Source organism: Rhodospirillaceae bacterium, assembly GCA_002728255.1.
GTDB lineage: Bacteria > Pseudomonadota > Alphaproteobacteria > UBA7887 > UBA7887.
This window is the reverse complement of sequence record PBWV01000031.1, coordinates 1-57,671: the sequence shown is the minus strand read 5'-3', so window position 1 is coordinate 57,671 and position 57,671 is coordinate 1. Positions and strand designations below refer to the sequence as shown.

The 57,671-nt window shown below is 47.0% G+C and carries 55 protein-coding genes, 1 tRNA gene and 1 pseudogene (1 of these 57 running past the window's edge); 22 read left to right on the top strand and 35 right to left on the bottom strand.

Annotated features, from left to right (window positions below; genetic code table 11):
* The 5 genes from CMM32_08330 to CMM32_08310 form a co-directional block, all read right to left on the bottom strand.
* Nucleotides 1–32, bottom strand: partial view of an ABC transporter ATP-binding protein gene (locus CMM32_08330; GenBank protein ID MBT06902.1) — the beginning only. 577 nt of this gene lie to the left of the window's left edge; only the first 32 of its 609 coding nucleotides appear in the window; the start codon lies at nt 30–32; the stop codon falls past the left edge of the window.
* 95 nt (nt 33–127) lie between these two features.
* The gene (locus CMM32_08325; GenBank protein ID MBT06901.1) at nt 128–898 is read right to left on the bottom strand and encodes an ABC transporter ATP-binding protein; all 771 of its coding nucleotides are present in this window, start codon (nt 896–898) and stop codon (nt 128–130) included.
* A complete protein-coding gene (locus CMM32_08320; GenBank protein ID MBT06900.1) occupies nt 849–1,850 on the bottom strand; it encodes a branched-chain amino acid ABC transporter permease in 1,002 nt (333 codons plus the stop codon). The genes CMM32_08325 and CMM32_08320 overlap by 50 nt, the downstream gene beginning before the upstream one ends.
* Nucleotides 1,822–2,697, bottom strand: a complete 876-nt coding sequence (locus CMM32_08315) for a branched-chain amino acid ABC transporter permease (GenBank protein MBT06899.1) — start codon at nt 2,695–2,697, stop codon at nt 1,822–1,824. Before CMM32_08315 ends, CMM32_08320 begins: the two co-directional genes overlap by 29 nt.
* 6 nt (nt 2,698–2,703) lie before the next feature.
* Nucleotides 2,704–3,882, bottom strand: a complete 1,179-nt coding sequence (locus CMM32_08310) for an ABC transporter (GenBank protein MBT06898.1) — start codon at nt 3,880–3,882, stop codon at nt 2,704–2,706.
* Between the two features lie 122 nt (nt 3,883–4,004).
* Here CMM32_08310 and CMM32_08305 point away from each other — a divergent pair, with 122 nt between their 5' ends.
* Nucleotides 4,005–4,415, top strand: a complete 411-nt coding sequence (locus CMM32_08305; GenBank protein ID MBT06897.1) for a 4-hydroxybenzoyl-CoA thioesterase — start codon at nt 4,005–4,007, stop codon at nt 4,413–4,415.
* 16 nt (nt 4,416–4,431) lie between these two features.
* Here the strand turns inward: CMM32_08305 and CMM32_08300 are convergent, their stop codons facing one another.
* Entirely contained in the window at nt 4,432–5,136 is a 705-nt protein-coding gene (locus CMM32_08300) for a fumarylacetoacetate hydrolase (GenBank protein ID MBT06896.1), read from the bottom strand.
* Nucleotides 5,136–6,188: a gentisate 1,2-dioxygenase gene (gene gtdA / locus CMM32_08295; protein ID MBT06895.1), complete on the bottom strand. Its 1,053-nt coding sequence runs from the start codon at nt 6,186–6,188 to the stop codon at nt 5,136–5,138. The genes CMM32_08300 and gtdA overlap by 1 nt, the downstream gene beginning before the upstream one ends.
* A 152-nt stretch (nt 6,189–6,340) precedes the next feature.
* Between gtdA and CMM32_08290 the strand changes: the two genes are divergently transcribed.
* From CMM32_08290 to CMM32_08265, 6 genes are all read left to right on the top strand, one after another.
* Nucleotides 6,341–6,898, top strand: a complete 558-nt coding sequence (locus CMM32_08290; protein ID MBT06894.1) for a hypothetical protein — start codon at nt 6,341–6,343, stop codon at nt 6,896–6,898.
* Nucleotides 6,888–7,373 (top strand): hypothetical protein, encoded by a 486-nt coding sequence (locus CMM32_08285; GenBank protein ID MBT06893.1) that lies wholly within the window; start codon nt 6,888–6,890, stop codon nt 7,371–7,373. Before CMM32_08290 ends, CMM32_08285 begins: the two co-directional genes overlap by 11 nt.
* Nucleotides 7,370–8,302, top strand: a complete 933-nt coding sequence (locus tag CMM32_08280) for a hypothetical protein (protein MBT06892.1) — start codon at nt 7,370–7,372, stop codon at nt 8,300–8,302. Before CMM32_08285 ends, CMM32_08280 begins: the two co-directional genes overlap by 4 nt.
* A 10-nt stretch (nt 8,303–8,312) precedes the next feature.
* On the top strand, nt 8,313–9,011 hold the full coding sequence (locus CMM32_08275) for a phenylacetic acid catabolic family protein (GenBank protein ID MBT06891.1): 699 nt from the start codon (nt 8,313–8,315) through the stop codon (nt 9,009–9,011).
* Between the two features lie 116 nt (nt 9,012–9,127).
* A complete protein-coding gene (locus CMM32_08270; protein MBT06890.1) occupies nt 9,128–9,583 on the top strand; it encodes a hypothetical protein in 456 nt (151 codons plus the stop codon).
* Between the two features lie 77 nt (nt 9,584–9,660).
* Nucleotides 9,661–10,542 (top strand): alpha/beta hydrolase, encoded by an 882-nt coding sequence (locus tag CMM32_08265; protein ID MBT06889.1) that lies wholly within the window; start codon nt 9,661–9,663, stop codon nt 10,540–10,542.
* Between the two features lie 13 nt (nt 10,543–10,555).
* On the opposite strand, the gene CMM32_08260 is transcribed toward CMM32_08265, so the two are convergent.
* The 5 genes from CMM32_08260 to CMM32_08240 form a co-directional block, all read right to left on the bottom strand.
* Complete coding sequence (locus tag CMM32_08260) at nt 10,556–11,686, bottom strand: hypothetical protein (GenBank protein ID MBT06888.1); 1,131 nt, start codon at nt 11,684–11,686, stop codon at nt 10,556–10,558.
* A 37-nt stretch (nt 11,687–11,723) separates the two neighbouring features.
* Nucleotides 11,724–13,634, bottom strand: a complete 1,911-nt coding sequence (locus CMM32_08255; protein ID MBT06887.1) for an ABC transporter — start codon at nt 13,632–13,634, stop codon at nt 11,724–11,726.
* 12 nt (nt 13,635–13,646) lie between these two features.
* The gene (locus tag CMM32_08250) at nt 13,647–14,381 is read right to left on the bottom strand and encodes an ABC transporter permease (protein MBT06886.1); all 735 of its coding nucleotides are present in this window, start codon (nt 14,379–14,381) and stop codon (nt 13,647–13,649) included.
* Nucleotides 14,382–14,411: 30 nt separating this feature from the next.
* Nucleotides 14,412–15,353 carry an ABC transporter ATP-binding protein gene (locus tag CMM32_08245; protein MBT06885.1) on the bottom strand — a complete coding sequence of 314 codons (942 nt, stop codon included), beginning with the start codon at nt 15,351–15,353 and terminating at the stop codon, nt 14,412–14,414.
* A 212-nt stretch (nt 15,354–15,565) separates the two neighbouring features.
* Nucleotides 15,566–16,816 (bottom strand): hypothetical protein, encoded by a 1,251-nt coding sequence (locus CMM32_08240; GenBank protein ID MBT06884.1) that lies wholly within the window; start codon nt 16,814–16,816, stop codon nt 15,566–15,568.
* A gap of 138 nt (nt 16,817–16,954) precedes the next feature.
* Between CMM32_08240 and CMM32_08235 the strand changes: the two genes are divergently transcribed.
* The 6 genes from CMM32_08235 (at nt 16,955) to CMM32_08210 (ending at nt 23,351) form a co-directional block, all read left to right on the top strand.
* A complete protein-coding gene (locus CMM32_08235; protein ID MBT06883.1) occupies nt 16,955–17,665 on the top strand; it encodes a hypothetical protein in 711 nt (236 codons plus the stop codon).
* Between the two features lie 63 nt (nt 17,666–17,728).
* Nucleotides 17,729–19,273, top strand: coding sequence for an MFS transporter (locus tag CMM32_08230; GenBank protein ID MBT06882.1), 1,545 nt, complete (start codon nt 17,729–17,731; stop codon nt 19,271–19,273).
* 146 nt (nt 19,274–19,419) lie between these two features.
* Nucleotides 19,420–20,430: a signal protein PDZ gene (locus CMM32_08225; protein ID MBT06881.1), complete on the top strand. Its 1,011-nt coding sequence runs from the start codon at nt 19,420–19,422 to the stop codon at nt 20,428–20,430.
* 57 nt (nt 20,431–20,487) lie between these two features.
* Entirely contained in the window at nt 20,488–21,630 is a 1,143-nt protein-coding gene (locus tag CMM32_08220) for an alpha/beta hydrolase (GenBank protein MBT06880.1), read from the top strand.
* A 115-nt stretch (nt 21,631–21,745) separates the two neighbouring features.
* Nucleotides 21,746–22,204: an aldehyde-activating protein gene (locus CMM32_08215; GenBank protein ID MBT06879.1), complete on the top strand. Its 459-nt coding sequence runs from the start codon at nt 21,746–21,748 to the stop codon at nt 22,202–22,204.
* Between the two features lie 58 nt (nt 22,205–22,262).
* Nucleotides 22,263–23,351: an alcohol dehydrogenase gene (locus CMM32_08210; GenBank protein ID MBT06878.1), complete on the top strand. Its 1,089-nt coding sequence runs from the start codon at nt 22,263–22,265 to the stop codon at nt 23,349–23,351.
* Between the two features lie 87 nt (nt 23,352–23,438).
* Here CMM32_08210 and CMM32_08205 read toward each other — a convergent pair whose 3' ends face one another.
* The 8 genes from CMM32_08205 to CMM32_08170 all read right to left on the bottom strand — a co-directional run bounded on the left by CMM32_08205 (nt 23,439) and on the right by CMM32_08170 (nt 28,899).
* A complete protein-coding gene (locus CMM32_08205) occupies nt 23,439–23,744 on the bottom strand; it encodes a hypothetical protein (GenBank protein ID MBT06877.1) in 306 nt (101 codons plus the stop codon).
* Between the two features lie 564 nt (nt 23,745–24,308).
* Nucleotides 24,309–24,866 carry a deacylase gene (locus CMM32_08200; protein ID MBT06876.1) on the bottom strand — a complete coding sequence of 186 codons (558 nt, stop codon included), beginning with the start codon at nt 24,864–24,866 and terminating at the stop codon, nt 24,309–24,311.
* Complete coding sequence (gene pip, locus CMM32_08195; GenBank protein ID MBT06875.1) at nt 24,863–25,819, bottom strand: prolyl aminopeptidase; 957 nt, start codon at nt 25,817–25,819, stop codon at nt 24,863–24,865. The genes CMM32_08200 and pip overlap by 4 nt, the downstream gene beginning before the upstream one ends.
* Nucleotides 25,820–25,849: 30 nt before the next feature.
* Nucleotides 25,850–26,635 carry a hypothetical protein gene (locus CMM32_08190; GenBank protein ID MBT06874.1) on the bottom strand — a complete coding sequence of 262 codons (786 nt, stop codon included), beginning with the start codon at nt 26,633–26,635 and terminating at the stop codon, nt 25,850–25,852.
* Between the two features lie 146 nt (nt 26,636–26,781).
* Nucleotides 26,782–27,300: a CarD family transcriptional regulator gene (locus CMM32_08185; protein ID MBT06873.1), complete on the bottom strand. Its 519-nt coding sequence runs from the start codon at nt 27,298–27,300 to the stop codon at nt 26,782–26,784.
* A 115-nt stretch (nt 27,301–27,415) separates the two neighbouring features.
* Nucleotides 27,416–27,757, bottom strand: a complete 342-nt coding sequence (locus CMM32_08180) for a ferredoxin (GenBank protein MBT06872.1) — start codon at nt 27,755–27,757, stop codon at nt 27,416–27,418.
* Between the two features lie 60 nt (nt 27,758–27,817).
* Nucleotides 27,818–28,285 (bottom strand): hypothetical protein, encoded by a 468-nt coding sequence (locus tag CMM32_08175; protein MBT06871.1) that lies wholly within the window; start codon nt 28,283–28,285, stop codon nt 27,818–27,820.
* A 53-nt stretch (nt 28,286–28,338) separates the two neighbouring features.
* Entirely contained in the window at nt 28,339–28,899 is a 561-nt protein-coding gene (locus tag CMM32_08170; protein ID MBT06870.1) for an ATP:cob(I)alamin adenosyltransferase, read from the bottom strand.
* Between the two features lie 228 nt (nt 28,900–29,127).
* On the opposite strand from CMM32_08170, the gene CMM32_08165 reads away from it, so the two are divergent.
* Entirely contained in the window at nt 29,128–31,443 is a 2,316-nt protein-coding gene (locus CMM32_08165; protein ID MBT06869.1) for a carbon monoxide dehydrogenase, read from the top strand.
* 104 nt (nt 31,444–31,547) lie between these two features.
* Nucleotides 31,548–32,822 (top strand): hypothetical protein, encoded by a 1,275-nt coding sequence (locus CMM32_08160; protein MBT06868.1) that lies wholly within the window; start codon nt 31,548–31,550, stop codon nt 32,820–32,822.
* On the opposite strand, the gene CMM32_08155 is transcribed toward CMM32_08160, so the two are convergent.
* From CMM32_08155 to CMM32_08110, 10 genes and pseudogenes are all read right to left on the bottom strand, one after another.
* A complete protein-coding gene (locus CMM32_08155) occupies nt 32,819–33,223 on the bottom strand; it encodes an SUF system Fe-S cluster assembly protein (GenBank protein ID MBT06867.1) in 405 nt (134 codons plus the stop codon). The genes CMM32_08160 and CMM32_08155 overlap by 4 nt on opposite strands.
* Before the next feature lie 16 nt (nt 33,224–33,239).
* A complete protein-coding gene (locus tag CMM32_08150; GenBank protein ID MBT06866.1) occupies nt 33,240–33,689 on the bottom strand; it encodes an SUF system NifU family Fe-S cluster assembly protein in 450 nt (149 codons plus the stop codon).
* A complete protein-coding gene (locus CMM32_08145) occupies nt 33,689–34,960 on the bottom strand; it encodes a cysteine desulfurase (protein ID MBT06865.1) in 1,272 nt (423 codons plus the stop codon). The genes CMM32_08150 and CMM32_08145 overlap by 1 nt, the downstream gene beginning before the upstream one ends.
* A 6-nt stretch (nt 34,961–34,966) precedes the next feature.
* Nucleotides 34,967–36,325: a Fe-S cluster assembly protein SufD gene (sufD, locus tag CMM32_08140; protein MBT06864.1), complete on the bottom strand. Its 1,359-nt coding sequence runs from the start codon at nt 36,323–36,325 to the stop codon at nt 34,967–34,969.
* 24 nt (nt 36,326–36,349) lie between these two features.
* Complete coding sequence (sufC, locus tag CMM32_08135; protein ID MBT06863.1) at nt 36,350–37,099, bottom strand: Fe-S cluster assembly ATPase SufC; 750 nt, start codon at nt 37,097–37,099, stop codon at nt 36,350–36,352.
* A gap of 21 nt (nt 37,100–37,120) precedes the next feature.
* Nucleotides 37,121–38,581, bottom strand: coding sequence for a Fe-S cluster assembly protein SufB (locus CMM32_08130; GenBank protein ID MBT06862.1), 1,461 nt, complete (start codon nt 38,579–38,581; stop codon nt 37,121–37,123).
* A 35-nt stretch (nt 38,582–38,616) separates the two neighbouring features.
* Nucleotides 38,617–39,081 carry an SUF system Fe-S cluster assembly regulator gene (locus CMM32_08125; GenBank protein ID MBT06861.1) on the bottom strand — a complete coding sequence of 155 codons (465 nt, stop codon included), beginning with the start codon at nt 39,079–39,081 and terminating at the stop codon, nt 38,617–38,619.
* 145 nt (nt 39,082–39,226) lie between these two features.
* Nucleotides 39,227–40,441: a hypothetical protein gene (locus CMM32_08120; GenBank protein ID MBT06860.1), complete on the bottom strand. Its 1,215-nt coding sequence runs from the start codon at nt 40,439–40,441 to the stop codon at nt 39,227–39,229.
* A 21-nt stretch (nt 40,442–40,462) separates the two neighbouring features.
* Entirely contained in the window at nt 40,463–41,764 is a 1,302-nt protein-coding gene (locus tag CMM32_08115; GenBank protein MBT06859.1) for a radical SAM protein, read from the bottom strand.
* A 414-nt stretch (nt 41,765–42,178) separates the two neighbouring features.
* Nucleotides 42,179–42,706: pseudogene (locus tag CMM32_08110) on the bottom strand (NifU family protein).
* 101 nt (nt 42,707–42,807) lie between these two features.
* On the opposite strand from CMM32_08110, the gene CMM32_08105 reads away from it, so the two are divergent.
* Both CMM32_08105 and CMM32_08100 read left to right on the top strand, forming a co-directional pair.
* A complete protein-coding gene (locus tag CMM32_08105; protein ID MBT06858.1) occupies nt 42,808–43,134 on the top strand; it encodes a 4,5-dioxygenase in 327 nt (108 codons plus the stop codon).
* A gap of 120 nt (nt 43,135–43,254) precedes the next feature.
* A complete protein-coding gene (locus tag CMM32_08100) occupies nt 43,255–43,587 on the top strand; it encodes a pterin-4-alpha-carbinolamine dehydratase (protein ID MBT06857.1) in 333 nt (110 codons plus the stop codon).
* Nucleotides 43,588–43,633: 46 nt separating this feature from the next.
* Here the strand turns inward: CMM32_08100 and CMM32_08095 are convergent, their stop codons facing one another.
* The gene (locus tag CMM32_08095) at nt 43,634–44,086 is read right to left on the bottom strand and encodes a single-stranded DNA-binding protein (protein MBT06856.1); all 453 of its coding nucleotides are present in this window, start codon (nt 44,084–44,086) and stop codon (nt 43,634–43,636) included.
* A gap of 225 nt (nt 44,087–44,311) precedes the next feature.
* Between CMM32_08095 and CMM32_08090 the strand changes: the two genes are divergently transcribed.
* Entirely contained in the window at nt 44,312–47,161 is a 2,850-nt protein-coding gene (locus CMM32_08090) for an excinuclease ABC subunit A (GenBank protein ID MBT06855.1), read from the top strand.
* A 39-nt stretch (nt 47,162–47,200) separates the two neighbouring features.
* Here the strand turns inward: CMM32_08090 and CMM32_08085 are convergent, their stop codons facing one another.
* Entirely contained in the window at nt 47,201–48,238 is a 1,038-nt protein-coding gene (locus tag CMM32_08085) for an LLM class flavin-dependent oxidoreductase (protein ID MBT06854.1), read from the bottom strand.
* Nucleotides 48,239–48,291: 53 nt separating this feature from the next.
* Entirely contained in the window at nt 48,292–49,224 is a 933-nt protein-coding gene (locus CMM32_08080; protein ID MBT06853.1) for a hypothetical protein, read from the bottom strand.
* Nucleotides 49,225–49,357: 133 nt separating this feature from the next.
* Between CMM32_08080 and CMM32_08075 the strand changes: the two genes are divergently transcribed.
* The 3 genes from CMM32_08075 to gltD are packed head-to-tail and all read left to right on the top strand — an operon-like array spanning nt 49,358 to nt 56,241.
* Nucleotides 49,358–50,107, top strand: a complete 750-nt coding sequence (locus CMM32_08075) for a hydrolase (protein MBT06852.1) — start codon at nt 49,358–49,360, stop codon at nt 50,105–50,107.
* A gap of 52 nt (nt 50,108–50,159) precedes the next feature.
* Nucleotides 50,160–54,761: a glutamate synthase large subunit gene (locus tag CMM32_08070; GenBank protein MBT06851.1), complete on the top strand. Its 4,602-nt coding sequence runs from the start codon at nt 50,160–50,162 to the stop codon at nt 54,759–54,761.
* Nucleotides 54,754–56,241, top strand: a complete 1,488-nt coding sequence (gene gltD / locus CMM32_08065) for a glutamate synthase (protein MBT06850.1) — start codon at nt 54,754–54,756, stop codon at nt 56,239–56,241. Before CMM32_08070 ends, gltD begins: the two co-directional genes overlap by 8 nt.
* Nucleotides 56,242–56,309: 68 nt before the next feature.
* Here the strand turns inward: gltD and CMM32_08060 are convergent, their stop codons facing one another.
* Nucleotides 56,310–56,759, bottom strand: coding sequence for a hypothetical protein (locus CMM32_08060; GenBank protein MBT06849.1), 450 nt, complete (start codon nt 56,757–56,759; stop codon nt 56,310–56,312).
* A gap of 88 nt (nt 56,760–56,847) precedes the next feature.
* Nucleotides 56,848–56,934, bottom strand: a tRNA-Leu gene (locus CMM32_08055).
* Between the two features lie 267 nt (nt 56,935–57,201).
* Here CMM32_08055 and CMM32_08050 point away from each other — a divergent pair.
* The coding region (locus tag CMM32_08050; protein MBT06848.1) for a cytochrome B at nt 57,202–57,671 on the top strand (470 nt) is incomplete at its 3' end.

Genomic DNA, 57,671 nt, shown 5'->3' with positions numbered 1-57,671 from the left:
CCTGCACCATTACGGCCCACNACCGCNGTCATAGAACCTTCTTTTAGTTTCAGAGANACACCTCGCAAGGCATGTCCTCCACCATACCAACCCTGCAGGTCCTTCAAAACCAATAATTCAGCCACGGTCACACCTCGCTCAAATACCTTGACCGCACCTCATCCGACTTGCGGGCATCCTCGGGCGTTCCCTCAAAGAGTATTTTCCCGTCGTCAAGGACCGTCACCCAGTTTGATAAATGGAATACCACATCCATATCATGTTCAATTATTAATATGGACAAATTCCTGGAAAGGCTTTCAATTATCGATAACATTTCTTTTTTTTCCGCTAAGCTCATCCCAGCTGTTGGCTCATCCAGGAGCATCACTTTTGGAGATAANGCTAGAACCAGCGCCACTTCAAGTTGNCTCTGGGAGCCATAAGCCAAATCCCCCACTTTCTCTGCTAGTTGATCCTTCAGACCAACCTTTGTTGCGATCACCAATGCTTTCTCCTTGAGGCCCCGCTCTGAATTTAACTTCTTCAAAACATTGGTTGCCGGGCTACGGTGCGCTAGCAGGGCTAGGATAATATTTTCGAGGACCGAAGATTCTAGGAAAAGATTGCTTCCCTGAAATGAACGAGATATCCCAGCCTGTACCCTTCTCCACCTGTTGTATGAAGTAATGTCCGTTCCCTCAAAAATAATGCGNCCTGAATCAGGAGGCAATTCACCTGAGAGTANATTAAACAGGGTGGTTTTCCCCGCTCCATTGGGGCCGACAAGAGCATGGCGGGCACCCTTATTAAGATGNAAAGAAACACCTTGGGTAACTTGCAANGCACCAAAAGATTTAGACAAGTTATTAACGTTTAACATTGTGCAATCTTCTACAAGTCCTTTCGAACANGCCATAAATACCCTGGCCTCCTGCGAGCACCACAGCAACAAAAAAGAGGCCCATAAAGAACATCCAATAGTTGGTTAGACCGCTTACATAGTGCGCAAGCAGAACAACTACTACTGCCCCGATTATCGGTCCCACGAGACTGCTCATTCCACCGACAATCACTACAATAAGCACCTCCCCTGAGGCGGTCCAAGAAATAAGATCTGGAGAGACAAAGCCATCGTGCTGAGCAGAGAGCGACCCCGCCAAAGCAGCTAGNCTCGCTGCAATGGTGAATGTCCAAANTTTNTATGANCGGACCTTACANCCCAGAGCAGCCATACGGGACTCATTTTNTCGTATACCTGAAATGACTGCGCCAAAGGAGGATCGGGAGATATAAGATAANCCCCAATAAACCAANGCCACAGTAATTANAGTNAACATGGAGAAACTTATTGGACTTAATAAATCAATGCCAATAGCACCTAAATCTAACCTTGGTATTCCACCTAAACCNTCGTCCCCACCAAAAACTCNGACCCTAAAAAAGAACGAATGGAACACCTCACCAATAGCAAGAGTAACCATTAGGAAAAATATACCGCTCAACCGCACTGCAAAAATCGCTACGCAAAANGCTAATCCAGCAGNAATTATTATTGATATTGGCATTGCAACTGACAAGGGCCAGCCCCAGATAGCCGTCAATGCCGCTGTCCCATATGCTCCTGTACCGAAGAAAGCCGCATGACCCAGAGATACCTGCCCGCTATAACCTGCTAACAAATCCAAGCTCATAGCAAAAATCGCTAATATGGCTATTTGGGCCAATAACTCATGCCCAAAGAATCCTGCNTTAANCCATACAAGCAGTCCAATGCANATNACTATAATTGCNACAGCNTCCCGCAGTTGTTGTTCTGGAAAGTTTTGCATTTTAAAACTTTTATTTTGCTCGAATTGGCAAAAGTCCATGTGGACGAAGCAATAGAACACCAACCATTAACATGTACACTACTATACTTGCCAATACTGGCACAAAAACCTGGCCAAATGTTTGTAACATTCCAATTAATAAGGCACCCAGCGCCGCCCCACGGAGACTTCCCGGTCCTCCCATAACCACCACTATCAATGTAAGGATTAGAACCGACATATCCATACCTGGATATACGGATAAAACTGGGGCAGCCACGACCCCGGCTAGACCGGCCAACCCACAACCCACACAAAACACTAGAAAATAGGCCATTTTAATATCCAGCCCAAGTGCAACTGCCATCTCCTGGTCATCCACGCCCGCACGAACAATCGCACCAAGCCGTGTCCGTTCAAGCCCGAAGTACAAGACTAAAAAAACCAATAGACCCAAACCCACTACAAAGAGACGATAACTCGGATATGGCTCCCCCCAAACTGATACCGTTCCCGCAAAAATCATTGGCGAGGGGATAGAATAACTATAATCACCCCAAAAATAACGAACCGCGTCCAGCCCGATAAAAACCAATCCGAAGGTTATAAGCACTTGCTTCATGGGATCAGTATTCCCAGCCCAACGCAAAACCGTCGCCTGTGCAATAGCGCCCAATCCTGCTACAACTATGGGCGCCACTAGGAACGCCACCCAAAATGACCCCGTCATCCGTACTATACTCAAACCTATATATGCTCCCAGCATATATAACGTTCCATGAGCCAAGTTGATAAAATTCATAAGGCCGTANACAACGGTGAGGCCGACNGACANAAGAAATAATAGNCTNGCCAATTGNAGTCCGTTTAAGAATTGATTGGCTAAAAACGTTGGCTCNAATANCACTTATGTTTACCTCTGCGACAACTCGCAACCGTTTCTGGGGTCTTTAACACTGGATGCCTTATCTAAAATCACGTGTTCAACTACGTCCCCTACCTGGCGAGTTTCAAATATATATACATCCTGAATCACATTGTTGGTTTCGGGATCAATACGAAACGGCCCCCTCGGACCAACAAAACCAACATCATGGAATGCCTCCAACAACGCATCTTGATCTTCAAGATCCCCATGCCGAGCCTTCAAAGCTTCTACAATTAAGCGCCCGGTATCAAATCCCTGCACTGCAAACTCCGATGCTACTTTCTTGTATCGGCTTTGGAAGGCAGCTTGGAATGCCTTGTTTTCCTGTGAGTCAATAGAGGGCACATAATTCAAGGCGCCAGTGAAACCTACGGCAGCCAGCCCTTGTGCTGGAAGAAACAGCGGGGAAGTAAGCCAGCCTGCGCCAAATAGTGGGATATGTTCCTTCATCCCAAATTCATGATACTGTTTGACGAATTGTATGGCCAAACCCCCAGCAAAAAATACATACAGAGCATCTGGGTTATGGGCCTTGATCTTAGCAAGATATGGGGCAAAATCTTTTGTTTCTCGTAGGGGAGGAAACTCTTCTCCCACCACTGTCCCCCCAGCTTCCTCGAAGCCGCCGCGAACAGCATCCATCATTTGGTGACCTGCAGCATAATCTGGGGCCATCAAAAACAAAGTACGAAATCCTTTGTTAAACAGCCAAGGCCCCATCGATCTATTAATTTGATCGTTCGAGAAAGAAGTTCGTATTACCCACGGACTACACTCCTCACCAGTCAAAAGATTGTTGCCCGCATTAGGTATGATTAAGGGCACCTTCACGTTATGAACGAAGTCACGCATTGCACCGGCAACATTCGAAGCCACCGGCCCTACCAGCAGATCAACCTTATCCTGGAATACAAGTTTCTTTGTCTTACTTAGACCCACTTTGGGGCGTACTTCCGAGTCTTCCTTAATCAATATTATCTTCCGACCACCAAACTCTGAGCCATACTGTTCAAAGGCCAACTCTAACCCGCCGGTAATTTCGTTGCCCAAAAGGGCGTACACACCCGAATAAGGAAGAACCACCCCTATCTTTATGTTGCTTTCCGCACAAGCAACAGTTGGGGCCAATAAAACAAAAATCCATACTCTCAACCATTTGAGCATACTGACTCTCCAGATTTCGTGACGCCAAACGCGGGATATAGTATATCATACCTTTCTCTATCTCCACCTCCTGAGAATTAAACTGATCCAAGGGAGTGGAAGACCACGATACGGATACCCACATGACTAAGTCCTATAAGTACGATATTCGGGTGGATTGGGGTGACTGTGATCCCGCTGGAATAGTATTTTATCCAAACTTCTATGGATGGATGGACCGCGGCTTTTGGCTACATTTTGCTAGTCAAAAACTAACCCTTGATACACTTCGCCAACGGTATCAAGCACTTGGTGGGCCACTTGTGGACACGGGAGCATCCTTCCTAAAAGCGGCCAAGCCGGGGGATATTCTAAATGCTACTAGTCGAATTGAGGAGTGGGGCACTAAGAGTTTCCGTATGGGATACCATTTCTACAAAGACGAAACCCTGATTGCGAAGGGCTTTGAAGTGCGAGTATGGGGGATACTTCAGAAGAATGGGTCTATCACCACCAGACCCGTACCAACCGAAATTAAAAATCTTTTTCTGTAGCTGACGGAACTCTTATTTACGAAACAACGAATTGCAATGGCTCTAGGCGCGCAACACTACATCGCACTTCGTCACCTTTTACTACTGGCGCCACTCCAGCAGGAGTACCTGTAAAAATAAGATCACCGGCCTCTAATTTGTAGTAAGTGGAAAGTTCTGCAATAACTTCATCCACAGACCAAATCATATCTCTAAGGTCCCCATTTTGACGCAGTTTGCCATTTACAGACAAACTAATTTCACCTTCTCTAGGGTGTCCGACATTGGAGACTGGCTTTAATTCTGCGATGGGAGCCGCATGAGTAAAACACTTGCCAATCTCCCAGGGTCTTCCTTTTTCTTTCATGCTTTGTTGCAAATCCCTTCGGGTTAAATCAACTCCAACGGCATACCCAAAAATATAATCCCGCGCATTGCTCACAGCAATATCAGCTCCCGCTGCACCAATAGCACAGACAAGCTCAACTTCGTGATGCAGGTTATGGGTTCGGGGCGGATATTGTATCTTAGTGCCACTACCCGTAATACAATCAGCCCCCTTCATAAAAAAGAAGGGAGGCTCACGATCTGGATCGGTTCCCATCTCCCGAGCATGCTCGGCGTAGTTTCTACCGACGCAATAAATGTTCCGAACCGGGTATAAGCCTCCCCCAGTTACACGGATCGCGGGCGGCTGCCATAGGGGCACAACATAGTCGTTAGCAAATTGTGATTGGCTCATTAACCTTCCCCACTTGTTTGGCGCAACTCCCTCCAAATTCCCAATTTCTGCTGCGCACTGCGGTCAGAAAAACTAAACAACACCAAATCTTCTTCCGCACACAACCGAAAAGACGACCAACTCGGAACCACGAAAACATCCTTCGGAGAGACACATACCTTGAAATCATCAATTTCCACGCGCCCCTTTCCATCTACGACAGAATAGACCGTACCGTCCGTCGATCGGTAGGGAACGCTGCTAAAACCCTTAGGCAATAACTGCACAAATGCCGCCATAGTCGGCATCACGGGCCCGCCCGAAAGCGGGTTAATAAAGGTCATCTTTAGCCCGTGACATGGGTCCCATTCATCCTGTCCACGCATTTGTTCCAACGTCTCTCTATATTCCTCATAGGGATAACAAAAAACAGGCGACGAGCCATCAATTACTTTCAAGTCCACGGGCCGCATATTTCTTCCATATCGAGACCGGCTGTCACCGGGGGGACGGGTGGAAGGCTGGCTCTCTTCTGGAAATCCCTCTAGAAAACTGGCGTCAAATGTTTGGATGATTGGTATGTCTAATCCATCGAGCCATACAGTAGGCTCTGTCCCATCACTGCCATGATCGTGCCAAGTCATCGGAGGCGTGAGTATCAGATCCCCTCGCTCCATATATGCTCGCTCTCCGTCGACAGCCGTATAGGCTCCAGAACCTTCAATAATAAATCTCAAAGCAGACTGGCTATGTCGGTGACTTGGAGCCACCTCACCAGGCAAAATGAGCTGCAAACCAGCATAGATAGAATTTGTAATTCGTGTTTGTCCGCGTAAGCCAGGGTTTTCCAGAACTAAAACCCTACGTTCAGCCTCTTTTGCGCTGATTACCTCACCCGCCCGCACCACCCAATCCCGAACGTCCTCATAGTGCCAGCANTGCGGAAGTGCTGCCGGCCGAGGGACAGGAGTAATGAGTTTCTGGAAAACTTCCCATAAAGGGGCCATATGATGCTTATCAATATCTTGGTAAAATGCCGCACGTTCGGGTGACACATTCTTAAGTTCTGTCATAAGCCTTTCTTAACCCCCAAGGTTCCTCTTTTCGGACCAATTCTAAGTATAACCCATAACAAGCCAAGGGCCACCCACACTGATCAAGATTGAAATTCCCACGATATTACGGCACAAACTCACATAACCTCATTAATAGGAGTTTTGTCTAAGTGCCCCATACCATTAATTTACGATCCTACGCAAANTCCCTCAATATAGCCGATGGGAAAACTATTCTCGAGCAGGCCTTAGAAGAAGGCATTGACTACCCTTGTGGGTGCAAATCAGGTAATTGTGGCGCCTGTAAATCTGAGCTGTACAGTGGAGAAGTAGAATTAGCCCCCTACTCTGAGTTTGCACTGACTGAGGAAGAGAAGAAACAGAATTTGATCCTGGCCTGCAGGGCCATTCCGCTGAGCGACTGCGAACTCAGTCCTTTAGGACAAGATGAGGTCATCAATCATCCTCATAGGTCAATGAACTCCAAAATTAGTGAAGTAATCAAGTCCACGCATGACATCTACATTGTCCGCACCCAAATAGCGCTCGGAGAGATTTATGACTTTTCTCCAGGCCAATATTCTTCATTGCAATTTGACGGCATGCCACCGCGAGATTTTTCTATGGCCAACCTCCCAGGGAAAAATGAACTGGANTTTCATATTCGNCAAGTTGNNNATGGCANAGTGAGNNANCANATTNTNTCAAATCTGAAAGATTGGAGATAATNTGCAGGTGGACGGCCCCTATGGCNTCTCGTATCTCCGCGAATCTCATAGTGGNCCCATTATCGCTCTTGCAGGATCGACAGGCCTTGCTCCCATTAAATGCATAGTGGAGTCCGCCCTTAAGAAGGGAATGAAACAAGGAATTTATTTATATTTTGGTGTTCGCACACCCGGAGACCTATACTTAGAAGAAGAACTCAAGGCCTTATCCGACATGCATAGCAATCTCACATATGTGCCGGTTATGTCTGAAACATCAGGAGGAGGGGCATACCGCGCCGGATTAGTCGCTGACGCTGTAGTAAGCGATTTTGGTGATTTAGATGGATGCAAATCCTATATAGCCGGCCCCCCTANNATGGTAGAAGATGCAGTTCAAAAGTTTGAGCTTCTAGGAATGCGCCGAGAAGACTGCCACGCTGATGCTTTTTACACCGAAGCAGACAAAGCCAAACTGGATACCACAGAGCAATGAGTAACCTTGATGGGACAGTAGCAATAGTTACAGGATCTGCCACTGGAATCGGGCTTGCGATCGCAAAGCGTATGGCGAGTGAAGGGGCTAATGTGGTCGTAGCTGATTCAGGGGTCAACATTACCGGAGAAAACCCTGATCCCTCAGCGGCGGCCATCGCAGCCGAGCAACTTGGGCCCAAAACCATGGCTTTTGTGGAAGACCTGAGCAAGCCCCACGCTGCTGCAAAACTTGTACAGGAAACCAAGCAAAAGTATGGAAGAATAGATGTTATCGTTAACAACGCGGCCATTCTNCGCGACGAATTCATTTTCAAGAGTAATCCGGAGAATTGGAACGCGGTTGTAACCAACAATTTATCTGCCTACTTTTATGTGCTTAACGCAGCCACACCCATCCTGAGACAACAGTCTAAAGTAGATCCGGCGTACGACCGAGGACGAATCGTCAATATAACTTCTACTGCTGGATTTTATGGAAATTTTGGCCAGTCAGCATATGGAAGTAGTAAAGCAGGAATAGTTGGACTCACTCGTTGTGTTGCTCACGATATGGCCCGTTCTGGCATAACCTGTAACGCCATAGCCCCATTTGCCGCGACCCGGGTAACAGAAACTATTCAAGCTGCNAATGACTTTCAAGCAGAATACAAAAGCCGGGCGCTCAAAGTGTCGGCCGCATATGTTGCACAATTCGTATGTTATTTGTGTTTACCACGTGCAAAAAATATAACTGGGCAGCTTTTTATGGTTCGAGGAAAAGAAGTGTTCCTTTTCAGCCAACCCCGCCCCACAACAAAAACAATACAACAACTTTCGACAAAAACAGGATTGGAAAGTCTGGCCGATGCAGTTGAGAAAAATCTTCAACCTCACTTCTTAGCCCTGGAAACAGACCTCGAAGCCTTTAATACTGAACCCTTAGTGTAGGAAACAACACATGCATAATGAACTACAAGTCAAAACTGTAGAGGCATTCCAGGAAATGCCTTTGGAGTATAGGGAAGCAGTAAAAAAAATTGTGATCAGCCACGCTGTTAATGAACTCTACGGCGCACAAGTATTTGACGAACCAGCCATAGGCTTAGCACCAGATCCATATTCCAAATGGCTGACCTGCCGCGTCGCCATGGAGGAGTACGGCCACCACGTCCGATTCAGAGATCTGGGTGCAAAACTTAATATTCCATTGGCAAACATGACCCCAGAGAATAAAAAACCTTTGTCGATTTTTGAATTTCCATTAACAACATGGCCAGAGTTCTGCGTCATAAAATTGCTTGCCGATTTAGGGGANATTCTTCAAGTCGAGGACCTATTGCAGTGCAGTTTCTATCCCCTTCAACAACTTGCCCGCATCACTATGCCTGAAGAACGATTCCATGCTGATTTTGGGAAGTCATATTGCACCGAACTTTGCAAACACGCTGAACAAAAGGAAGAAGTACAGGAGGCAATAAATCGCTATTTCCCAATGCTCCCAGCATTTTTTGGCCGCTCTGGATCGCAAAATAATAGTATATTCAGAAAATGGGGCATCAAGCAGAGAAAGAACGAGGAGATGAGGGAAGATTACTTATCGCAAGCCAACCAGGTAGTTACTGATTTGGGACTCCAGCTCCCTGCAACGCAAACATAATCTTCCCGAAACAAATGACAGCACACTGTTTAATGGACCTAGAAACTTTTCTGCACTCCCTTNATGANATTAATTGGTTCAATAATCTAGGGAGTAAACTAACACCCAATATCTCCGTGATTGCTAACCANTACCTAGATGTAACTGGCAACGGGGGTGCTCCGATAAAGATCCCTAAGAATTGGGAAGAAGCCAAAGTAGTCATGAAATCTGCCCAAAACGCCGATTTCAACGGTTTTACAGAGCTAACGGTACGACGAACTTTAAGGGAACAAGCGATTGTTGTTCAGACGCCACGCAACTGTGATGGTTTATTAAATTTGTCCTTGGACCAGATCTCCAAAATAGCCAACAAAGTTAGTATTAGTGTCCCAGCTGGGCTCTCTTCTGGTTCTGAAACTGACTTCTTACCCAAAGCAGCAGCGGGAGCACTTGCTGAAGCAGCCTACGACAACGTCCTCTGGTTGCTCGCTGAGGGGGCCTCCGACCACCCCATCCAATTAAAGTTCCAATTATTTTCTGAAGGGCGATGGCCCATAGGCCTAGGAAAAAAAAACTTTTATCTCTGGTGAAATATTTGCGAGTTTAAAAGCAATATCGTACTTTGCGCCTGGTAATTATAATATTGTCCATTGATACTGAGGTCGATATGCCATACGCCAACTCTGACGGAGTCAAACTCTACTACGAGGAATCGGGAAGCGGGACAGCTATTTTGTTTATTCACGAATTTGCTGGCGACTATCGAAGTTGGGAGCCACAAATGCGCCACTTCTCTTCTCGATATCGTTGTATATGCTATAGCGCAAGGGGTTACCCTCCATCAGACATACCACCTGAGCCTGAATGCTACAAACAAGATATCCAAGCTGACGATGCCGCCCAGNTTCTGGATCACCTCGGCATTGAAAAAGCCCATATAGTCGGCCTCTCAATGGGTGGATTTGCGACGCTCCACTTTGGCTTACGGCACCCTCAGAGAGCATTAAGCTTATCGGTCACTGGCTGTGGTTACGGAGCAGACAAGAATAATAGGGATAAATTTATAGCGGATGCGGAAGAAGTAGCCCTCGAGTATGATCGCAATGGCTCCCAAGCAGTAGCGGATTTTTACGCAGAGAGCAGCACCAGAGTGCANTTCCAAAACAAAAATCCCCGTGGTTGGGCAGAATTCAAAAGGCAATTATCAGAGCACTCCGCCGCGGGGGCAGCTAATACCATGCGAGGATATCAAAAAACCAGGCCTTCACTTTACGATATACAAGATGAGCTAAAGGAACTTTTAGTGCCAACCTTGATAGTTACGGGCGATGAGGACGAGCCATGCTTAGAACCATCACTCTATCTAAAACGCACAATACCAAGTGCGGGCCTCAGCATTCTTCCAAGGAGCGGCCACACAATTAATCTAGAAGAGCCCGATATTTTTAATGGGATAATAGGGAATTTTCTATCCACCGTGGATGGGGGCCGTTGGTCGCTAAGAGACCCTCGGTCATTAGGGTCGGCCATGTTAGGAAGCAAGGAATAGATTAACCCAAATCTTATTCACTCGGCTCAACGGCAGGGGATACATCAGAACCTTCTTCAGGAATATCAGGCGTCATGAGGTCCTCTGACCTTCGGCGCAGCTTCTGTATCTTTTCATCCTCTATCAGATAAACCCACTGGCTATGCCGGCTCTCTATCTCTTGAGCCTCCCGCTGCATGGATCGAACTTTATCCAAGCCCTCACTGCTGTCTTCAGCTTCCACTGACTTCTCCAACGGGACAAGGAGCTGTTGATCAAAAACAGCACTGATATGAGCCCAAATCAAATCGTCAAGTTCAAACATAGATACAGTTACTATAAGCCCATCCCACGTTTGCAATTTTGTGCGGGTCACAGGCTCTGCTCCAGCATCTATCTCAGATAACGGCCTTACATCAAGAAACTGGAGAAACGACAAGGCTCCCCCTGATGCATTGACAATCGCCGGAGATGCCGTCTTCATTCCTGACGGAAGGTTATTTACCGAATACTTAAATAAGGCACGATCAAGACGTTCCAATTCCGCGCTATTCCCATCCTTATGTGAGAAGAAAATCTTTCGAACTCGATCATGCCGTATACTCATTAACTTCTTATCAACCCAACCGAGCAAATCCACAGCAACCTCTGGACCACCACTTCCGAGCCACGNTTGATTATCATTCGGGTACCGAACATACCTCAGGTCCCGCCCAGANCGATCTTTATCCCCGACAAGCAACGAAGCTAATGAGACACCCCCTTGATCCAATAACCGAACAGCCAAAGCACTCCCTACCTCGGCCGATGGACCGGCTAAACCGAGGACTCCATGACGCTCCGGATCATTCGTCTTCCGTGCAGTTAATTCCAGCTCAGCAACATCCATTATTATCTTCTTCACCACCTCAAATTCAGCAGGATAATTACTCTTTTGTGGCACAACCCAACGCTCGCCCACTCGTTCAATAGAAAATTTCTCACCTCCACCACTAACGACCTCTACAATAGATACATCGTTGGCCCGGCCCATTAATTCCGGAAACATTCTCTCGTTGCCATCCAGTGTTTGGTTTTCTGATGCCTCCCGGCNGACCAACACAATCGTAAGAACAACCGCGGCAACCGCGGCCAGCCCCAAACCAAATAAGCTATTTCGTCGCATACCCTACTATTATCCTATGCAAAAATATCNATAGCTCTTAGTGTACACCGAGACTACGGAGCCGACGACGACGTCGCACTAAAAACACCAATAAAGCTACGATACCGACAAGTACCGGTATTCCACCAATATTGAGAACTTTTAATAACGTACCAAGTCCCTCAATATCCTTCCGTAATTCATGACGCACATCCCGTAGCTCCTTCCGTATCGTTAGCAAATCAACCTTAAATGCCTCGATAGCTACCGACTGCTCCACAGTTAAAAGCTCTAGAGAATCAGTGTCCGACCTTCTCATTTCACTAAGTTTGCGTTCGGTCTCTTCCATTCTCTGCTGAAGACCTCGTTCTGTCTCCCGAAATTTTATTTCCGCCTTCCTCTGAAGTTGGTCCACAATCACAAATGGCCTCTGCCCAGTGCCTCTGGTCCTCAAACCAATTAACTCCGGACCACCACCAAACAACTCTATCAGGTTGGCGATCAAGGCACCGTTATCTGCCATAGGAATCGCAAGCACTTGGTCTAGGAATTGCTGGCTCTGAACCCACGAACTATCTACTAAAATATCGCTATCCGCAATTATTGCGATATTTATTGGGCCTTTTGATTTTACAAGATGAGACGGAGGCACGGCCTCGACCATTTGCTCACTCTCTTCAGAGGGCGGCCCTCCTGGAAACGCCGTTTGGACTTCACCAGTGATGCGGACAGCCACCGTATGACTATTACCCTCTGGGACAAAATCATCAAGCAACCTTTTAGGATCCCCTCCAAACTGAACCTTAAAACGTTCCAACAACATCGTGCTAGTCGAAGTTTGAATCAGGGGAATAAAGTCCACCTCAACGTCTTGCAGTTTTTTCAGATGACCCGCGCTCCTCACAGTAACACGGCCCAATTGGCTTGTTGCTATTTCGTCTTGATTAAAATTTACTTCTTCAAAGGCAAGCCAAGGTAAATAAGGAATAACGATGGACCTCCCATTGGAAGTTGTTTGGACTCTCTGAGCCGCAGCGCCGTCCGCCACAATCATTCCTGCATCCATTTCCACACCCCAAGCAGCCAGCAAGTCAGGCAAGTTAGAGCCTTGCGGGTTCAAGGGATTTTCTGGGTCGGGATTTCTCGCTCCCTCTTCAGATAATGGATCCACAAAAATCAGAGCTCGGCCCCCACCAAGCACATATTGATCGATCGAATAACGACCCATGGGTGACAAGTCTCTTGGGTGCACAACCAAAAGCATGTCCAACTCATTATTAATCTCATCTAGCCCTACCAGACGTATATCAAACATCTGTTGCAGCTGGGTGATTATAGTCCAGGGAGGCAACTGAGCAGGTTCACCACGCTGTGGATCTCCCGTCCCCCCAAACATATTTAGAGACGAGATAACTCCAACTACAGGCTTGCTCTCCGTTGAAATTTCGTAAACCAGACGTGTCAAATCATATTCTAAAAATGCGTCGCGTTCTTGAGAGAAGAATTCGATCACAGATTTATCATCAACTGTATTGGTGCCAACTAACCCAAAATACAACTTATCGCCAGCGGCGTCGACGGGCACCCCTCGTAAGCCATATGCTACAGCTTCATCCTCTGCATCTGAGAATGGCTCAGGATTGACTACTTCCAATGTTACCTTCCCACCAGAATCAGCCACATACTCTGCCAATAAATCCCTTACTCTCCTCGAATAGTCCTGAATAGGTTGATATTGGTTAGCTAGACTTTGTGTAAGATACAAACGGAGTCGAACCGGCTCTTCCAAACTATTCAATAGACTCTTTGTCCCTGAAGATAGAGTGAACAACTTGTCGTCCGTCAGATCTACTCTCAACCCCCTAAGCGCGGTATTACTAGAAATATTCACCGCCAAGAGAAGAAGAAGCGCAAGGGAAACAGCAACGGCTCCGAACGCCTTCTTTCTTTGAATCAATTTTTCGGCCATAAGATGCCCTCTCTATGCCCNGTCACGATTACTAAGGACTATCGTGTTTAAGAAAAGCCAGAACACTATCAACGATACAAAATACACTAGATTTCGGAGGTCCACTGCACCCCGAGATAGGTCCTGAAAGTTGGATACGAAACTCAAAGAAGTGACTGCTTCCACTATTAGTTGGGGCGCCCAACCTGCAAAGAGATTGGTAATCATTGGCAGGCCCGTAACCGTAAATAAGAAGCATACTACAGCCGTAATAACGAATGCTATTACTTGGTTTTTTGTTAAGGAAGAAATACAACTCCCAATAGCCAAATAAGCTCCAGCCATCAAGAAACTTCCCAGATAAGCAGCAATNACCACNCCATTATCTGGATCCCCAAGATAATTTACGGTAACCCATACAGGGAAGGTCAACAGCAGAGCTATCCCTGTAAATGCCCACGCAGCCAAGTATTTTGCTAAAACCGCCTGCCACACTGTGACTGGAAGTGTCATTAAAAGCTCGACTGTGCCTGAGCGACGTTCCTCCGCCCANAGTCTCATTGAAAGCGCTGGTATAAGAAACAAATAGAGCCAAGGGTGCCATGTAAAAAAAGGCTCCAGATCTGCTTGTCCTCTCGCATAGAGGTCGCCCATAAAAAAAGTGAACACGCCATTCATGAAAAGGAAAATTACGATAAAGACATACGCTATCGGCGTTAAAAAGTACCCCGAAAACTCACGCTTAAAAATGCTGATTGTTTGATCCATAGTCTACACACGCTGGCACCAAACGGCGTCCTAGCGGTCTCCTCCAATCGTTAAATCACGAAACACATCATCTAAGCGACCACTATCTACACGCAGCTCATCTATGCCCCACCCCTTGTCTTGAAGATGCCGCGTCACCTCACTAACCATAAGCCTTCCTTTTTCAGGAAAGACAATCCAGCGGTCCTGCCCATCATCCCCACTGAAGACTTCAACGGATGAAACCCCAGGCATACTTTTTAACGTAATGCGAAGATCGTCCCCAGTCTCTATTGATGCTCGAAGAGTTATAGCGTTCCGGTATCGTGACCGAGCCGCCAAATCGTCGGGCGTACAATCAACCACTATTTTTCCCTTGTTAATTAACATGGCTCGCGTACAAACAGCGTCTACCTCCTCGAGGAGATGCGTAGATATGATTATAGCCTTGGCACGCGCCATATCCCTTATCAACCTTCTAACCTCTCTCTTCTGATTAGGGTCTAATCCATCAGTGGGTTCATCCAAAATGAGGACATCGGGATCGTGCAGCACAGCCTGTGCCAAACCAACTCGCCTCTTAAATCCTTTTGATAATGTATCTATGGGTTGCCCCAGCACGGGCCCCAAACCAAGTTGGTCAACCATCCTGGAAATACTTTTACTAGCGCTCTCCTTCTCTACTCCACGAACGCTAGTAGTAAAACGGAGAAACTCTAACGGATTCATATCTCCGTATAATGGCGCACCCTCTGGCAAATATCCCAAATTCTTGCGCGCCCATAGCCCGTTCTCAGAAACATCGTGTCCACACAACTGAACTGTTCCTGAAGTTGGCGAAAGAAAACCTGTAATCATTCGCATGGTTGTAGACTTACCCGCACCATTAGGGCCCAGAAACCCGAGAACCTCGCCCCGTTGTACATTGAAGGAAACCGAGTCAACAGCTTGGATCAAACCAAATCGCTTCGACAAGGATTCCACCTCTATCAAGGTGGCCATCATCAACCTTTCTACAACCCTTAGTTGCCTTAGTCTCTATTCTCTATATCTAGTTAGCACAATTGCCCTTATTCATATTGGGGAAGAGTACTATAAATCTCTCGGCTAATTTAGAAATGGAAGCCGATTCGTTCAAGTCATTACCCCAAAAAATCCCTTATTAAGTAGGCTTTTTTGACTCTTTGGCCCAAAATTAGCCAAAATCAATAATAATAGGCCAATTCCAGACGCAAAAAATCGTCATCCCTTAGGCCTTGCAGTGGATCATTGGACTCTACGGCACTAAACAACTGGGCTTCCAAGGTTAGCTTTACCCCATCCGATATTCTTTGGCTTGCCTCTACAAAATATTGTCGTGTACTCGAGTTGGTGGCNTGAAGGACACCCAACAACGCCTGGCTATCCGCTTCATCGTTTAAGGCTAAGCGAGTGCCAATAAAAATATCGTTGCTGAGAGGGTCGGTTGCTGCGGTTAACCTGCTATCCCTCATGTACTCGACCAATATGCCCAAATCTGCATAGGTTCCAGCGAAACCATATATGTTATGCTCGACGCCTCCAACACCAGAGTAATAATTCTGTTCCACACCAAAAACATTCTTCTGGCCTGATCTTACCATTCCCTCTAACTTCCACAGCCACACACCACTGGTGAGCTGAAGATCTAGAGTTGTCTGTGAAATTACCTCGTAGGTCGGAACAAACACTGTGTTCCCGTCATCGGTAACCCCAAGAGCAAGGCTCGGCTCTCGGCTGGTGCCATAGAATTGAGCAAGCCCTAAGTCCCAGTTTCCAAGGCTCACAGTATACCTCATAGCGGCATCAGGGTGCCACTGCTCGAGCTTGGTCTCGTAGCTACTCTTAGCTGAATCAACCAGTAGTNCATCTCGGAAGCGCCCACTTCGGGATGGGAATTCCCTCTCACGAAAATAAGGCATGACCAAAAAATCCAAAAACCCCAGCCCTAAGTCAGTGGATAAATGCACCATAGGCTGCCCTAACTTCGCCTCCCCATTAGGACCCTCAACAACATCTGTCTGGTTCACTATGTCAATGAGATGCTTGGATTCCGCCACTCCCCAAAAAACCTTGCCTACTCCAAGGCTCAGATACCAATCCATTCCGGAAGATTGAAACAAAAGCTCTCTCACATCGCCGTGAGTCCTGCTGGAGTCCACAGAATCAAATCGGTAGAAGGGCCTGAAAGTTATGGTAGCCCCCCCATCATACTCCAAATAATATTCCGGTTCCACGGCCAAGGAAAACCGGGCCCTATCTTCCGCACCGGCCAAACCGACTTTCGGAAAAAACGAAACCTCTCCTGACACATAGCCACTAATTTCACTGAAAGCAGGAGAAAAGATCCCCGCAAAATTATCGTTGCTTAAGGCCGCATCCCTGACTGTTACCATCGACAAGACAAGTAATACCCCAACACTCAGTAAAATTTTCATCAATATCCTCGTAGATCAAATACCACTTGCAGACATCCGCGTAGAGGTTAAAAAAAATACTACTTTGCCAAACAATGCAGTAATTAATATCAAGCGATTAGTTCGTTCCAACGTTTCTTCTATGTGTAGTAAGTGTTAATGTCAAAGGGGTGGGAGATGACTATGCAAGAGCCTATTACCGTCTACATNGACTACAAAAGCCCCTACGCTTATTTGGCGATCGAACCGACCTTGAAGTTGGAAAAAGATTTTCTCGTAGCCATAGAGTGGCTCCCGTATACCTTGGATATACCTGATTTTCTTGGTAGTGCAACAGTGGACAAGCAAGGGAATGTAATAGAGGAACAACGTAGCGCNCACCAGTGGAGGCGAGTTCGGTACTCGTACATGGACGCCCGAAGGTATGCTAACCTGACAGGTCTAACTGTCCGCGGACCTCAAAAAATCTGGGATTCTACATTGGCCAACATGGGGCTCTTGTTCGCCAAGGAGCAGGGAAAGGCTGAACCTTATAGCGATATGATATTCAAACGATTTTGGCGCAGGGAGCTAGATATTGAAAATTCTGAGATCATTAAGGCTGTACTGCAGGAAGCAAAGGTCAATACAGAAAAGTTCCAGGACTTTGTTGTGGGCAAAGGACCAGCTCTCCACGATGCAATACGAGAGGAAGCGGAAGCCATTGGAGTTTTCGGTGTTCCAATGTATGTCCTAGATGGAGAGCTATATTGGGGCCGCGAACATCTGCCCTTGATTCGACAAAAGTTAACCAACAAAGATTTGGCACGATCATCCCTAGACGCAAAATCACCTGACAATGCGCCAAACGCCGCTAGTTATATGACCTAAGTGCCCTGACGGGTAGGGGCTCGGNCCCGANCCCGCCACGCCCTTTGACAGGAAATTAGTCCAGTGCAAAGCACAGAAAACCAACCAACTCCCTCGACTTTGACCGGTTTTGTCATCATGTGCATGGCTACATATCTAGGATTGATTAACATCCAGATCGTCAACAGCTCGTTCAAGGAAATTCAGGGTGGACTGGCAATTGGGCCAGAACAAATCAGTTGGGTCCTTACATCAGCACTGATTGCCGAGGTTATCATGCTGCCATTAGCAGGATGGCTGTGCAGGTTATTTTCGACCAAATGGCTATTTGCAGGATGTCTATTTGGATTTACGTTGGCAAGTATAGGCTGCGGCGTAGCCTGGAACATAGAATCCATGATTGTGTTCCGTGCATTGCAGGGATTTTGCGGTGGTGCACTTATGCCACTCGTTTTCGCGACGACCTACCACGTTTTCCCGAAAAATAGGCAGACCATTGTAATGACCATCTTGTCATTTGTCTTAGTCACCCCAATCGCTATTGCTCCTCTTGTGGGAGGCTGGATTACCGAAGCACTTGGCTGGCGCTGGATGTTTTGGCTTAGTGTACCAGTTGGGATTATCCTTATGTTTGCTTCTATCGTGTTTATCAAAATCGATAAAGCCGAATTCGGACTTGCAAAAAACATTGACTTTCTAGGAATCTCACTGGCCGCCATAGCATTACTATTCTTGATCGTAGTGCTCGAAGAAGGAAAAAGACATGACTGGTTTGCCTCAAAACTAATTTTAGCTTTTACCGCAACCGGCGCGATATCTGCCTATTTATTCATTTGGAGAGAATTGACCTGCAAACACCCAGTTGTAGACCTGACTATTTTTGCCAATAGGGATTTCTCAATTGGTTGCTTTTATACCTTCATGTATGGTGCTGTATTTTTTGTACCCTTCTTTTTATTACCCCTCTATCTAGCCGAAGTTCGAGCTATTGATACGTTCCAAATAGGCACAATAATCGTGGTGTTAGGCATCAGCATGGGACTTTCCAGTCCTCTAGCCGGAATGGCTGTCCGTGTTTTGCATTTGCGCTGGCTTGCACTCATTGGATTTGGCGGAATGGCAATTGGTAATTGGCTGCAAGGAAACTTAACAGCTGATGTCGGCTTTTCCGAACTTATCCTTCCCCAAGTAATTAGAGGAATCTCCTCACAATTTTGTTGGCTTTCCTGTGTCGTACTAGCCCTTGGGTCTATCGAGACTACAAAGGTCAAAAATGCCAGTTCCCTGTACAGTCTCTTTATGCGGCTTGGTGCCGCAATTGCAATAGCAGTTGGCAGCACCCAATTGGAGAACAACACCATCCGCCATTACTCGGAAATTGCAGATACCGTCTCATTTGACCAACCATCCGTTGGAGAATCCATCCCAACGCTTAGAAATCTTTTTAGAGGACAATACGGTGAATCCCCTACCGCCGACCACGCTGGGTTAACCCTGTTGATTGACTTGGTTACCCAACAAGCCATGATCATGGCCTTTAACGATGTAACAAAGAGTACTGCTCTGCTCTCCCTCCTAGCCCTTATATTACTCCCCTTATTTCGCAGAAAAATCCCTCTGGAGAGATAAAACACGCCTTGTTTTAGATAAATCACCTAACTAACTAAAGTATCATAAATACCCCCACCGCTCAGTTCACCAGAAGAATTGAATCCAGATTATAAGGTCACCCATAAATGGTATTGTGTTATAGTTGATCATGAATTACAGAGAAAATGTTACTCACTCAGCAACGAGGACATCCAGTGTCTGAAACCGAAAGCGACGGCCNAAAAAAAGCAGAGCCAAGCAAAAATATAGTATTGAAACCCGCACTCAAAAGCAGTGAGTATCTTCATTCGGTCACAGCTATACGAGCGGAAGTTCCTTCTCAGGCTCACACCGCTTCCTACCTGGGTTCTGAGAGAGAAGGAAGTGCCGTACTCATTGATAACAATGGGACTGTATTAACGATTGGCTACCTTCTTCTAGAGTCAAATCGTATTTGGATTCGTAACCAGAACTCTGAATGGGTAGCGGCTGATTTTGTGGGATACGACTTCGAATCGGGTTTTGGCCTAGCACGTGCTCGCGAGCCATTAAACCTCACACCCATGGAACTTGGAGACTCCTCTAGTCTAAGCGAAGGAGAGGAAGTATGTGTGGTAGCCTATGGCGACGAGGAACCGCCAGTGCGCACCAACGTTGTGGGAAGACAGGAATTTGCCGGGTATTGGGAGTATTTAATTGAAAACGCAATTTTCACCTCACCGGCCCACCCAAAATGGAGTGGCGCACCGCTTGTAGGCACGGATGGTCGTATCAAAGGGATAGGGTCGCTATTACTCGATGAAATAGCAGAGCGAACTACACAGTCTCAAGGAAATATGTTTGTCCCAACTGAGCTTTTGCTACCTATTTTAGACGATTTACTTTCAAAAGGGCGTGCGCAACGCCCGCCTCGGCCTTGGTTGGGTATATTTGCCGCCGATACCCAGAAAGGGCCAGCCTTAATACACGTATCACCAGAAGGGCCTGCCGACCACTCTGGACTTCAACCTGAGGATATTATTTTGCGAGTGGATAAAAACCCAATCGAAGATGTAGCTGACCTTTATCGAAGGATATGGAGTGTCGGTGAAGCCGGAAGTCTTATTCCTGTAACAATCATGCGGGATACTGTTGGAGTTGAATTAAAAATAAAATCGTCGAGCAGATATGACTTCTTCCGAACACCTAGGGAATAAATTAATTTTAGTGCAGCCTTTCCCCAAAATATCCACGGACCGAAAAGCATAATTACTATGATCGAAATTCGAAAACCGGAGTACCCTGAATTGCCAGCAGGCATCCGCGCAAGGGCCATTGATAATTCTAATGGGCTGAATGTAAATTTTTTAGAAGCGGGGTTCGAGGAACAAGGAAAGCATTGCGTTCTTTTGCTGCACGGGTTCCCAGAACTTGCCTATAGTTGGCGTAAGGTCATTCTACCACTAGCCGCCCACGGCTACCACGTAATAGCACCAGATCTTCGGGGATACGGAGCTACTACTGGATGGAGTGATGATTTTGATGGTGATTTAGAAAAGTTCAGCTTCTCCAATCTTCTAAAAGATAACATGGGCCTTCTTTCAGCATTGGGACATGAAAGCTGNTCCGTTGTAGGACACGACTTCGGAAGCCCAGTAGCCGCCTATAGCGCATTAGCTCGGCCCGACATATTTAAGTCAGTCGTGTTAATGAGCGCACCATTTGGCGGGGTACCTCAACNTCAAAAGCCTGGGTGTTACCATAAAACTCATCAAGACGATATACACGACGCCTTGGCCAATCTCTCTCCACCTCGCAAACACTACCAGTGGTACTATTCCAGCCGTGAAGCAAATGACGAAATGGTAAACTGCAGGCAGGGTATGCTTGAATTTCTCCGCGCCTATTATCACCATAAGAGCGCGGATTGGATAAAAAATAAACCTCACCCCTTAATATCTTGGTCGGCCACGGAACTTGCAAAATTACCAACCTACTATGTTATGAACCTCAACCAAACCATGCCAGAAACTGTTGAGACAGAAATGCCTTCTGCGGAACACATCCGTCAGTGCACATGGCTGAGTGATAAAGAACTCCGTTTNTACGCGGANACATACTCTTCAACTGGATTCCAAGGAGGACTGCAATACTATCGTGTTGGAACCACTGGAAGGTTCGCTATTGAACTTCAAGAATTTATTGGTCGTACCATTGACGTGCCTTCTGCCTTCATTGCTGGTAACAAAGATTGGGGCATATATCAAAAACCTGGCGCCTTTGAAGCAATGAAAAACTCAGCCTTAACCGACATGCGTGGCTGCTATCTAGTAGAGAACGCAGGCCATTGGGTTCAACAAGAACAAGCGGAGGCCGTATCAAAAATACTTATAGATTTCTTAAATACTTCCCTCTGAACTAGTGCATTACACCTTGCAGCACAACGTGAGAACCCGTTGGATCTGAGCCAAGAGAGAGGCATCGTCGTATATGCAACGTGTTTTTAATAGTAAGAAAGAAAGGGAGTAAATAATGGATATTCCATTCACGGGAGGATGTGCCTGCGGAGCCATTCGCTATAAATGTACCGGCACCCCNAGATATATGGGTAATTGCCACTGCAGAGATTGCCAAAGAGCGACAGGCAGCGCATATTTTGCCGCCGTTTTAATCCGCGCCGAAGAATTTTTTCTAATCAAAGGAAAACCTAATTGGTTTGAGACGATAGCCGATAAGGGGCACCCAATGCGGCGGGCGTTTTGCACGTCTTGCGGATCTCCCCTCTTCTTAGAAAATGGAGCACGCCCGGGAGGGAAAGTCCTTTATGCAGGAAGCCTCGATAATCCTGAATGGTATAAACCTAGCAGGGATATTTATGTATCAAGCGCTCAACCATGGGATATTATGGACCCTGCTTTGCCAAAAGATGAATTGATGCCAGAGCGTCTCAAACATGAGCACCAAAAAAGTTCCTGCATTCAGGCACCATGATTGCCATATTTTGAAAGCCACGCTAATCTCTCTGCAAAACTAGACACGAGGCACCACCATGAAAGCTGCCGTACTTCATGAGGTTGGAAAACCTCTCGTAGTAGAGGACGTAACCATTGATAAGCCGCGTGCTAAAGAGGTCTTAGTTCAAACAGCGGCGGCTGGTGTTTGTCATAGCGATTTGCATTTTGTGGAGGGGCTGTATCCCTACCGATTACCAGTCGTACTGGGGCACGAATCGGCGGGGATTGTGGAGCAAGTGGGGGCGGATGTCACCTATGTTAAACCTGGCGACCATGTTATCACCTGCCTGTCCGCTTTTTGCGGTCACTGCGAATTCTGTATTACTGGCCATCCATCCATTTGTAACGGAAAAGAGACGCGACGTCCCAAGGGCGAAGCCCCTCGCCTATTCAAAGAAAATGGAAAAATAGAACAATTTGCGAATCTCTCATCATTCGCTGAACAAATGCTAATCCATGAACATGCTCTCGTAAAAATTCGGAATGACATGCCCTTAGATAAAGCGGCCCTTATTGGATGTGGTGTGACCACTGGTGTTGGCGCAGTTCATAACACCGCCAAAGTTGAGGTTGGCGCAACAGTGGCCGTAATTGGATGCGGTGGTGTAGGTTTATCTTGCATTAACGGCGCCTTTCTTTCCGGGGCAGGACGAATAATTGCCGTAGACCAGGTCGAAGATAAGCTAGAACTTGCTAAAGATTTTGGGGCAACGGAAGTTGTAAATGCGACCAAGGCCGACCCAGTCGAACATATTAAGGAACTGACATCGGGCGGCGTACATTTTTCCTTTGAGGCGATTGGCCTGAAGAAAACTACAGAGCAAGCGTTTGAGATGCTGCGTCCAGGTGGTACAGCAACCATAATAGGGATGGTACCATATGGCATGAAAATAGAAATCCATGCCGCAGATTTCCTACAAGAAAAGAAATTAATTGGATGTCAAATGGGCTCTAATCGGTTTCGCATAGACATGCCTAGGTATGTTGACTTCTATCTTTCCGGACAACTAAAGCTTGATAAACTACTAAATAGGCACATACATCTCAATCAAGTTAATGCCGCGCTTGATCAACTAAAAACTGGCGAAGTTGCACGCAACGTCATTATATTTGATGGAGTTTAAAAANTTTTTTGGGAACCCCTAACATACGATATGGCTAAATTGAAGAAACCTCGTTCCCTTGATACTGCCAACCCTTTTTCCTGCGGGCTATGGATTTCCAATATCTTTGCGACAAACAATATTCAGATGATCGCCATCGTCATTTAGATACCGCATACACTTCCACACACCGACATATTCCCTGACCTCATCATTAACGTCATTTATCTGGACCACAGAAGTACAAAATTTCCATCTTCTTTTGTATTTCGTTCCACACTCTGTCTTTGAGACATCGCCATATTTAAGAATAAGCTCGGCCATCTTTCCTACAACTATAGGAGTCTCACTTTGGGAAGCTGTGGGCAGGAGAAACAGCACTAATGTGGCTACAGCCACCAGAACCTTACCCATTTTAACCTCCAGTTGGACAGCTCGAGACCATGTTTTTAACAGTCATCTTCTTTGTTGACTAGACCACTGTANAATTCGGATTTAGTTGCTATTTTGGCTATGAATAACAGATTATTCCTACCAACAGGGAGTGTTAGCCATAGTCGGNCCAAAGTTGTTTCATAAATTTGGCGTCCCCTAGAGGATTCGAACCTCTGACCCCCAGATTCAACAGGGCTACAATTTTCATTGTCACCGAAGCGTGCCCTGTTGGACTATCCCTTCATCCTAGTTCACATAAACCTTAGATGCTGCCCGTCTAGTCTCTACACCTTCCCCACTTTAGGTTTTGGCTCGGGATTGCCATGCCAAAGGTTTCCCCGAATTTGAGCAGTTCTACTCGTATAGTTTCCTATACGGCACCCAATCGCTTTAGGAATCTGGTGCTCTATCCAGCTGAGCTAAGGGGACGCAGTCTTTTCGTACCCGGAAGTTGGCTTCACGGTCAAGGCAAACCTTTTAGATGCAAAAAATACAACTGCCTACTCAAATACTCACTTAGCAGCGCAAACATCAAATAAGGCCTTAGCGAGAAAACACATCAGTAGGGAAAGAGTAGTTAATGATCGCAAACTCAGTGCCCGGATTTGCATCAAATATGCTTGCATTTGAAAGGTGNCCGACTTGNAGACCTATTCGAGCGCGGTTCCGCAGCCGATAGGCTATTTCCAGGGCGGATCGAAATTCTAAGTCCCCACCTAGTTCCTTCCCATCCCCCTTTTGGTAAAAGCCAACGGCAAAGCTCGGCGAGACAACGTATCGCCTTCCAAGAAACAAATCTACAGAGCCTCCCCCATACGCATAAAACCCACTTTTGGTGGTGACAAACGCTCCAATTTGAGGCTTGAAGAACCAGATTCGTTTCTGGAACCTGGCCTGAACCTCAAATTGACCCGCCTTTTCGTTGTCGTTGACGTCGAAACCACCCAATCCAAACACTATGAAATCTGGGTCAAATCCCAAAGTTTTCTCTCGAGTAGGAGACCCCACTTCTCCCGCACCGCATTTAGCGGCAAGACCAACTCCCAAAATGGAAAAGAACAATACCGCAAAAAGCCGTCCCACGGCTTGGTCACAAATCATACGACCCCTCCATCTCTTATTTCATCAGTAGCTTTGATTAGGGCCCTCATGATTCCCTCCTCTGAAGAGGAATGACCTGCGTCTGGCACCACATTCAACTGGGCCCTACCCCATGCTCTACTTAGATCGGCTGCACTTGTAAATGGACATACCATGTCATAACGACCCTGAACAATTACACCTGGAATGCTATGAAGCGCCTCCGCATGATCCAAAATAAAATTTTCCGGTAAGAAAATATTATTTATAAAATAATGGGCCTCTATACGAGCCAAGCCGAGGGCAAATTGGCCCTGGGAAAATTGGGCCACGCTGGGTTCGTTAGGCATCAACGTCGAACACGACCCTTCGTACATACTCCAGGCTAAAGCTGCTGGCATATGAATAGCAGGATCTGGATTCACAAGACGTTTATAGTAATTACTCAGCAAATCATTACGTTCCTCAAACGGAAGATGCCCCGAGAAAGCTGCCCAATTTTCTGGAAAGAAAGATTGCACTCCATGCAAGAACCACTCTACCTCTTGGGGTCTGCAGAGAAAGATTCCTCTCAGCACTAAGCCAATGCATCGGCCCGGGTACATCTCGGCATAGATTAAAGCCAATGTAGAACCCCAAGAACCTCCAAAGACTACCCAACGATCTATATTTAAGAACCGACGAAGAACTTCAATATCAGAGACTAAAAGCTGAGTGGTATTTTCCTTGATCTCCCCAGCAGGGGTCGAACGGCCGCTACCCCTCTGATCAAAAAGTATAATACGATAAGCGTTGGGATCGAAAAAACGTCTGTTTTCTGGCACAGTGCCTGCTCCCGGCCCGCCGTGCAAAAATAGAACTGGGATCCCTTCTGGATTGCCACTTTCTTCCCAATAGACTGTGTGCAAAAGGTCCACTTCAAGCATTCCGGAGCGCCTAGGATCGATAGCAGGATACAGGGAGGTTATGCTCACCTTGACCCGTCCATTCGGCCAGACAAATGACTAAGCACTAATACGATCAACCACCTTGGCCCCAGAATCAAAGCATATGGCTTCGAGCGATCCACCATGTCCGCTCCCGTTGTCTATTGTTATGGCATAACCTTCCAGAGACAAGCCTGTATTATCTGAATCAAAGCCCCTCACTATCCTCTTAAAGCCTTCATATTGAGGACCAATCTTCAAATAGTCGGTATCTCCCCACCAAAAACTATCTGTCTGAGCAGATAGTGGCCGCCCGGTGTCCACACCAGCGTGCACGAACAAAATTGATTGATCCCTGTTTACGGCTGCGCGTTTTAAGGAAGCCAAAAACTGCCCATGCCCAGGTTTANTGCGAATCGCGTCCCGCAGCGAACCGGTCCAGCGGGCCAAGGCATGAGCCCCATCACGACACCACATTCTACCTTGGTCCGCATTTCCTCCATATGCCCTCAGCGTAAAGTCAACTCCCTGGGGAAGAACCCATTCCAACACCGCCGCTGGATCCTGGGCAAGATGAAGTTGAAGTAATTTTTGCCACATTTCTTCCTGCCGCCCCCGAAGATATACTATGTCACTATCCACGAGCCCAAAACGAGCTAAAAAAGCACGTCGAACCAGAAGGAGCTCGTCCAACAATTCCGCAGATGCGACACTTCCTCCTAAATAGTTGCCCAGGTAGATAAGCCTATCACCCTCTCTGAATTTCTCCTCTAAAAGACCATGTAATACCTTAAGNCGGTCGAAGTCTCCGTTTACCGCGGCGACCGCCCAAACCCGCGCGTATCCTTTTAGAGAGGCTATCACCTGCCTAACCCGCCGAAAAGTAACTTGGAGAGCTCAACATGCACCTGCCAACCTCCAGTGGACGACGCTCCCAATCAGACACATGACCACCCAAAGAAACTGTATTATACTCACCCGCAATTCCTCGTTACAGGATTTTAAATAAGCTAGGCAGCTTTCAACAAGATGTCCTCAATACGTTGCTCTGCCGCCTCATGCTCTATCTTCTCGACAGCCGCAAACTCGCGGGCTAAACGATCCAATGCAGCTTCGTATAGCTGGCGTTCACTATAAGATTGCTCTGGTTGATCCGCTCCTCTATGAAGGTCTCGCAGGACCTCTGCCACGCTCACGGGACTGCCCGAATTGAGCTTCTCCGTGTACTCCTGCGCCCTTCTGCTCCACATGGTTCTCTTTATCTTTGCCTTACCCTTGAGGGTCTTAACAACGGCGCCCATTTCATCCTTGGTACTCAGCCTCCTCATACCAAGAGCCTCGACTTTATCCAACGGAACCCTCAGAGTCATCTTCTCCCGTTCAAACTCGACAACGTAGAGCTGTAACTTTATTCCCGCAATCTCTTGCTCTTCTATGCCTACTACCTTCCCAACACCATGGGCAGGATACACCACCCAGTCCTTCTTCTTAAAAATCTTTTTAACACTTTTGTTCGTAGGTCTAGTCATTCCATTCACTTCTTTCTTACATATTTTTACTAATCTACCACCTCAGCACTCGCTATGGCCCCATATTCGATGTCATCACCCGAGCCATCGATACTACATAAGAAAGCAATGTCAGCTATTCGCTTTGCGTTCCTGGATTTTCACTGAAATATTTTTCTAGTTTTCCCGCCTCTTCTTTGAAATCGTCGGCGTCAGGAGGGCTATCACCCTTTCGGGTAATATTTGGCCATTTCTCAGCATAGGTGGAGTTCAAATCGACCCATTTTTCCAGATCACCTTCGGTATCTGGCAATATGGCCTCCACAGGACACTCCGGCTCACACACTCCGCAATCTATGCACTCATCCGGATGNATAACCAACATGTTTTCGCCCTCATAAAAACAATCAACAGGACAAACCTCCACACAATCCATGTACTTGCACTTAATGCACATTTCCGTCACGACGTAGGTCATCGCGCCATTTCCCTCCTCACCATCTACTAAATTCCCTAATTCTTTTCATCGTAATCCACCCTATGCAGTACCACCAACGACACGCTTTGCTACCCGTTTTTGAGCAAACCCACGATCTTTATCTGATACATATATCAATCCACCAATTTTGCGAAGTAACCCTGTCTCCATATCATGGACTTCACCATCCGCATATACCACCTCCCAAAGCAACTCCATCAACTCTACGCGCTCCTCCAAGGAGTAATTATCATTTATGACCCTCGTAAATTCATACAACTGGCCGGAATCACGGGCTGCCGCCTCCGCCTCTTCCATCAAGACGTCACACTCAGAACTATCCAAATCAAAGTATCTGCCAATCAACTCTGCGATCCGGCTCCGCTCCACAATCTCAAAGTCGTCATCCATATAAGCCACTTCAATAAGCAGGGCTACTGCAGCTAACTGCTTTTCAGGCACCTGATCTTTGGCCATCCCACTTTTTGCGGGGCCCCTTGATAGAAGAGCAGAAATTCGATCCAACATAGACTCTGACTACCACAACCAGAGCCGCAGCGGCAAGTCGCCTATCCACCATTCTACCGATTTTCACCTGGCACCCATAAAATATCTTTTTTTCCATCCTCATTTTGAGAACGAGCGAGAACGAACAGATGATCCGACAACCTATTCAAATATGGCAAACAATACCCTGATATTGGTTCCGCCCTGGTCAAGGCAGACGCCAACCTTTCCACCCGCCGAACTATAGACCTCGCCACATGGAGGAATGCGGCAGCCTCAGATCCACCTGGAAGGATGAAAGAGTTAAGGCGGCCTAATCGGGCGTTCACTTGATCTATCTCCTCTTCGAGACGCTCTACCTGCGCTGGCCCAATTTGCAGCTTATCTCTGCCCTCCGGTGGAACCGGTACACATAAGTCTGCTCCTAAATCAAAGAGATCATTTTGAATCCGGGCCAACATCAGGTCTGTATCTTCGTCCACATACAGCCTGGCCACACCTATCGAGGCGTTTGCTTCATCCAAAACACCACAGACCTGAATACGCAGTGTATCCTTAGAAACCCTCTCGCCATTGCCCAGCGACGTAATCCCCTCATCGCCGCCCCGGGTATATACCTTGTCAATCTTTACCATTATCGCCCATTTTCCTCGGTTGCCCTAAATCACCCCCGCACAAGGTACTCCAAAAAGTATCCCAAAGCACTCCTTCTGAAAGCCAATCGCAACTCTTTTACTCATCTGCGGAGATACTTAATCCCCACGAAAATATAAATTAGCTACAATGGGGCAGTTGCTCACATCCAGAAACTGGGTACACTTAGTCGTTCGGAAATAACAGCTGTAGCATATATGAGAGGTATCATGGTCCAGTTTAGTACCAGCCAACCCATTCGAAGAGTAGAGGATTCCCGTTTCACTACGGGCAAAGGCACATACACGGATGACATCAATGTTGAAGGACAAACGTATGGTTATGTGCTCCGTTCCCCGGTGGCTCACGCGACGATTAAATCCATAGACTGTGCAAAGGCGAAATCTATGCCTGGGGTAATTGGCATTGTCACAGCGGCTGATCTAGAGGCCGCTGGCGTAAATAACATCCCCTGTCTTGTGCCGATGGAAAATCGAGATGGAGGCCAAGCACCTATGCCGCAACGACCCGTGCTATGCGCTGACCGCGTCAGATACGTGGGAGACAATATCGCATTCATAGTGGCCGAGAACCTCTTGATGGCAAAAGATGCCTCTGAAGCTATTGAAGTTGAATATTCTTCACTGGACGCAGTAAGTGATACCGCGGTGGCACTGGAGGAGAGTGCTCCTGTTGTTCATTCTGACGCCCCCGGTAACTTAGCCTTTGATTGGGGGCACGGCGACGATCAAAAAACTGACGAGGCATTTAATAAAGCTGCTCATACCGTCAGCCTTGAATTAATTAACAATAAACTAATTGTTAATTCGATGGAGCCAAGGGGGGCCATCGCTGATTACGATGCCGTAAAGGGCAAGCTGACCCTTCACAGCTGCACCCAAGGAGGCTGGCTGCTAAAGGATCAAATCGCAAATCACACTCTCAAAACTGAACCTGAAAATGTCAGAGTAATAACACCTGATGTTGGCGGGGGATTCGGAATGAAATCATTTTACTATCCAGAGCAAGCCCTCTGCGTGTGGTCGTCCAAAAAATTGGGTAGGCCCGTTAAATGGATTGGGGAGAGAGGAGATTCTTTTATTTCGGATATTATGGGACGGGACCATGTGACAAAGGTGGACATTGCATTCGATTCCGACCATAGAATTCTCGGAATGCGCGTTGATACCATAGCTAATATGGGCGCTTATCTGTCAAACTTTGGCCCGTTCATACCCACTCTAGCAGCCATCAAGGTGATGCCCGGCGTGTATGACGTAAAAGCCCTCAGCGTGAGGGTTCGAGGTGTGTTCACAAATACTGTGCCAGTAGACGCCTATCGTGGCGCTGGGAGACCCGAGTCCATATACATGATTGAGAGACTTATGGATAAGGCAGCTCAACAGCTGGATGTGGATCGGATAGAACTCCGTCACAAAAATTTTATCCCGGCCTCGGCAATGCCTTTTACTACAACCGCTGGCGAAGTGTATGACTCGGGTGAATTTGCAAAGGTCATAGATACAGTCACTGATAAGGCTGGGTGGGCAGATATTGAAAATAGACGCGCCCTATCCAGGGAGACCGGAAAACGACGCGGTATAGGGCTGTGCTACTACATTGAATCCACGATGGGTGAACCGGGGGAAGCTGCAGAAGTTAAGTTCTCTTCGGATGGCAACGTGGATGTCTTAGTAGGCACCCAATCAAATGGACAAGGACATGAGACTGCATATGCCCAAGTGGCCTCAGACCGACTAGGCGTCCCTATCGAACAAATTCGGATTATCCAGGGAGACACGGACGCCATTCCAACTGGTGGCGGCACGGGTGGATCTCGCTCCCTAACAGCTCAAGCTACTGCTATAGATGAAGCCGCTGACATTGTGATTGAACGAGGAAAGAAGTATGCCGCGGAGGTCCTGGAAGCCTCTTCATCGGATATAGAATTCTCTGCTGGCAACTTTCAAATCGCGGGCACCGACAGAGCGATTGGAATTTTATCGCTCGCTGAAAAAGCTCGCACCATGGAACTACCCGGCGAAAAAATGGATGGTGGACTAGATGCCCGAGGAACAATAACTCTGCCGGCTTGGACGTTCCCTAATGGATGTCATGTCGCCGAGGTTGAAGTGGACCCCGAGACGGGGCAGACTAAATTACTTCGTTATACAATAGTTGACGACTTTGGGACCCTGGTGAACCCCATGCTCGTGGAAGGCCAAGTTCATGGCGGAATTGCCCAAGGAGTGGGGCAGGCACTGTTAGAAAACACAGTATATTCCGAAGATGGACAGCTATTATCTGGCTCTTTTATGGACTATTGCATGCCAAGAGCCGATGATTTGCCCTCATTTGATTTTTCCAATGTTGTAATACCGTGTAAAAACAATCCCCGTGGGATAAAGGGCTGCGGGGAAGCGGGCTCAGTCGCTTCNCCAGCTGCGATAGTTAACGCTGTTGTAGATGCCCTTCGCAATGATGGAGTTAATCACCTGGATATGCCCATTACACCTGAGGTGGTATGGACAACTCTTCAAAAGTAAGACTAAAAGTTCTGTAACCTGTTATTCGACTGCTTCCACAATCTCTTGTGGCGGCAGTAGAGCATGATGTTTTAACGCTTATTTGAACCCTCCCGGATGGTTATATGATCAGGCGTGCTACGAATTTGCGTATTCCCCCTCGCCTAATCATGAGAATTGGAATACTACGGGCCTTGGCAAACCGAAACTATCGTATCTACGCATACGGAAACTCCGTGTCCATGGTAGGAACATGGGTCCAGCGCGTCGCTGTCGGCTGGCTAACCTGGGAACTTACCCACTCAACAACATGGCTTGGCATCATCGCCTTTGCGGAACTATTACCAACACTCCTAGTGGGCTTGTTTGCNGGGGCCATAGCTGACAGAGCAAATCGATTATTATTATTCAAAATTTCCCAGGTCCTTGCCATGCTGCAAGCGGCAGCCTTGTGGTTTCTTACTTTCTTTGGCCTAATCACCGCGGATTTACTTTTAATCTTCACCCTCTATTTAGGCTTCATATATGGTTTCGTCCAACCCGTACGTTTATCGCTTATACCCAGCTTAGTCCGCCCTAACGATCTTCATGCAGCCATTTCCTGTAATTCCTTGTTTTTCAACATAGCGAGGGTCATAGGCCCAATAATTGCGGGCGCTGTCATTATAAATTGGGACATCTCTCACGCATTTGGGATAAATGTCTTTACCTACGTTGCTTTATTGTGGGCAACAACCTTCCTCACCATCAAAGGGACGGCAGCAAAAAACACCGGAAAATATGGTATGTTTTCTGGGATCGGAAACGGCATCATGTACGTGATAGCGCATCCAGCAATTCGCCCTATGCTGATCTTGTTTGCCATTACAGCTACTTTTGGAAGGCCATTCGCGGAATTATTGCCGGGAATAGTTGCCAACGTACTAAACAAGGGCGCCCTAGAATTAGCCTGGCTAACCTCCTCCACTGGAGCCGGTGCAATAATAGCTGGAGTGTTTCTTAGTCAGCAAAGTCACACAAATGGACTCAAAAAACTAGTAATAATTAATACTCTAGCCTTTGGTCTTTCACTGATGCTAATGGTCGCTAGCGAGTGGTTTTGGGCTGCTGTGGCCTGCACCATGGTTGCCGGCTTCAGCATGGTTGTATGCGCAGTTGGTGTGCAATCCATTATTCAAGCCGAAGTTGCCAATGAGTTTCGTGGTCGGGCACTTAGTATGTATGGCTTTATATTTAGAGCCGGGGTAGGCCTTGGAAGCCTTACTCTAGGAGCTTTAGCTAGTAGCTTTGGACTCCCCTGGCCGATACGCATAGCGGCCCTGCTGTGCGTTGTAGCGGCAATCATAGGCTGGAGGCGAGTGCAATTACCACATCCGACACTTAAAGCANCCCCCGATTAAAACATGCCAAGCTCTAACTTAGCTTCCTCTGACATCTTTTCCTGATCCCAAGGGGGATCCCAAACAAGAGTCACTTTTACCTCACCGGTCCCAGCCAACCCAGCAACAGCGTCGGCCACCCACTGCGGCATTTCCCCAGCCACCGGACAACCCGGAGCAGTAAGAGTCATCTCAACCACGACACTCCCTTTTTGGTCAATGTCGCAGCGATATACCAAACCAAGATCATAAATATTAACTGGAATTTCCGGATCAAAAACTGTGCGCAAGGCTTCGACTACGTCAGCTTGGGTTGCAATTTTAGTGCCTTTACTTAGCGGTGTGCCCCCGGTAACCACAAACTCTGAAGGTGGTTCCAAATTTGGCATGAAGTCCTGCACTGTCCGCTCATCATCAGTCATTGCCATATCCTAAAAGTTACTCAGTTGCCACCGTATCATTACCGCCGTCCAATGCTGATATCACACTATGCCATGCCAGCGTGGCACACTTAACTCGCATCGGATAATCCCGGACACCGCCCAATGCGGTAAGCTCCTCCAATCCATCCCCCAATTCCCCATCATCAGAGTTGGTCACAAACGAGTGGAATGATTCAAACAATTCTCTTACCTCTGTTTCTAATTTCCCAGTAATTAGGCCCGTCATTATTGAGGCAGAGGCCACAGATATAGCACAACCCTTGCCATCAAACTTTACTTCTCGCACGACACCATTTTCTATAATCAAATATATTTTCACCATGTCGCCGCACAAGGGATTGTGCCCCTTGGCCGTCCTATTGCANCCTGGCAATTCACCAAAATTTCTTGGTTTCCGATTGTGGTCCAAAATTATTTCCTGATAGAGCTCCCTTAAATCTGACATTAGTTAAATATTTCCTTTACCCGTTCAAGTCCTCCAATAAGCGCATCTATATCATCCCGACCATTATACATTCCTAATGAGGCCCGGGTCGTTGAAGAAACTCCAAAGCGGTCCATCACCGGTTGAGCACAGTGGTGTCCAGTTCTCACCGCTATACCCTCTTGATCCAAAATAGTCCCTACATCATGGGGATGCACACCCTCTATCACAAAAGATAACACACTAGCCTTATTAGCTGCTGTACCAATTATCCGGATATCATTTCTCCCTGACAAACACTCAGTCGCATAACTGAGCACATCAGACTCATGAGCAGCTATCTTATCCAACCCGATAGAACACACATANTTCACGGCCGCACCTAATCCAATTGCACCCGAAATATTCGGGGTCCCCGCTTCAAATTTTTGGGGTGGATCGGCATAAAGTGTCTTTTCAAATGTTACACTCTCTATCATGTCACCCCCACCCTGATAAGGCGACATCTGGTCGAGCAACTCTGCCTTTGCGTACAGAACACCGATTCCACTCGGTCCATATAATTTATGACCCGAGAATACATAGAAGTCACAACCAAGTTTTTGTACATCAACCTCAGAATGTGGCACCGCCTGACACCCATCAATCAGCACACGGGCCCCAACCGAGTGCGCCATATCACAAATCTCTTTAACCGGGACAACCGTCCCTAGGGCATTGGCAACGTGCGTTATCGACACAAGCTTAGTTTTAGAGCTCAAAATATTCCCAAAAGCCTCTATATCTATCGATCCATCGTCTCGTATAGGGGCAACTTTAAGCAGAACTCCTTTCCGATCCCGCAAGATTTNCCATGGAACAATGTTTGAATGGTGTTCCATATGGCTAATGACAACCTCATCCCCTGGCTGCAAGAAAGTGCCACCATAACTTGACGCGACTAAATTGATTCCCTCCGTTGCACCTCTCACAAAAACAATCTCAGCGCTACTTGGAGCATTAAGAAAAGCGCCAATCCTTTCNCTGGAACTATCAAATGCTTCTGTAGCTTTCTCACTTAACCAATATACCCCTCGGTGAACATTGGCATATTGTGACTCATAACATTCGCTAATCGATCGAATAACTTGGGAAGGCTTTTGTGCACTAGCCGCAGAATCCAGGAATACAAGCCTTTCACCACGAACATCCCGGGCAAATATTGGAAAATCCTTTCTCACTGAATCCATATCCAATACAGGATTCTTTTCTGTGCGCTCTAGCGGATTTTCTCGAATAGAATTGTCTTTCATGAAAAGTCAACTCACCTGACTAAACCATTGATAAAATAATTTCCTGAAATGTTCCCTGATAGGAACATCGGGGGACCTATCAATCACCTCTCCCACAAAGGCCTCTACCAATAATTTACGCGCAACCAATTCGTCAATACCGCGAGAACGGAGATAAAATAAGCATTCCTGATCTAGGTCTCCGATAGTCGACCCGTGTCCACATTTAACATCATCATTAAGTATTTCTAGCTCGGGTTTACTGAATACTCGGGCATCATCCGAAAGTAGCAAATTTTTATTAAGCTGCTGGGCGGCACTGGCAATCGCCTCCGGCCAGATGCGTATCTTCCCCTGAAACGCTCCCTCAGCCTTTTCATCCAAGACACCNTTGTACATCTCACGGGTCTCCCCATAGGGGGCCACGTGATCCACACCGGTCCAATTATCCATGTGCTGCTGACCACGACCAAGATAAATACCATCCAGGGTACAATCGCCTCTTTGCCCTTCCAACCGAACACGGGCCTCATTCCTACTTATACCGCCGCCATTGGACAAAACACACCCACCATAGGTGCTCTCCGAGTCAAGGCGCACAAGATTTGTTGCCAGATGAAAGCCGTTTGATCCCTCCCCCTGATGCTTATAGTGGCGCACCGTGGCCCCTTTCATGACTCTCACCTGCGTTAAAGCATTCACCATGTGAGGCTGGAGACCTCCACCAATATAACTCTCCAGGAAAACCACACCGGAACCCTCTCCAGCTACCAACAAGGTTCTGGGTTGGCTCATTACACCAGAAGCCCCTGAGACAACCACATGGACCACGTGTATGGGCAATTCCGGCGACACATCACGGCCAACATAAATTACAGGCCCACCGGGAGATAAGGCCATATTCAAAGCTACCATCGAGTGCGGCTTAGGATCTTTCAATCCCGACAAGCGATGTTCCAAAAAACCCCAAGGCTGGCTCCAATGTTCCTCCAAAAGCTCTGGTTGTTCTACCAACATTTCTCCCGCGGTTGTCAGTCGCAGTCCCGCGGGTAGAGCACCAACATCTGACAGCCTCTGACAAAAGAAACCATTAACAAAAACCATCCGATGTGAGGGAATAGAATCCAGCAAAAGATCCTCTATGTCTCTTTCTCTCACCTCGTTGACTGATGGCCCTCCCATGACCGGAAAGAAATCGCCTTGTTTCAGTAGATTAGTATGCTTCCACTCCTCAACATTCACTGTTGGATACCCACATTCCAGAAACCGCTCAATAGCCTCCGTTCTAGCGCGGGCAAGCCATTGGAGTTTTGCACCAGGGAGATCCGATTTTACGTTTCCGAAATATTCAGAGTAAAAATCGTTATGAATTTTCGCTGTTAACATAAGACTTTAAGCCACCNTATATTTCTACAACGCAGCGCCAGAGAATTCGGAGTAACCTTTTTCTTCTAACTCAATAGCCAATTCTTTCCCACCAGAACGAGCTATTCTTCCCTCGGCGAGAACATGCACTTTATCTGGCACAATATAGTCGAGCAGTCTCTGATAGTGGGTTATTATCAACATAGAACGATCGGAACTTCTCAGCTTATTTACACCCTCTGCTACAATTTTTAAGGCATCTATATCCAGCCCTGAATCAGTCTCATCAAGAACAGCAAGCCGAGGCTCTAACATTGCCATCTGCAAAACCTCATTACGCTTTTTTTCACCACCCGAAAAACCAACATTAACCTGTCGAGATAATACCTCCTCCCCCATCTCCAAAGCCTTTAGCTTCATGCGTACTTCCTTCAAGAACTCTGTTGCACTAAATTCCTCCTGGCCCCGGGCTACTCGGACACAGTTAACCGCAGTTCTAAGAAATGTAGCATTAGAAACACCTGGGATTTCCACCGGATATTGAAAGGCAAGGAANATGCCCTGCTCAGCTCTCTTCTCCGGTGCCAACTCTAGAAGAGATTTGCCATCGTAAATTATTTCACCACGCTCAATATCATAGCCATCGCGCCCTGATAAAACATATGCCAATGTGCTTTTCCCAGACCCATTCGGNCCCATGACAGCATGTAACTCCCCAGGACCAATTTTTAGATCCACCCCTCGAAGCACCTGTTTACCATCAACCGCAGCATGCAGATCCGTAATTTCAAGCATATTCACCCCTAACCGCACTTGTTATCCCACGGCACCTTCTAGACTAATTCCCAGCAACTTCTGCGCCTCTACCGCAAATTCCATAGGCAACTTCTGAAGCACCTCTTTACAAAAGCCATTAACTATCAAAGAAACCGCTTCCTCATCAGAAAGACCTCTCTGTCTACAATAAAACAATTGGTCATCACCGATTTTGGAGGTTGTCGCCTCGTGTTCCACTTTCGCCGTCTTATTACCTGCCTCAATGTAGGGAACCGTGTGCCCCCCACATTTATCCCCTATCAAAAGTGAGTCACACTGCGTGAAATTGNGCGCCTTATCCGCTGCGCCCTGCACTCGAACTAGCCCCCTGTAGGTCTGCTGTCCATGCCCCGCTGAAATTCCCTTCGAAATAATAGTGCTGGACGTATTTCTCCCTATGTGAAGCATTTTCGTACCGGTATCCGCCTGCTGATAATTATTTGTAATCGCTACAGAGAAAAATTCTCCAATTGAATTATCACCTTGCAAAATAACACTTGGGTATTTCCATGTGATTGCAGAGCCCGTTTCTACCTGGGTCCAGGAAATCTTTGAATTATCCCCGCGACATGCGCCACGTTTAGTAACAAAATTGTATATACCGCCATTTCCGGCCTTATCACCAGGATACCAATTTTGGACCGTAGAGTATTTTATATCAGCATTCTCTAGTGCTACCAGTTCAACAACCGCTGCGTGAAGTTGATGCTCACTTCTCATCGGTGCGGTACAACCCTCAAGATAACTCACTTGGGAATCGGAATCTGCTACAATGAGCGTCCTTTCGAACTGTCCTGTCTCGGCCGCATTTATGCGAAAATATGTGGAAAGCTCCATAGGACAACGTACACCCTTAGGGATATACACAAATGAACCATCACTAAACACAGCTGAATTTAAGGTTGCATAAAAATTATCAGAGGCAGGAACCACACTTCCAAGATACTTTTTTATTAATTCCGGATGGTCTCTCACAGCTTCCGATATCGGACAAAATATAATGCCGAGTTCNGCAAGTTTTCCCTTAAATGTGGTTGCAACAGAAACGCTGTCAAATACTGCGTCGACCGCTACACCCGCCAAGGCTTCCTGTTCCCTTATAGGAATTCCAAGTTTTTCATAAGTTTCCAATAAATCCGGATCTACCTCATCAAGGCTTTTTGGAGCTTCCCCCTTTTTGGGCGCTGCATAATAATAAGCATCCTGAAAATCCATCGGAGTTTGCTTAAGATTAGCCCATGTTGGTTCTTTTTCTACGGAAGATTCCCAAAGACGGAATGCCTTAAGCCGCCAATCTAGCAACCACTTTGGCTCGTCCTTTTTTTGCGAAATGAAGCGGACGATATCCTCGTTCAACCCCTTAGGAGCAAACTCGGAATCTATATCAGTGACGAACCCGTACTTATAGTCACCCCCTGTCGCCTCTTCGACACTCTTAATTGTTTCTACAGTTGCAGACATCCTTCCCTTCTCAAATTCTGCCGGTGGAAAATATATTAGTGGNTGCTCACCTGCCCTATATCACCCTTTATATTTTCGCTACTCAAGGGCAATGGAGACGACGTTGATATATCTAACAATGTTACATCCGAGAGGGCTTGCCGAAGAGCATCATTTATCCGCCGCCAATTTGGCTGGGAGAGACAAACGCCCTCAAGATCACAGGCGCCCCCGCCACTATCCAAACACACGGTCAGGGCAATAGGGCCATCTACTGCGGTAATTATTTCTTCAATCGTTATCCCTCCTGGCTCAAGGGCCAATATGTANCCCCCATCTCGACCCCTTATCGACCGAAGCAATTTTGCCCGAGCCAATTTTGCCAGCAGCTTACCAACAGTGGGCATTGGCAGGTGTGTGATGTCCGACAAAGCAAGCGCGGTGAACACGTTATCCGGTCGCCGCGCAATGTGGCTCATCAATAACACTCCGTAATCCGCCAAACGGCTTAATCGAACCATTGCAACTCACCTATCAATGTCAATGATCAGCCACCAAAATCAGACTGATATAGTCTTGTTTGATTTTAGATATGGCTGAATTGCCGGTTTGTCAAGATTTTCAGTTGCCTAATGATATAATCCGAAAAAATTTTACTCTTATAATTCAAGAAATTGTTATCTCTAATGCCGCGCGGGCTCTTCGTAAAGAGTCCTCCGTTTCCCAAATATTCGAAGAAGACGCAAAAATAAAGCCTAGATACCGTCGGCCCTCGGGCAATGCCTCAACATGCTGCCCTATAGGTATAGTAATATTAATNGCATCNATATTTGATTGCTTCCGGGCTCTTTGCAAACCCTGTANACTTCTTAAAACCCCACTGTTTTCCGCTTGAAGCATCATTATCCCGAAAGATCTTTCATCCAGACGATAAGGAGGCACGTTCTCACCTAGATAGTACTCTACAATGACTTGCTCAAGTTTCTTGCCATTATCAAAACTTAGACAACTCCCGCACTGACCTCCAATTGATCTCGCCGCAATCTCTAATATGTAAATACCGTCACTGTTAATTCTAAATTCAGCATGCACAGGACCTTTCCGTAACCCCAGAGCCCTTACCCCCTTAGCAAGAATGAACTTTACATCCGCTAATTCAGGTTCAGAACTTAGCGGGATGGTCAGGTAAATGGACTCAGGAAAATATGGCCCAATCAGGGGATCCGGTTTCGAAAATGCTGCAAGCACATGGATATCACCATCGTGAATGAGCGCATCAACAGCAATTTCCCGCCCGGGCAAATACTCCTCCACCAGTAGGCCTGGAGGGGTGACAACCGCATGTTGAAGAGCAATTTTCTTTACTCTATTGAATGCAGATAGAAATTCCGGTTTTTCATCTACCCTTATTACGCCACAACTACCGGATAGACTTGTTGGCTTAATCACACAGGGAAATCTCTCAGGCACCCACCCCTGCCGCACTTTCTCAAATTCAATTAAGGTAAATGAGGGCTGGAGTAGCCCATTAGCTGAAAGCCTATCCCGCAAGACGTNTTTGTTTTGACATGCCAACACCGCATCTACACTATTGTGCTCAATATTTAAGAGAGCAGCAGCGTGGGCCGCAAGCAGAATAGATTCCTCCTCAGTGGGGATCACCGCGCAAAAGGTTCTTCCTTTTGCAAAATCTAATACCTGCCTTGCCCCAATCTGGGGATCCAAAAAATTAAATCTCTTTACCAGCCCCCCCGCCATGCCTTCCGAAACTTGCTCACTATCNACACCTATTGTTATTTCAGCAGCCACATTACCACAAGCATTCATGAAGCCAGACGCCCGATAGCTCCGTGATGGCAATAACAATAGAGCCTGTTTCATCTGCCCATCATTTTCTACATATTAAAGGCCGCTTAATTGAGCCTTTGTTGGCTCAGAACAACAATACCACGGCTCACTCATACTGGGCATCAACAATGCAGTGTTTAAGTTAAGCGCGGGCGCTGAAAGTTGATTTTCATTGTGAGCAAATTCCCATAGTTGACTAAATGCATCAGCAGCAGGCACGCCCGCNTCCACGAAAGTCTCAACGGCGCNCCCTATTCTCGCCTCGAAAGCTCCCATCGTGGATTCTTGATAACTCCAAGTATAACTTAGACCATCTGGATTGTAGGACCCGACAAATCCCCGAAACGCATCTTGACCAAGCATCAGAGAACCCCGTGGCACCAATAACCTAAGGCTATATTGAACCGCGGGCACTCGTGAAACTAAATCAAAATGGACAATTTGTCTCAAAAAGTCCAAATAGGTTTTACGCGTTGTCCAGGGCGTGAAAGCAACGAATGTCGGAACGAGATGCAAATTTAATTTACTGCAAATTTCGACCACCTTAGCAAAATCAGCACGTGTATGTCCCTTACCGAGAATCTTCAATATCTGGTCATCGAAAGATTCTACAGCTGTTGTCACGAATAAACATCCTTTCTCCTTCAANATAGGCAGTAATTCTTGATGCCTTAATAGATGCTCAACTTTGATAGTCACATCATAAGTGACGTTAGGATGTTTTTTAGACAACATTTCTATGATCCGAACACCATGTTTTGGCCCGTTAAAAAAATCCGGATCACCAAAAGTTATATGTTCAGCTCCCATTTCAACCTGTTGCTCGACATCTTTCACAACCAAATCGCGGTCCACGGCAAAAAACCTTCCCTCATAACCAGGTACTACCGGACAGTGCTTACAGAAATGTTTGCAACCGCGGGTCGATTCTGTGTAGCCTGCCAACTTCGGAACACCATTCGGTGGAATAAGATGAGAATATCGTGACAACTCAGCCAACCCTGTACGATCAGGGAGAACATATCGTTGCCGTTGAGGAACCAATGAATTCAGCGCCGTGGATTGTGCCACTGCGAATGGAGTTCTGCACAAATCTGCTAGCGCCGTCTCCGCCTCCACGCCAAGAACCACATTCACACCGGCAGAAATAAGTAAGCGTTCGTTCATTACAGCGTAATTGCCATAACAAACAATTGTAGCGCGCTGGTTTAGTTCCCGTATTCGCGGTAACACCTCAACGGCCAGGCGTGTCGCCGTGTGCATTGGAAGATGCAGCGCAACCAAGTCTGCATTCAAAATTTCCTCGCTTGCCAATTCATCGACAGCTAGATCATTACAATGCACCTTGGCACCCATGCGTCCCACCAGCGCGCAAGCAAGGGCTATGCTATAAGGCTGATGCCCTAGATCATAAGTCGATACTAGTACAACATTGGGGAACTTAGCCACATTTCCATCTTATTTGCCCGGTTGATAGTAGGGATTACTCCCCCCAGCATGATCGGTTACATCCAATACATGGGCGATCGACGGGACTTCTTTCTTAATTTCCACCTCGACACCCTGCTTCAAGGTCACGTCCGCCATCCCACATCCCTGACAACCACCCTCCAGACGAATATACGCTGTATCCTCCTTCACATCCACCAAAGCAATATGGCCTCCGTGTGAACTAACCGAGGGGTTAATACGTTCATCTAACAGCTTCTGTACAGCTCGCCCCTCTGTCGTTTCTAGACCAGGCCTTGGCTGAGTATCCCGGAAATCGACCAATTCGACGAACTCCGCGACGTAATGCTGCAAAAGATTTTGGATACCATTTTGATAACCGTATGCTGATCCAAGCATTTCAATAACTACACGGCCATCTCTATAACCTCGAAATTTTACACTGCCACCACTTTCCGCCACGGCAGGCATTACNCGCGTTGCCAGAAGTTCCTTAATTTCAGCCACAATCTCTGAATCATCTGGGTCAAAGTCTTCCTCCACAGCGTCCTCGGAGGGGCACTCGTCCACTAGAACAGGAACCCCAGCAATATAGTGCTCCATTATAGCCCCAAGGATGGCAGGCTTCATCAATTGCCAATCGGAATCACCAGTTTTTTCGACTGAGACAAAGTCGCCTCCCAAGGTCACAGCCTTAACAAATTCAATGGCAAATAAACGCTCCGCGAGAGGGGATCGGACCGCCTCCTCTGCNCCCACAAATCTTTGCTCTCCTGACGAGAGAACCGGTTCACCAGGATAAAATTTGATCACATTTGGGTTGGATGTTGCCTCAGTTTGGATGAACATGATGCCTCCGCGTCGGTTCAAGCACTTTTGCTATGCTATACTACTTATAATGAAATAATGATAGAATAATACNCAGCCTATAAGCTGACGAAAGCCACAACATGATAAGCCATTTTCACGCACATATCTATTATGAGGATAAAACTAGAAACATGGCCAAGGCACTTCGAATTTCCATGGAGAAGAATTACGCAGTGGAGATTGGGCGTTGGCGAGAGGAACCCGTCGGGCCCCATCCCCAGGCCATGTATCAAGTTAGTTTCCAACCCTGCCTTTTTGGCACATTTGTGCCATGGTTAATGTTAAATCGTACTGGTCTCAGCATCTTGGTTCATCCAAATACTGAATCCAGTGTGCTCGACCACACAAAATATGCTCTATGGATGGGAAAGCCCTTGAGACTTCGGCTTAAAAGATTGGATCCGTAGCAAACCCGAATCAAAGCAGCAACTCAGAGAACGCACTACACGTAAACCAAACCAAAATACCCCACTAAAGCTCCGGCAACCTTGGTTGCCATCAGGACCCTAACAACATGGAGACCCATTATGAGAGAGACCCTTACAGCCAAAACCTGTACCCCGTGTCAGGGCGGCATACCACCCCTATCACAAAAACTTGCAGCCAAGTACCTAGAACAAACCGAAGGCTGGGAACTTTTGGAAAATAGCACCCTAATAGCCCGAAGTTATACTTTTGGAGATTTTAAAGAAGCAATGCAGTTCGTGCAAAAAGTGGGCGAGCTAGCTGAAAGCGAAGGACACCACCCTGACGTAGAGTTTGGTTGGGGCTACGCTAGGGTCTCTCTACAGACAAAGAAAATTAAAGGCCTGCATGAGAACGATTTTATTATGGCCGCCAAAATTAATAGCTTTCTTTGATCCATTGTACTTCAAGCGAAAACCCACCTCAGCAAGACACAAGACTTTAGAAGGGTATGTCATCATCCAGGCCAACGGTACTCGTATCATCCGATGATAACGAAGTGTCCATAGTTGGAGAATCATATTCTGAACTCAGGCCATCACGCCGAGAATCAAGGAGAGTGAGCGTCGACCCGAAAGCTTGAAGAACCACCTCCGTGGTATATTTCTCCTGACCAGACTGGTCTGTATACTTACGGGTCTGAAGCTGGCCCTCCAAATATACTTTGGAACCCTTCTGCAGATATTTCTCCGCTATATCGCCCAGGTTTTGGTTAAATATCACCACGCGATGCCACTCGGTTTTATCGCGACGCTCATTAGTAGCCTTGTCACGCCAGCTCTCATTGGTGGCTAGGGAAAAGGTAACCACCTTACCGCCATTCTGCATAGCCCGTGCCTCCGGCTCTCGACCTAGGTTACCCACCAAAATAACTTTATTTACGCTTCCAGCCATAGACCACCCTCCAAGCTCAATGATATTCTAAACATACTAGAACCGTAATATATATGCATTAAAATTGACGAAAAAACTGACCCTGAACCAGTCGTGGCCATCTGTCTCGTTCCAAACCTCAAAACAGACGCACCTGGTATTAAATGGGCTGTGCATGTATTAGTTCAAAAGTTAGACCTAACTGCAGCATTAAATTGGCCTCCATCTCTAGTTTAAGAACTCAATATGAATAAGCACATCAGCGTCACTGGGGCAAAGGAACATAATTTAAAAAACATAAGCGTCAATGTCCCCCGAAATAGCCTCACCATCATTACCGGGCTCTCAGGGTCAGGAAAATCATCACTGGCTTTCGACACGATATATGCAGAGGGACAACGCCGATATGTCGAGAGCCTTTCTGCTTACGCCCGTCAATTTCTTGAACTAATGGAAAAACCAGACGTTGAATCCATAGAAGGCCTGTCACCAGCTATTGCTATTGACCAAAAAACTACCTCGCGAAATCCCCGTTCGACCGTTGGAACAGTGACAGAAATATATGACTATATGAGACTATTGTATGCCCGGGTTGGGATCCCATTCTCCCCAGCAACTGGGCTCCCCATTGAAAGCCAAAGTGTTAGCCAAATGGTTGACCGCTTGATGGCTCTACCAGAGGGAACGAGATTATATCTCCTAGCGCCCATTGTTAGGGGCAGAAAAGGAGAACACCGTAAAACAATTTCGTTACTTATGAAACGTGGGTTTCAACGGGTTCGGATTGATGGTGAGATATACAACATAAACGACACCCCTGATATTGAAAAAAATAGGAAGCACGACATAGAGGTTGTCGTTGACCGCGTTATCATTCGCGACGGCCTCAACTCACGATTAGCTGATAGCATTGAAACAGGACTTAGTCTGAGCGAAGGCATTCTCTTCGCTGACATTCTAGAAGCCAAAGAGCGCTTAACGTTCTCTTCAAAGTTTGCTTGTCCAATCTCAGGCTTTACGATCGCCGAAATCGAACCTCGGCTTTTCTCATTCAACAACCCATTCGGAGCATGCCCCATATGCGATGGAATTGGAACCATAACATACTTTGACCCCTTGCTTGTAGTGCCTGACGAAAAACTAAGCCTGCGGCAAGGGGCCATAGAACCCTGGGCTAATAGCTCCAGCAAATATTACCAACAAGCCCTTGAGGGCGTCGCTGGACACTACAAATTCAGTATGAATGTCCCTTTTGGTGACCTGCAAAAAAAAGAACAGGACATTATTTTGCAAGGATCCTCTTCTGAAGTCCTTTCAATAACCTACGATGACGGCACCCACAGCTATACAACCCGGCGGCCCTTTGAGGGCGTAATACCTAACCTACAGAGGCGATTTAATGAAGCTTCAAATAACTGGGTGCGGGACGATTTGATACGATTTCAGCGCAAATTTTCCTGCACAGAGTGCAACGGCTTCCGGTTAAAGCCTGAAACTCTATCGATAAAGATCGGCGGGAAGCATATTGGTGAAATAAGCAACTTATCCATTTCCGCGGCCGCCAAGTGGTTTTCTTCGCTTCACAGAAAGTTAACCCCAAAGCAAAAACAGATAGCACAACGAATTCTGAGGGAGATAAACCTCCGGTTAGGATTTTTGGTTAATGTTGGACTGGACTATCTTACGTTATCTCGAAACTCAGGCACCTTATCAGGCGGCGAAAGCCAAAGAATCCGCCTAGCCTCTCAAATTGGGTCAGGCCTAACGGGCGTACTTTATGTCTTAGATGAACCGTCAATAGGACTACACCAACGGGATAACGCCCGACTATTAATGACCCTCAAGGACCTAAGGGACCTTGGTAACACTGTAATCGTCGTAGAACATGATGAAGAAGCAATACTTGCCGCGGATCATATTATAGATATGGGCCAAGGAGCAGGGGAAAACGGTGGAACGGTAGTCGCCGAGGGTACGCCCTCCCAAATTTCCACTCATAAGAATAGTTTGACAGGCAAATACCTATCCGGACGTACCCGCATTCCTGTCCCTGAACATCGCCGGTCCGCTAAAATGGGAAGCACTGGACCACAATACATTACATTAGGCGAGGCTAGCGCGAATAATCTCCAAGGTATAACTGTGAAATTCCCCGTGGGAACCTTTATATGTGTCACAGGAGTGTCTGGCAGCGGAAAATCGTCTTTGGTAGTGGACACCCTATACCCTGCTGTAGCTCGCAGAGTAAACAAAGGGCGAGCTACAGCAGAACCACACTCCTATATCAAAGGCCTGGAACTACTCGATAAAGCTGTGGAGATAGATCAATCCCCTATAGGAAGAACTCCGCGCTCCAATCCCGCTACATATACAGGTTGTTTTACACCTATCAGGGAATGGTTTTCTGGGCTTCCAGAATCGGGTGCACGGGGCTACAAACCGGGTCGATTTTCTTTCAACGTGAAGGGCGGCCGTTGTGAGTCATGCCAAGGGGAAGGTGTAATAAAAGTGGAGATGCACTTTCTTCCGGACGTATACGTAACTTGTGATTCGTGCCGAGGCGCTCGATATAATAGGGAGACCCTGGAAATTGAGTACCGGGGAAAATCGATATCTAATGTCTTAGAAATGACGGTAGATGAGGCGGCGGCATTCTTTCGTGTGGTTCCAAGCATTCGAGATAAACTTGTTACACTTCAAAAAGTTGGCCTTGGCTATATTAAAGTTGGACAACCAGCGACAACCCTCTCTGGCGGCGAAGCCCAAAGAGTTAAACTAGCAAAGGAACTTTCAAGAAGGAGCACTGGAAAAACTCTCTATATCCTTGACGAACCAACTACCGGCCTACACTTTGAAGATGTTCGGAAACTGTTGGAAGTTCTGCATGCCCTTGTTGAAGCTGGAAACACCATGGTGGTCATTGAGCATAACTTGGAGATAATAAAAACTGCTGACTGGGTAATTGATCTTGGGCCAGACGGAGGCGACGGTGGCGGCAAGATAGTAGCTTGTGGCCCACCCGAGAAGATATGCAAATCTCGTGCAAGTTACACGGGCCAGTTTCTGGCAAAACTGCTTAATGCAAAAAGCGCTTGAATAAATAACCATCTCATAACTATGTCTTTTTGGAGAGCGCTACGCTGATGAGGCTTGAGCCCCTGATTCAAGCTTTGGTAAATCGGCTGCGTTCGCAATAAGGGAAAAACTTTTCCGGCGAACATCCTCATCGTACACCCAGGCGACAAGAGCCATCTCGTCAATAGCCATTTCCGCTCCTAAGCATTTAAGTTGCTCCATCACCTTGGATGGAGTTCCAATAAATGCCGTCGCCCTGTCCCTTTCTAATCGTTCGCGTTCCCGCCCATCATACTCTTGCTGCAAAGCAACTTCCGGAGGCTCAATTGGCAAAAAGAGGCCCCGCTCCCTAAAAATTTTCCATTTGGCTCGAGAGCTATAATGAAATTGTGCTTCTTCCTCTGTTTCAGCAGCAAACGCCCAAACGCAAAGCCCAACATATGGTTCCTGACATAGATTGCTGGGCTGGAAACTGCGACGATAAATCTCCACCGCTTCAGCTGCGCCTCGGCCATCACTAAAAAACCAAGCAAAGCAGTAGGGGAGACCAAAATGTGCGGCGATTTGCGCGCCATAATTGGAGCTGCCTAAAATCCACACCTCCGGAGCGGTATCACCTTTAGGGAATGCCTCGAGGGCACCAAATGGGTGCTTATCAATCAATGGACCGCCCGTTACCCAAGCGACCAAGTCCCTAACGTCTGAAGGAAATTGGGCTGGCCGCTCGTTTGCCAACGGATTCAGGGCAAATGCTGTCCGTCCATCTGACCCTGGTGCCCGCCCAAGCCCAAGATCGATGCGCCCTGGAGCAAGAGAATCTAAAACTCTAAATTGTTCCGCAACCTTGAAGGCCGAATAATGAGGCAACATTATACCGGCACTCCCCACGCGTATTGTTTTCGTCTTGCTAGCAATTGCAGCCATAAGGATCTCTGGAGCTGTCCCCACAATGGTTTGGTTATTATGATGTTCAGAAACCCAGAATCTATTGTAACCAAGCGCTTCACAGTGCACAGCTAAATCAACAGCATTGGTAATCGTCTCTCGATTTGGCCGATCCAAAGCAGCAATAGCTTGTTCCAATACAGAAATACGCAACAAGAAATCTCCTCATAAACTAAACATTGTGACAGGGAAGACCCCAGCCTACCCTAACATTGAGAATTCAACTTTTGAATCTCCGGCAAAATTTCATCAATCAATATATTAGTTTGTTCCAGAACGTCCGGGTCACCCGATGCTATCGGGCGTAAAATAAATTTTGAAGCACCCGCGTCGACATATTGAACAAGGCGCGTCACAATATCTTGAGCATTTCCTACAACAAATATGTCATTGGGGTCCCGTCCAAGCCTGTCCCGCACTAATTGTGCCGACTGCTCAACAACAGGGTCAGCCCATGCCCCAAACCTGTAACTAAAGCTTGCTCCATAATGATCTTCATCTATTTCCCGGCCTTCCTTGTGGAGGGCTTCTTTAATGGCGGCAATAGTTTTCCCAACCTGAAATGGCGTCTCGAAACCTGCTTGCCAACCCGTACCGAATCTGGCCGTCCTCTGCACAGCGGCCGGACTGGATCCACCAATCCACATAGGCAGAAGCCGCTGGACGGGCCTTGGACTTATGGAGACGGATTGGTAGTTATAAAAACGTCCCCGAAAGGTGACTTCATCTTCGGTCCATAATTTACGCAAAATATGCAGCCCTTCATTTGTCCGTTGACCTCGACCCTTTGTTGACAATGAGGTGGCGAGCCATTCTGGAGCCCGGATATTGCCGATCCCGAAAGCTGGAAGCAGCCGGCCACTGCTAAGTGCATCTATAGTAGCGCACTGTTTTGCAAGCAAAAGAGGGTCCCTGAGAGCTAGGGAAACTACGTTCATGCCAAACTTTATGCGTTTTGTCGCACCCGCTATGCCAGCCATCGTGACAACTGTTTCAAGCATAGGTTTTCGGGATATTAGGCGATCCGTCTGCCACAGCGAATCAACTCCTCCCTCCTCACAAGCAGCAACCCAGTCCCAAAAATAGTTGCTGCTGGAGAATGGGTAATCTGATAGTCCTATACCAACAGCGACCGACATTTGAACCACCCTCGAGCCTAAAATATTATGCGGTTCAGAAAATATTAACTATTATTCTGGCCCACGCCCCGCCATGGCTTATAGCCTAGCAGAAAATTTAAATAAACTAAGCCTCAGGAAAGAAGGAAAAATAATGCACGAACGTGAAATTGAAATTACTACTCCTGATGGCCAAATGGACTTATTCATCTGTCATCCAGAGGAGAATGACCCATTTCCAGCAATAATTATATATATGGACGCGCCAGGCATTCGTGAGGAACTGCGGGATATGGCCAGGCGACTAGCCACTGTTGGTTATTATGTGATGCTGCCTAACTTGTATTATCGAAACGGTCGCGAAGGAAATTATGGCTTTGATCTTTCAAAAATACGTGTGAATGAGACGGAACGTGAGAAGATGTTTGAAGTGATGCGTACACTCACCAACGCCCGCGTTATCTCGGACACTAAGCCCTTACTGGCCCACATTGCCGCCGATGAGGCGGCGAGTAATGGGCCTGCTGGCTGCATAGGTTATTGCATGAGCGGGCAATTCGTGGTCTCGATAGCAGCCGCCTATGCTGCCCAATTTGCAGCAATAGCTTCCTTTTATGGCGTTGGGATAGTCACAGATGAAAAGGACTCTCCGCACCTAATGGCTGGAAATATAAAAGGCACATTATACCTTGGGTTTGCCTCGGACGACCCTTTTGTCCCCTCTTCTACTGTGAACTCCTTACCTCAAATTATGGCAGACGCGGGGGTGAAACACCGGGTGGAAGTCTATACTGACACGGAGCACGGATTCGCTTTCCCCCAACGTCCAGCGTATGTTAAAGCAGCCGGGGAACGGCACTGGGAAAGGCTTTTCTCCCTTTTTAGCAGAGAACTTAATGGATAAGCCTTTAATAGCCTCCATTGATACATCCAGTCATCTGCGGGTATAAAACACTATGTCGGACAGGACCGCATCGTCAGAGCTAGCAAAAGAGCTCACACTAGGGTTGCCCAGTAAACGGGGGCTGTATGACCCTGCCCTCGAAAAAGATTCCTGTGGGGTCGGCTTTATCTGCGACATTAAGGGTCGTCCAAGTCGGGAAATAATCGAATATGCTGAGCATATGAACTGCTGCATGATCCACCGTGGTGGCGTGGGTTACGAGAAAAATAGCGGTGACGGGGCAGGGATTTTGACCGGCCTACCCCATGAATTTCTTCAGGGAATTGCCCAACAGGAACTAGGCGTGGATTTACCAGAACCGAGTCATTATGGTGTGGGGCTCGTGTTTTTACCTCGCTCCCCAACTGAGCGGCTACGTTGCAAAGAAGTCATTGCAGATGAAATTAAGGCGGCCGGCCAACGACTGATAGGATGGCGCGAAGTTTCCGTGGATCCAGACGGAGCCGGAATCGGGAAAGCCGCCTTAGCCGCTATGCCTCACATCGAACAAATATTTGTTGGCGCAAATGGGGTTCACGGCAACTCTTTCGAAAGAGAACTCTACCTGATTCGAAAACATAGTACCCATCTCCTTAGAACAGATACAAAATTAACCGAAAGACAATTATTTTATGTCGTAAGCCTCTCGACAAAAATCATCATATACAAGGGCATGCTCACGCCCGAGCAAGTATTTCCCTTTTTTCCTGATCTTCAATCGAGAAATTATGAATCTCACCTTGCCATGGTACACTCGCGGTTTTCTACAAATACTTTCCCCTCTTGGGATAGAGCCCAACCCAACCGCTTTATGAGCCATAATGGGGAAATCAACACTCTTCTGGGCAATAAGAACTGGATGAATGCCCGACAGGGCACTATGGAAAGCGAGTATTTTGGTGACCGGTTAAGCAAGTTATTCCCCATTGTCGAACCCGAATGCTCCGACTCTGGTACCTTTGATAATGTTCTAGAGTTTTTATTGATGTCGGGCAGAACCTTGCAAGAAGCCATCTTAATGATGATACCTGAAGCCTGGCAGCAAGATCCAATAATGGACAAGGATAAACGCGCTTTTTATGAATACCAATCCTGCCTAATGGAGCCATGGGACGGCCCAGCATCCATAGCATTCACAGATGGGAATTACATCGGCGCTGTGCTGGATCGAAACGGATTACGTCCCTCCCGATTTTATATTACTGACGATCATAAATGCATAATGGCCTCTGAAGTTGGGGTGGTTGACATCGACCCAGCCAAGGTTATCAAAAAAGGCCGTTTGCAACCTGGAAAGATTTTCCTGATAGATTTTGAGGCGGGCAAGATGATCCCGGACCACGAAATCAAAGAACAGTGGGCCAACCAAAAGCCATACCATGAGTGGCTCACCAACCAACGGATTGAACTGGATAATCTCCCAACTGGACGACGCCACGAAAAATTTGATAAGGACACTTTGCTTACCCAGATGCAAGCATTTGGTTATACAACAGAAACCTTACAATTTATGTTGCAACCCCTTGTTACGGAACTTCGTGATCCACTTGGATCCATGGGCAATGATAGCGCACTAGCGATAATGTCTGACAAGCCGCGAATGCTGTATGACTACTTCAAGCAGCTTTTTGCCCAAGTGACTAATCCAGCAATCGACTCCATTCGTGAAGAAGTAGTGATGGCTCTCCAGTGTTATATTGGGCCGGAACAAAATCTTCTGGATTCCCGAGAACAAAATGCTCAACGCATGCAAGTTACACATCCAATCCTTTCGAATGAGTCCCTGACGGCACTAACCAATTTGAACTACCGTGGCTGGCATTCGCGTTCCATAGACATAACCTTTCCTCGAGGCACCGGCGAAGAAGGCCTCCTGCAAGAGCTGGATCGAATTTGCGATGAAGCCACATCTGCTATTGATGAAGGTATTCAAATAATCATTTTGACCGACCGAAATAACGGGCCTGACTCCGTTCCAATAAGTGCTCTTTGTGCCGTTGGAGCAGTGCACCATCACTTGGTTAGGTCACACCTTCGCACCCGCGTTGGCATCATTGTTGAAACTGGCGAAGCTAGAGAAGTTCACCACCACTGCCTTTTAATCGGGTATGGAGCCGATGCGATAAACCCTTATCTCGCTTTTGAAGCCCTATGGGACGCCAAAGCAAACAACTATCTAGATGACGCCGCTCACATAAATACCGACGATGACGTTGTCGCAGCCTATAAGAAAGGTGTTGCAAAGGGAATGCTCAAAGTTATGGCAAAAATGGGCATTTCTACTCTGCAATCGTATAAAGGGGCACAAATTTTTGAAGCCGTTGGCCTTGCTTCTGATGTGGTGCAACGATGCTTTGATGGAACAGCCAGCCGGGTTGAGGGCGCAGGTTTTGCCATCCTAGCTGAGGAAATGGAAAAGCGTCACACTCTCGCGTATCCACCGCGGAGCACGGTTCGGCTCCCAGTTCTGCAAAATCCTGGTGATTTTCATTGGAGGAGACACGGCGATACCCACATGTGGGATCCAAAATCTATTTCCCACTTGCAACTGGCTGCTCGGGGGAATGATGAATCCGAATACGTGAAATTTGCCGATCATGCAAATAATGAAAGCACGAGGAAGGCTACTCTTAGAGGGCTACTCCGCTTTAACTACGACGCAAATAAAGGACCGATTCCGCTTGAGGAAGTGGAATCAGAAAGAGAAATTCTTAAGCGATTTGTCACTGGAGCAATGAGTTTTGGATCGATCTCCCAGGAGGCTCACGAATCGTTGGCAATTGCGATGAATCGGGTTGGAGGAAAATCAAATACTGGTGAAGGCGGCGAAGATCCTAAGCGTTATATACCGCTGGACAACGGAGACTCAAAACGGTCGGCAATAAAACAAATAGCAAGTGGTCGATTTGGTGTAACTATTAATTATCTGAGCAATGCTGACGAACTCCAAATTAAAATTGTTCAGGGAGCAAAACCTGGTGAGGGAGGTGAACTTCCTGGAGGGAAAGTTGATGAGTACATAGCCTCACTCCGCCACTCCACGCCGGGAGTTGGCTTGATTAGTCCGCCGCCACACCATGACATCTACTCTATCGAAGATATTGCCCAACTCATTCACGATCTAAAGAACGCCAATCCTCGCGCCCGGATCAGCGTTAAACTAGGCGCGGCAATAGGAGTAGGCACCGTCGCAGCCGGCGTCGTTAAAGCGCGGGCCGACCATCTGGTTATTGCCGGGGACTCTGGTGGAACAGGTGCCTCACCTCTAACTTCGATCAAACATGCTGGAATTCCATGGGAGTTGGGTATTGCAGAAACTCATCAAACACTCGTCATGAACAATCTTCGTTCCAGAGTCACCCTACAGACGGATGGACAACTTAAAACAGGAAGAGACGTTGCAGTTGCGGCACTGCTAGGGGCCGAGGAATATAGCTTTGGCACTGGCCCTCTTGTGGCTCTTGGCTGTATCATGATGAGAAAATGTCACCTAAACACCTGCCCTGTGGGCATCGCAACGCAGGACCCAGAATTAAGAAAAAAATTCCAAGGGCAGCCTGACCACGTCATTAATTATTTCTTTATGATGGCCGCCGAGCTCAGAAAAATTATGTCCAGACTAGGCTTTAAAACTGTAAATGACATGATTGGTCGAACCGACGCTCTGCATATTGAAGATGCAGTCAACCACTGGAAAGCTGGAGGAATTGATCTATCAGCAGTTCTACAGCGGGCAACGCAGCCAACCAATTGTCTCGGGGTATATTGCATACATGGCCAAGACCATGGTCTCGAGAGTGCTCTTGATAACCAGCTCATTGAGCTTTCCGAAGCCGCCCTAGCTAATGGCACCCCCGTTAAAAAAGAACTATTGATCAAAAATACTGACCGCGTGGTGGGTGGGATGCTATCCAATCGGATTATCGAACGCGTTGGACCACAAATGCTACCCGAAGGCACAATTCACTTTAAATTTACTGGCAGTGCCGGACAAAGTCTTGGGGCCTGGCTCGCCAAAGGCGTCACATTAGAAGTTGAAGGCGATGCCAATGATTACGTTGGCAAAGGCCTCTCTGGCGGCCACCTGATCGTTTATCCCCCCAAGACCAGCACCTTCGTCGCTGAAGAACAAATATTGATCGGCAATGTTGGTTTGTACGGCGCCACCTCAGGAGAAGGGTATTTTCGAGGTATCGCCGCCGAGAGATTTTGCGTGCGGAACAGTGGCGCTCGCGCCGTAGTGGAAGGTGTAGGAGATCATGGTTGCGAATATATGACTGGCGGCCGAGTTGTCATACTTGGAAAAACGGGACGTAACTTTGCAGCCGGCATGAGTGGCGGGATAGCCTACATTCTGGACACAGACAACACCTTTGAAAGACACTGTAATCTTGAGATGGTTGCACTAGAACAGATTGCTGAGAATGATGACATTGTAGAACTACATGAACTAATAAAAAAACATGCGGACTATACGGGATCTACAGTAGCAAAAACTATTCTTGGTGAATGGAATTCCGCACTGAGTAAATTCATTAAAGTCATGCCTCTTGATTACAAAAGGGTCCTTGAACAAAAGAAAAATAGTAGTGTGATGGAAGCTCGCCGTGGGTAAAGTAACTGGATTCAAGGAGCACGACCGTTTAAGCGCCCCTTATAGGGACCCGTTGGAACGTTTGACAGATTTCGATGAAATCTACACAGACCATGATAGTGACCGCCTAGCAACACAGGCCTCCCGATGCATGGACTGCGGCGTACCATTTTGTCAATCACCAGATATAAATCCACTTAATGCAAGAAGCGGATGTCCCATACATAATTTAATACCAGAGTGGAATGACCTAGTTTACACTGGGCAATGGGAGGATGCACTTCATCGCCTCCACAAGACCAATAACTTTCCAGAGTTTACCGGACGCGTTTGTCCAGCACCCTGCGAAGGGTCATGTGTTTTGGGGATCAATTCCCCTGCGGTTACAATTAAGAACATAGAAATGGCGATAATTGACCGAGGGTTTCTTGAAGGTTGGGTTAAGCCTAACCCACCTAGCTCAAGAACGGAAAAACATGTGGCCATAGTTGGATCTGGCCCTGCCGGCCTTGCCGCTGCTGCGCAGCTCAATTCAGCAGGCCACCAAATAACCGTATATGAAAGGGAAGACCGCATTGGAGGTCTCCTTATGTACGGTATTCCCAATATGAAGCTTGATAAAAAAGAAGTGGTTAACCGCAGAGTTGAATTACTGCGACAGGAAGGAATTGAGTTCATTGTTAACGCTGATGTCGGCGACGGGACAAACGGCACGGTCGCTGTCTCAGATATTGCATCACAAACTGATGCCCTTCTGCTAACCACGGGCGCCACCGTACCCAGGGACCTCAAAATTCCAGGCAGAGAACTCAATGGAGTGCATTTTGCTATGGACTATTTAACCGCTAACACGAGAAGTCTCTTAAATTCGGATCTTCAGGACAACCAATACATAAATGCTGAGGGTAAAGATGTGATCGTAATAGGCGGCGGAGATACCGGCACTGACTGCCTGGGAACCTCATTACGTCACCGCTGTAACTCCTTGACTAATTTTGAACTGTTTCCGTCCCCCCCAGCCAATAGAGCCAATGATAATCCATGGCCCGTATGGCCTATCACATTCCAAGTTGACTATGGCCACGAGGAAGCAGCCGCGAAATACAACAAAGATCCGCGCGTGTATTCCATATCGACTACAGAGTTCACTGGGGACCCGAATGGGAATCTCACAGGTCTAAAAACTGTGGACATTGTGTTCAAAAATGGAGCGCTTCAAAAGGTGGATGGGACTGAAAAAATCTGGAAGGCCGACCTTGTATTTCTCTCGATGGGATTCTTAGGTCCTGAACACTACCTTTCAGAATCCCTAGGTCTAGAGCTAGATGAAAAAACGAATTATAAAGCAGATAAAGGGAGTTACCGCAGCTCAGCTAGTCATGTTTTCGTTGCTGGAGATTGCCGCAGCGGCCAATCTCTAGTCGTTCGTGCCATCAATGAAGGCCGCGAAGCTGCTCGGGAGATCGACCTATTCCTTATGGGTAGCACGGACCTACCCTAAATGCCCACCTAAATGTTAATGGAACTTTCTTTCCTATCTCCTTAGTCAGGGCGAAACTTAAGCTATATTTATGTCTCTATATTATCAAAAATCAAGTCCAGAGCACCCGGCCCGTATAACTCCTCTATTCCTGCTGGATCTGTGGTTTTACACTTATACGAAATACTGTGACTTATGGTAGCTTTCTGCTCCTTTGTATCCGTCTCATGGTTAATGTAATCCTTCACCAATACGGATGTCTGCCTATCAAACGATCGTTTATATTCCCAAGTAGTCCCCCGTATTGGGAGTGACCAATCAATTGCCATATCAGAAACAGTATATTTGGTTAACGTTATGATTCGAACTATCTTGTATTGTCCCAAGTATACCTCATGCACCTCCCCATCATGAAAAAAGTAAACAGTGTTTTTGCCATTCTCGGGATGTTCACAAATAATTCCTGTCCCCGCCACAGCATCCGCGTGCACCGGCGCTGCCCAAATTAAGAATGTAAGTGCTAAAATTAAAATTCTCATGAAGAAATGCTACCCCTCGCCCAGGAAGTATTCAATAAAGCTCTGTAATTACGCACCCTATACTCCGTAAAATGCCATCAAAGAAACGTGGTGCCCCCAGGGAGACTCGAACTCCCACGTCCATACGGACAACAGATTTTGAGTCTGCCGCGTCTACCAATTCCGCCACAGGGGCTCAGAAGGGCGTCCCGTAACACTCTTTTTTCGACACTAGAACGCTCCCGTGGCCATCTTATCTACAGCCACGTTAAATGGTCAATGCCACTTATAAGAGAATCCGCACCGCTTCGGATCTCCCACAAGCGCTGGCTCATGTTGCCAGACCCCCAATCCCTCCGCCAGTTAAGGAAGGATTCTCTTCCAGAAATTAATTAAATAGTTCACTACTCACAAAACAAAATCAGCTGTATGGTGAGCCCTCTACATAGGAAGTGCTCGCAAAGTGAAAACTAGAACCACTTGGTTAGACCGACTCTACCAACGGATCATTGGTTTGGCCTCACATCGCCATGCCAACTCCGCATTAGCGGGGGTCTCTTTCGCGGAAAGTTCGGTTTTCCCGATTCCGCCAGACATCATGCTTATACCAATGGTATTGGCGAGACCAAGAAAAGCTTTCTGGATTGCCACCGTTTGCACGGTCGCCTCGGTATTAGGCGGGGTACTAGGCTACTACATTGGGCACGAATTATACGATTTGGTTGGGAGACCGATAATCGAGTTTTATCACCAAACAGAAAAGTTCAATGGACTTCGAGACGAATACAATAAATGGGGAGCCTGGATCGTCTTCATAGCAGGCATAACCCCCATTCCCTATAAAGTATTTACCATAGCCAGTGGGGTCGCCAACCTCGATATATGGATATTTGTCTTAGCCTCGATTGTGTCTCGGGGACTCCGTTTCTTCGG

Bases quoted from the DNA above. Each gene is read 5' to 3' on its own strand.
- CMM32_08310 (MBT06898.1), bottom strand. From the start codon at position 3,882: ATGCTCAAATGGTTGAGAGTATGGATTTTTGTTTTATTGGCCCCAACT.
- CMM32_08305 (MBT06897.1), top strand. From the start codon at position 4,005: ATGACTAAGTCCTATAAGTACGATATTCGGGTGGATTGGGGTGACTGT.
- CMM32_08300 (MBT06896.1), bottom strand. From the start codon at position 5,136: ATGAGCCAATCACAATTTGCTAACGACTATGTTGTGCCCCTATGGCAG.
- CMM32_08255 (MBT06887.1), bottom strand. From the start codon at position 13,634: ATGGCCGAAAAATTGATTCAAAGAAAGAAGGCGTTCGGAGCCGTTGCT.
- CMM32_08210 (MBT06878.1), top strand. From the start codon at position 22,263: ATGAAAGCTGCCGTACTTCATGAGGTTGGAAAACCTCTCGTAGTAGAG.
- CMM32_08205 (MBT06877.1), bottom strand. From the start codon at position 23,744: ATGGGTAAGGTTCTGGTGGCTGTAGCCACATTAGTGCTGTTTCTCCTG.
- CMM32_08185 (MBT06873.1), bottom strand. From the start codon at position 27,300: ATGACTAGACCTACGAACAAAAGTGTTAAAAAGATTTTTAAGAAGAAG.
- CMM32_08175 (MBT06871.1), bottom strand. From the start codon at position 28,285: ATGTTGGATCGAATTTCTGCTCTTCTATCAAGGGGCCCCGCAAAAAGT.
- CMM32_08170 (MBT06870.1), bottom strand. From the start codon at position 28,899: ATGGTAAAGATTGACAAGGTATATACCCGGGGCGGCGATGAGGGGATT.
- CMM32_08155 (MBT06867.1), bottom strand. From the start codon at position 33,223: ATGACTGATGATGAGCGGACAGTGCAGGACTTCATGCCAAATTTGGAA.
- CMM32_08105 (MBT06858.1), top strand. From the start codon at position 42,808: ATGATAAGCCATTTTCACGCACATATCTATTATGAGGATAAAACTAGA.
- CMM32_08100 (MBT06857.1), top strand. From the start codon at position 43,255: ATGAGAGAGACCCTTACAGCCAAAACCTGTACCCCGTGTCAGGGCGGC.
- CMM32_08095 (MBT06856.1), bottom strand. From the start codon at position 44,086: ATGGCTGGAAGCGTAAATAAAGTTATTTTGGTGGGTAACCTAGGTCGA.
- CMM32_08090 (MBT06855.1), top strand. From the start codon at position 44,312: ATGAATAAGCACATCAGCGTCACTGGGGCAAAGGAACATAATTTAAAA.
- CMM32_08080 (MBT06853.1), bottom strand. From the start codon at position 49,224: ATGTCGGTCGCTGTTGGTATAGGACTATCAGATTACCCATTCTCCAGC.
- CMM32_08075 (MBT06852.1), top strand. From the start codon at position 49,358: ATGCACGAACGTGAAATTGAAATTACTACTCCTGATGGCCAAATGGAC.
- CMM32_08070 (MBT06851.1), top strand. From the start codon at position 50,160: ATGTCGGACAGGACCGCATCGTCAGAGCTAGCAAAAGAGCTCACACTA.
- CMM32_08060 (MBT06849.1), bottom strand. From the start codon at position 56,759: ATGAGAATTTTAATTTTAGCACTTACATTCTTAATTTGGGCAGCGCCG.